The following is a 57,671-nucleotide window of genomic DNA, read 5'->3' on the forward strand; positions in this document are numbered from 1 at the left end:
CTCCAGCAGTGGGCCCCCCCCGGGGGGCGGGGGGGAGAGAAAGGCCCCCCCCGCCCCCGGGGGGGGGCCGGGGGGCCCCGCGGGGGCCCCCAAACTGTCCACTACACCAGCAAATACTTTGCGTGGAAGCGCAAATGGTCCTCAATAAAGCTGCTGATAAAGAAGTAGCTGTGGTCGTAGCCCGGCTGCACGCGCACGGTCAGCGGGAAATCCACTTCGCGGGCAATCTCCTCCAGGCGTTCAGGCCGTAGCTGATCGGCGAGGAACTGATCGCTGTCGCCCTGATCGATGAGCACCGGCAGCTGGTTTGCACTGTTGCGCATCAGCCAGCAGCTGTCGTACTCCTTCCAGCTTTCCACATCATCGCCCAGGTAGGCACGGAAGGCTTTCTGCCCCCACGGCACTTCCAGCGGGTTAACAATAGGTGCAAACGCCGACGCCGAACTGAAGCGGCCCGGATTGCGCAGCGCAATGGTCAGCGCGCCGTGTCCGCCCATCGAGTGCCCCATGATCGCCTGACGATCGCTGACGCTGAAGTTACCGGCAACCAGAGCGGGCAGCTCGCTGTTGATGTAGTCGTACATCTTAAAATTGGCCGACCACGGCGCTTCGGTGGCGTTAAGGTAGAAACCCGCCCCCTGGCCGAGGTCGTAACCTTCGTCGTTGGCCACGCCTTCGCCGCGCGGGCTGGTATCCGGCATCACCAGCACCAGACCCAGCTCGGCCGCTACGCGCTGTGCGCCGGACTTCACGCTGAAGTTTTCATCGGTGCAGGTTAAACCGGCAAGGCACCAGACCACCGGCGGCGGCGTGCCGTCTTTCGGGCCGGGTAAAAAGATGCTGAAGGTCATGGTGCAGTTGAGGCTGCTGGACAGATGGCGGTAGCGCTGCTGCCAGCCGCCGTACAGCCGGTGTTCTTCAAGTAGCTCCAGAGTGGATGGCATGTATCCTCCTGATGGGTTCTGCCGTCGTTCAGAATCAGGCCCGCCGCAGCGGACCCGTTCCCTGACTATAGCTTACCGGTGCGCGGCTATTATTTGTTGAAATGCACCACGGTACGGATCGACTTGCCGGAGTGCATCAGCTCGAACGCCTCGTTGATGTCTTCCAGCGGCATGGTGTGCGTAATAAAGTCGTTCAGCTGGAACTCACCGTTCATATAGCGATCAACAATGCCCGGCAGCTGCGAGCGACCCTTCACGCCGCCGAACGCGGAACCACGCCATACGCGGCCGGTCACCAGCTGGAACGGACGGGTGGCAATTTCTTCGCCCGCGCCGGCTACGCCGATGATCACCGATTCGCCCCAGCCCTTGTGGCAGCACTCCAGCGCGGAACGCATGACGTTAACGTTGCCGATGCACTCAAAGGAGAAGTCGACGCCGCCGTCGGTCATCTCAACGATCACGTCCTGAATTGGCTTGTCGAAATCTTTCGGGTTGATCAGATCGGTGGCGCCCAGCTTGGTGGCCAGATCGAACTTGCTGGTATTGATATCCACGCCGATGATGCGACCGGCTTTCGCCATCTTCGCACCGATAATCGCCGACAGGCCAATGCCGCCCAGGCCGAAGATCGCCACGGTGTCGCCTTCTTTTACCTTCGCGGTGTTCAGCACGGCGCCCATACCGGTGGTTACGCCACAGCCCAGCAGGCAGACTTCTTCCAGCGGGGCTTCTTTGCTGATTTTAGCCAGTGAGATTTCCGGCACTACGGTGTACTCGGAGAAGGTAGAGGTGCCCATGTAGTGGAAGATAGGCTGACCGTCTTTAAAGAAGCGGGTGGTACCGTCCGGCATCAGACCTTTACCCTGGGTGGCGCGGATCGCCTGACAGAGGTTGGTCTTGCCGGACAGACAGAATTTACATTTGCCGCATTCCGGCGTGTACAGCGGGATCACGTGATCGCCCACGGCGACGCTGGTCACGCCTTCGCCCACGGCTTCAACAATACCGCCGCCTTCGTGGCCCAGCACCGCCGGGAACACGCCCTCAGGATCTTTACCCGACAGGGTATAGGCGTCGGTATGGCACACGCCGGTGGCGGTGATGCGCACCAGCACTTCGCCTTTCTGCGGCGGCATCAGATCCAGTTCTTCAATCTTCAGCGGCTCACCGGCGGCCCAGGCTACGGCGGCACGTGTTTTAATCATCTGCATTTTATGCTCCTGTCAGTTACTCCGATCCGGCGGTTTCCGGTCGTGAGCAGGGTGTTTAAGGTTAAGAGGGGGTGATAAGCCCGGTCAGTCGCTGGACTTATTATCAAACTGTTCAATAATCAGGTACTTCAACGCTTCAACATTTGGCGTGAAGGCATCACGCCGCCACACCAGCCGCGTGTCGGTATCGCGGAATTCCGCCGACAGCGGATGCTGGCGCACGCGTTCATGGCCCGGCAGCAGCGTCAGCACACCTTCCGGCAGCATGGCGATACCGCCGCCGCTGGCGACGCAGGCCAGCATCGCGTGGTAAGAGGGAATATCCATCACCGGCCCGTGCTGCACGCCGTCGGCAAGAAACCAGTTTTCAAAACGCTGGCGGTAAGAACAGCTGGGGCGAAAAGTAAACAGCGTGGCCCCGGCTGCGTCCGCCGGGCCGGCGATTGGCGGGTGTTCAAGGCTGGAGATCAGCACCAGCCGTTCGGAAAAGGCCACGCAGCTATTCAGCTCGTCCATATTGACCGGCCCGTCGGACAGGGCGGCGGCCAGCGTGCCCGCGCGTACCTGCTCGAGGATTTCGCCGGAGGTGCCGGTGGTCAGCGACAGGGTGACGCTTTTATAACGCTGATGAAATTCAGCCAGCAGCGAGGGCAGGCGGCTGGCTGCGGTGCTCTCCATCGAGCCCAACGCAAAGTGCCCGGCGGGTTCGCCGCTGTGGGCCATCGCCATCGCTTCGGCGCTGAGTGCCAGAATGCGCTGCGCGTAGCAGAGAAAGTTATGCCCCATCGGCGACAGCCGCAGGCGCTGCTTTTCCCGAATAAACAGGTCCGTGCCGAGTTCCTCTTCCAGCTGGCGCAGGCGAGTGGTGAGATTAGAGGGTACGCGGTTAAGCTGTTCCGCCGCGCGAACAACCGAGCCGCTGTCGGCAACGGCGCAGAACATTTTGAGCTGGGTCAGATCCATATTCTTTTTTCGTAAGCAACTTTGTGTGAATTATTCACTTTTTGAGAGTTTACCGATCGCATAGACTACTGGCAATGAAAATCGGGCATGGGAGAACAAAATGGCAGTGCGTGTGGCATTCAGCGCGTTTCTGGCGCTGGTGGTAGCAATGGGGATCGGGCGTTTCGCCTTTACCCCGCAGGTTCCTTTAATGATAGACGATCGCCAGCTGTCGCTGACCAGCGCCGGGGTGGTTGCCGCCTTAAACTACCTCGGCTATCTGTTTGGCTCCTGGGACGCGATGCGCGCTACCCGACGGGTGGAGTGGAGGCTACAGGCGGGAATTTGGGGCGCGGTGGCGCTGACGCTGCTTTCCGCCTGCATTGCGGGGCCGTGGTGGCACGGCGTGGTGCGTTTTCTTATCGGCTGGGCCAGCGGCTGGGCGATGGTACTGATCGCCGCGTGGAGTAATGAACAGCTGCATCATTACGGCCGCCCGGCGCTCAGCGCGGCGGTGTTTGCCGGGCCGGGCACCGGAATTTTCCTCAGCGGAATGATGGCGGTGCTGCTGCATCACTGGCAGATCGGTGCCGCCATGGCCTGGCTGGCCTACGGCGTGATGGCGTTGCTGCTGGTTCTGCTCATTGCCCGCAACCTGCCGCGCAGCGGCCAGCTGCATCGCCCGGATGCCGCGCCGGAGCCGCTGAAGCTGACCGCCGGTCTGAAAAAACTGGTCTGGAGCTACAGCCTGGCGGGTTTCGGCTACATCCTGCCGGCGACATTTCTGTCGCAGATGGCGGCGGCGCGATTCCCTGGCAGCGCCTTTGCGCAGTTTGCCTGGCCGGTGTTTGGCGGCGCGGCGGTGCTGGGTATTATCGCGGGGATTCTGACCCGCCGTTACGGCCATAGCAACCGGCGGCTGGCATACGTCCTGGTATTACAGGCCGTCGGCGTATTCGTGTCCGATCTGCTGCCGGGCATTGGCGGGCTGGTGCTGGGCGCGGTGCTGGTCGGTGGCGGTTTCCTCTGCGTGGTTCAGCTTTCACTGCAGTACGGTCGCGAACTGGCACCGCGGCATACCCGCTATCTGGCCGGGCTGCTGACCACTGGCTATGCCCTCGGCCAGCTGGTAGGGCCCCTGCTGTCGGCGATCTCCACTGCTTTGACCCAGCGGCTGGAACCGGCGCTGTATGTGGCGGGCGTGGCCCTGCTGGTGGCCGCCGCGCTGGTCTGGCGGCGCGATGCGGCGGCTGAATGAAACAGTTTCATCGACAATTAAATTGATTCACTGGATCGCGCGCCGATTGTATTACAAAATACCGCCTCAGAAATTTCGCCGGGCCCGTTGCGCCCGGCTGGTCACCTGCTGGAGAAGAAAATCACATGGCGACGTTGAGTCAGGAAGCCGCACTTGTTCATGAAGCACTGCTTACTCGTGGGCTGGAAACCCCGCTACGCGCTCCCGTGCGTGAAATGGATGACGAAACCCGCAGACAGCTGATTGCCGGCCATATGACCGAAATTATGCAGCTGCTGAACCTCGATCTGGATGATGACAGCCTGCGCGAAACCCCGCAGCGTATTGCCAAAATGTACGTGAACGAAGTGTTTTCCGGCCTGGATTACGCCAACTTCCCGAAAATTACCGTGATCGAAAATAAAATGAAGGTTGATGAAATGGTGACGGTGCGTGATATCACGCTGACCAGCACCTGCGAGCATCACTTCGTGATTATCGACGGTAAGGCAACCGTGGCTTATATCCCGAAAGATAAAGTGATTGGCCTGTCGAAGATCAACCGCATCGTGCAGTTCTTCTCTTCGCGCCCGCAGGTGCAGGAACGACTGACGCAGCAGATCCTCGTGGCGCTGCAAACGCTGCTCGGCACCAACAACGTCGCGGTGTCCATCGACGCGGTGCACTACTGCGTAAAGGCGCGCGGCATTCGTGATGCCACCAGCGCCACCACCACCACCTCCCTGGGCGGGCTGTTCAAGTCCAGCCAGAATACCCGGCAGGAGTTCCTGCGTGCGGTACGTCACAGCTGATTGACAGCCTGAGGCGACATCCTGCACTGTAGGGGCAGGCCGGTTTTGCCGGTCTGCCCGTTGTCGATCCACGCCCGGGCGACCGGAAGAGATGAACCTCCCTGGATGAATGCACCCGTAACCCGTATTGCCACGCTGGATTTTATCCGCGGGGTTGCCATTCTTGGCATCCTGCTACTGAACATCACCTCCTTTGCCTTACCGAAAGCCGCCTACCTTAATCCGGCCTGGCACGGCATGCCTGCCGCTTCCGAGCTGTGGGTCTGGTCGGCGATGGATCTGCTGGCGCAGGCTAAATTCCTGACCCTGTTTGCCATTCTGTTCGGTGCCGGGCTACAGATGCTGCTGCCGCGCGGTAAGCGCTGGCTACAGTCGCGGCTGTCGTGGCTGGTGATCTTCGGGCTGCTGCATGGCCTGCTGTTCTGGGAAGGGGATATTCTGCTGGCGTACGGCCTGGTCGGGCTGGTGGTGTGGCGAATGATCCGCGATGTGCCCGGCACGCGGCAGCTGTTTAATACCGGCCTGATGCTGTATGTGGTCGGCAGCGCCATTCTGGTGGTGCTGGGAATGGCCTCCGGGCCAAATCCCAACAGCTCGTGGCTACCCGGTGCCGCAGACATCCAATATGAAACCTTCTGGCGCACTCACGGTGGCTGGGAAGCGCTGCGCAACCGGCTGGATATGCTGGGATCGGCCCTGATGGCGCTGGCCGCACAGTACGGCTGGCAGCTGGCGGGCCTGATGATGTGCGGCGCGGCACTGATGCGCAGCGGTTGGCTGCGCGGTACGTTCAGCGTGCAGCACTATCGCCGTACGGGCTGGCTGCTGGTGCTGACCGGCGTGGCAATTGAAATTCCGTCGATTGCCCTGCAGTGGATGACCGGCTGGAGCTTCCGCTGGTCGGGCTTTTTCTTACAGGTGCCGCGCGAAGTCAGCGCGCCATTGCAGGCACTGGGCTATGCCGCGCTCTGTTTCGGCTACTGGCCACAGCTACAGCGGCGCGCAATCACCAAAGCGGTCAGCGCCGTCGGTCGAATGGCGCTCAGCAACTATCTGCTACAGACGCTGATTTGCACCACGCTGTTCAACCATTTTGCGTTGTTTAACCACTTTAGCCGTCTGCAACTGCTGGCGATTGTCCCTGCTATCTGGCTGGTTAACCTGCTGTTTTCTCTCTTCTGGCTGCGGCTGTTCCGCCAGGGGCCGCTGGAGTGGCTGTGGCGTCGGCTGACGTCGCTGGGGCTGCCAGCGCAGGGAGAAGATGACAGGCATCACAAAGGTTAAAAGTTTGTATGTAACCGTTTTCAGACGTGTGACGCAATTCACGAAGCTGGAACGGCCTGACTGACAAAATAGACGGCAGAAACGCGTCAAGGTCAGGAAGGGCTATGCAAAATCTTATCTTCTGCGGTAATCGGTCATGATTACCATTCGTGATGTCGCCCGTGAGGCGGGCGTCTCCGTGGCAACCGTCTCCCGCGTGTTAAATAACAGCGCGGCGGTTACCGGGGAAACCCGCGACGTCGTGTTAAAAATCGTTGAGCAGCTGGGCTACCGCCCCAACGCCAACGCGCAGGCGCTGGCCAGCCAGGTCAGCGATACCATCGGCGTGGTGGTGATGGATGTATCCGATCCCTTCTTTGGCGCGCTGGTGAAAGCGGTGGATACCGTTGCCCAGCGCCTGCACAAACATGTACTCATCAACAACTCCTATCATCAGGCGGATAAAGAGCGCCACGCCATTGAAGTGCTGATTCGCCAGCGTTGTAATGCCTTGATTGTTCATGCAAAAGCGCTGGGTGATGACGAGCTGTCGTCGCTGATGCAGCAGGTGCCTGGTATGGTGTTAATCAACCGCATCGTGCCCGGATTTGCCCATCGCTGCGTGTGCCTGGACAACGTCAGCGGCGCGCTGATGGCGACGCGCATGCTGTTACAGCACGGGCATCAGCGTATCGGTTATCTCGGATCGGCCCATCCAATCGAAGATGACGATCAGCGCCGCCACGGCTGGATGCAGGCGATGAACGAGCAGGGGATTACCCCGGCCGAGAGCTGGTCTGCCTGCGGCGAGCCGGATTTACAGGGCGGAGAAGCGGCCATGGTAGAGCTGCTGGGGCGCAATCTTCAGCTCAGCGCGGTGTTTGCCTACAACGACAGCATGGCCGCCGGTGCGCTGGCAGCGCTGAAAGACAACGGCATTGCCGTGCCGTTACAGCTTTCCGTCGTTGGATTTGATGATATTCCCATCTCGCGTTACACCGATCCTCAGCTCAGCACTGTACGCTATCCTATTGTTTCTATGGCAAAACTCGCTACCGAACTGGCGCTGAAAGGCGCAGCCGGGCAGCTGGATCACAGTGCCCAGCACTGCTTTATGCCGACGCTGGTGCGCCGTCACTCGGTGGCGCTGCGGCAAAGTGTGTCGGCCGTCACTAACTCAGGCGATTTGCTGGTGTAACCGTTTTCAATCTGTGAGTAAATTCACAGTTAATTAACATGGCCTTCTCTATGATGGCAGCGTCTGCAGGGGCTGAAACATGATGTAACGACAGGGCTGGCTTTCTCGCTGTCGTTAATCAGCACTGCTAAACGTGTTTACATACAGCATTCAGGAAGCCTTTCCGCACACGGACGTCGGGTTTGGTGTTAGCCATAGTCGGCCCGCGTAACAACTCTGTTTCGCCGCCCACGAATCGATCGCCACGCGAGCACGCTGTGCCCGCATTGCGTTGAGTACTACCCTACAAAAAAACCGGAGATACCATGAATAAGAAGGTTTTCACTCTCACCGCCCTGGTCGCCAGCATGATGTTTGGCGCTGCTGCTCACGCTGCTGATACCCGTATCGGCGTGACCATTTACAAGTATGACGACAACTTTATGTCGGTGGTGCGCAAGGCCATTGAGAAAGAAGCCAAAAACAGCTCAGGCGTTCAGCTGTTGATGAACGACTCCCAGAACAGCCAGTCAACCCAGAACGACCAGGTTGACGTCATGGTAGCGAAAGGCGTGAAGGCGCTGGCCATTAACCTGGTTGACCCGGCGGCGGCTGACGTCGTGATTAGCAAAGCTAAAGCCAACGATATTCCGGTAGTGTTCTTTAACAAAGAGCCATCGGCGAAAGCACTGGCCAGCTATGACAAAGCCTATTACGTCGGTACCGACTCTAAAGAGTCCGGCGTTAAGCAGGGCGAGCTGATTGAAAAACACTGGAAGGCCAACCCGGCCTGGGATCTGAACAAAGACGGCCAGATCCAGTTCGTGCTGCTGAAAGGCGAGCCGGGCCACCCGGATGCCGAAGCACGTACCAAATACGTGATCGATACCCTGAACAAAGACGGCCTGAAAACCCAGCAGCTGCATCTGGATACCGCGATGTGGGATACCGCTCAGGCGAAAGATAAGATGGATGCGTGGCTCTCTGGCCCGAACGGCAACAAAATCGAAGTAGTGATCGCTAACAACGACGCGATGGCGATGGGTGCCGTTGAAGCCTTGAAGGCCCACAACAAGTCTTCCGTACCGGTATTCGGTGTGGATGCACTGCCGGAAGCGCTGGCGCTGGTGAAATCCGGTGCAATGGCCGGTACCGTGCTGAACGATGCGGATAACCAGGCGAAAGCCACCTTCGATATGGCGAAAAACCTGGCGGCGGGCAAACCGGCTACCGAAGGTACCAACTACAAACTGGACGGTAAAGTGGTTCGCGTCGCTTACGTTCCTGTCGATAAAGACAATCTGTCACAGTTCGCGAAATAAGTATCACCTGGTGCGGAGCGCTCTGCTCCGCACCAGGCGTTGAATCAGGTCACCCTTTCAGCCAGGTAGAATTATGGGCAGTGATAACGTGCAAACGCAGCGCGAATTTTTGCTCGAGATGACGAATGTAAATAAGTCATTCCCGGGAGTTAAAGCGCTTGATAATGTGAATCTAAAAGTCCGTCCGCATTCAATTCACGCCTTGATGGGGGAGAATGGTGCCGGTAAGTCGACCTTATTAAAATGCCTTTTTGGCATTTACAGTAAAGACTCGGGGAGCATTATTTTTCAGGGGGAGGAAGTTAATTTCAAAAGCTCCAAAGAGGCGCTGGAAAACGGCGTATCGATGGTGCATCAGGAATTAAACCTCGTTCTGCAACGTACCGTCATGGATAATATGTGGCTTGGCCGCTATCCAAAAAAAGGGTTCTTCGTCGATCAGGAAAAAATGTATCGCGATACGAAAGCGATTTTCGACGAACTGGATATTGATATCGATCCGCGCGATAAGGTGGTGACACTTTCCGTTTCGCAGATGCAGATGATCGAAATCGCCAAGGCTTTCTCCTATAACGCTAAAATCGTTATTATGGATGAGCCAACGTCGTCGCTGACCGAAAAAGAAGTTAACCATCTGTTTACCATTATTCGTAAACTGAAGGATCGCGGCTGCGGCATTATCTATATCTCGCATAAAATGGAAGAGATCTTCCAGCTGTGTGACGAAATAACCATTCTGCGCGACGGCCAGTGGATTGCCACCCAGTCGCTGGAAGGGCTGGATATGGATAAGATTATCGCCATGATGGTCGGTCGTTCGCTTAACCAGCGTTTCCCGGATAAGCACAACGTACCGGGGGAAACCATTCTGGAGGTAAGAAACCTGACCTCTCTGCGCCAGCCGTCGATCCGCGACGTTTCCTTCGACCTGCGCAAAGGCGAAATCCTCGGTATTGCCGGGCTGGTGGGGGCTAAGCGAACCGATATCGTCGAGACGCTGTTCGGCATCCGCGAGAAATCCGCAGGTACAATCCGCCTGCACGGTAAGCCGATCAAAAATAACAGTGCCAACGAAGCCATTAACCACGGCTTCGCGCTGGTCACCGAAGAGCGCCGTTCAACCGGTATTTACGCCTATCTGGATATCGGCTTTAACTCGCTGATTTCAAATATCCGTAAGTATAAAAATAATATTGGTCTGTTAGATAACAGCCGGATGAAAAGCGATACCCAGTGGGTCATTGACTCCATGCGGGTAAAAACCCCGGGTCATAAAACGTCGATTGGTTCGCTTTCCGGCGGTAACCAGCAGAAAGTGATTATTGGTCGCTGGCTGCTGACTCAGCCGGAAATATTAATGCTGGATGAACCGACGCGCGGCATTGACGTTGGCGCGAAGTTTGAAATTTATCAGCTGATTGCCGAGCTGGCGAAGAAAGAAAAAGGAATCATTATTATCTCATCGGAAATGCCGGAGCTGTTGGGTATCACCGATCGGATACTGGTAATGAGTAATGGCCTGGTTGCAGGCATTGTCGAAACGAAAAACACCACGCAAAACGAAATATTGCGTTTGGCATCGTTGCACCTTTAATGATGTAAGGGCTGTTACTATGAATGCAGTGAATAAAAAGAATGCGCTCACCTGGTTAAAAGAGGGCGGAATTTACGTGGTGCTGCTGGTTCTGCTGGCAGTCATCATTATCCAGGACCCAACGTTTTTAAGTTTAATGAACCTGAGTAATATTCTTACCCAGTCCTCCGTGCGCGTCATTATTGCACTGGGCGTGGCGGGGCTGATCGTTACCCAGGGTACCGACCTGTCTGCCGGTCGTCAGGTTGGCCTGGCGGCAGTAGTGGCGGCAACGCTGCTGCAATCGATGGACAACGCCAACAAGGTGTTTCCTCATATGGAAACCATGCCGATTGCGCTGGTTATTCTGATTGTCTGCGCGGTGGGTGCGCTGATTGGCCTGGTGAACGGCCTGATTATCGCCTACCTCAAGGTAACGCCGTTTATCACCACGCTGGGTACGATGATTATCGTTTACGGCATTAACTCGCTGTACTACGACTATGTCGGTGCGTCGCCGGTGGCCGGTTTTGACGAGAAGTTCTCTACCTTTGCGCAGGGCTTTATCCGCCTGGGCGACTTTAAACTCTCGTACATCACTTTCTACGCGATTATCGCCATCTTCCTGGTGTGGATACTGTGGAATAAAACCCGCTTCGGTAAAAACATCTTTGCTATCGGTGGTAACCCGGAAGCGGCGAAAGTCTCTGGCGTAAACGTCCCGTTCAACCTGATCCTGGTCTACGCCCTGTCCGGCGTGTTCTATGCTTTCGGTGGGATGCTGGAAGCGGGCCGTATCGGTTCTGCCACCAATAACCTTGGCTTTATGTACGAGCTGGATGCGATTGCGGCCTGCGTGGTGGGCGGCGTGTCGTTTGCCGGCGGCGTGGGTACGGTAGCAGGTGTGGTGACAGGGGTGATCATCTTTACGGTGATCAACTACGGCCTGACCTATATCGGCGTCAACCCTTACTGGCAGTACATCATCAAGGGCGGCATTATCATCTTCGCGGTGGCGCTGGATTCACTGAAGTACGCACGTAAGAAGTAACTTGTTTGTGAAAAGGGCTGCGTGATGCAGCCCTTTTCATATCGAAGCGGGTGATGTCACCTTTCTGCAATTCTGCCCATCCATTAGTCAATAGCGCCCGCCGCAGGCACCTTTTCCTTACCAAACCGCTGCGCAAGAACAGAAATCAGCCCCGGCATACACATCCCCGTCAGAATCAGTACACCGCCCAGCAGAACGTTGACCGACAGGCTTTCATGCAGCAGCCAGACGGCGAACAGCGCGGAAAACACCGGTTCAAGATTGTAGATCAGCACCGCGCGGGTCGGCGAGGTATAGCGCTGATAGTGGGTCTGCACCCAGAAGGCAATCACCGTAGAAAACAGCGCAGTCACCAGCAGGGCCCACACCAGCGGGCCGTCCCACGTCTGCGGGAACCACTCGCCGCCGCTGGCGTGCTGCATCAGCATAATCACCGCTGCCATGGTGGCCACCTGTAAAAACGTCAGGGCAGTGTTGTCGTGACGGACGCTGAGCTTATCCAGCGCAAGAATATGCAGCGCCGTGAACACCGAACCGATAATCACCAGCGAATCGCCCCACTGCAAATGCCAGTCGTGCATATCGGACATCACCAGCAAACCGGCCACGCCAAACAGCACAGCGATAATTGCGGATGCGGATGGCAGCTTCCCTGCCAGCGGGCCGGAGAGCAGCAGCACCCAGACTACCGCCAGCCCGGCCAGAAACCCGGTATTCGATGCGGTGGTGGTTTGCAGCCCGAGGATCAGAAAGACGAACGCCGCACCCAGCAGCAGGCCCAGAGAAATGCCCGCAAGGTACGTTCGGCCACCGATGCCCGCCAGGCTTTTGGCGCTGAATGGCAACATCAGCAGGGTAGAGAGCAGGAAGCGCAGCCCCAGCACCATCAGTACCGGATGCAGGGCGACCGCCTGCTTCATCACCGGGAAGCCAATTCCCCATCCGGCGGCAACGCAAACCAGCAGCAGTTCCGCTATCCAGCGTTTGCGTGTGGTGACTTCATTCATTCGACAACTCCCGGTCCATGTCTGGCTAATGCGAGTAGTAGTTACTTTCCTTTCTGCTGGATTTCCAGCAGCTGCTCCGGGGTGACTGCCGGGTAGCTCTGCGCGTCTTCAGGCACTTCATGTACTGCCGGGATCGGCACCAGAGGCCCGAGGAATCGCGGTTCGCGCTTCATCAGGTACAGATCGGCCAGTGCGCCAAGGCGAGCGCCCACTTCACGCAGCCGCACGCTGAGCATGTTTTTCGGCGAGGGAACCGCATAGCACTGCGCCTGAATCCCCATATGCAGGGCGATAAACAGCGCGCGCTCGCAGTGGAAGCGCTGGGTAATAATAATAAAGTCGTTGGTATCGAACACCTTGCGGGTGCGCACAATGGAGTCGAGGGTACGGAAACCGGCGTAGTCCAGCACGATATCGGACGGCTCCACGCCGGCCGCAATCAGGTCACGGCGCATGGTCATCGGTTCGTTATAGCTTTGCTGGGCATTATCGCCGCTCAGCAGCAGATAGTTCACCTTGCCGCTGTTATAGGCGTTCATCGCACCCTGGATGCGATAAAGGTAATACTGATTGATCACCCCGGTTCGGTAATACTTGGCGGTGCCCAGTACCACGCCAACCTGACGGTGGGGCAGGGATTTCAAATCGTCGTAAATATAGGGGGCGGTTTTCCAGCTCATCCAGCGATCCAGGCCAAGCGCAGTCAGAACCATCAGAACGATGATGATAATCAGACCATAAGCCAGGCGTTTCAACATACTGAACGGCGCTCGAAATTGCGGAGATAAGGTGGTTCAAGGCTACTGTAGGGAGAGAGGGGAAGCAAGCAACGGCGCGCCGTATGGCGTTTTTTCACACAAATAGCCGGGCGTAGTGTGACGCCCGGCAGATTCTTCTTAGATAGAAGTACGGCGATAGTTACGATACTGCGGCAGCCAGAAGTTGGCGGCAATGGCTTTGGACAGCACGTCTTCCGAGGTGACAACCGCCACGCCCGCCAGCTGTGCGGCTTTGCCTACGGCCATCGCAATGACTTTTGACACGCCCTGAATATCCTTCACTTCTGGCAGTACCGGGCCGGAGCCGTCGTTAGCCAGAGGCGAGCACTCTGCCAGCGCACGGCTGGCGGCCATCAGCATGCTGTCGGTTACGCGGCTCGCGCCGGAGGCAATCACGCCCAGACCAATACCCGGGAAGATATAGGAGTTATTGCACTGGGCAATCGGGTAGGTTTTATCCTTCCAGATCGCTGGTGCAAACGGGCTGCCGGTGGCGACCAGCGCCTGACCGTCGGTCCAGGCCATAATGTCCTGCGGCGTGGCTTCTACGCGGGAAGTCGGGTTAGACAGCGGCATGATAATCGGGCGCGGGCAGTGCTTATGCATTTCACGCACGATCTCTTCGCTGAACAGCCCCGGCTGGCCGGAAACGCCGATCATAATGCTCGGGCGCGCGTTGCGCACCACGTCCAGCAGGGAGAGCGAATCGCTGCTGCTGTCCCAGTTGGCCAGACGTTCGCTTTTCTGCACCAGCTTGCTCTGGAAGTTAAGCAGGTTTGGCAGCTTGTCGGTCAGCAGGCCGAAGCGGTCGACCATAAATACGCGGGCGCGCGCTTCGTCTTCGCTCAGCCCTTCGGATTTCATCTGGGCGATAATCTGCTCGGCGATACCGCAGCCGGCGGAACCGGCACCGAGGAACACCACATTCTGCTCGCTCAGCTTGCTGCCCGCTGCACGGCTGGCGGCCAGCAGGGTACCCAGCGTGACGGCGGCGGTGCCCTGGATATCGTCATTGAAGCAGCAAACTTCGTTACGATAGCGCTCCAGCAGCGGCATGGCATTCTTCTGCGCGAAGTCTTCAAACTGCAGCAGCACGTTCGGCCAGCGGCTTTTCACGGCGGTGATAAATTCGTTGACGAAGTTATCGTACTCCTCGCCGGTAATGCGCGGGTGGCGCCAGCCCATGTACAGCGGATCGTTCAGCAGCTGCTGGTTGTTGGTGCCGACATCCAGCACCACCGGCAGGGTGTAGGCCGGACTGATACCGCCGCAGGCGGTATAGAGCGACAGCTTGCCGATAGGAATACCCATGCCGCCGATGCCCTGGTCGCCCAGGCCGAGAATGCGCTCGCCGTCGGTCACGACGATCACTTTTACATTCTGCTTGGTGGCGTTCTGCAGCATGTCTTCAATGTTGGCGCGGTTCGGATAGGAGATAAACAGACCGCGCGCGCGGCGATAGATCTCAGAGAAGTGCTCACAGGCTGCACCCACCGTTGGGGTGTAGATGATGGGCATCATCTCTTCCAGATGGTTGTCCAGCAGGCGGTAGAACAGGGTTTCGTTGGTGTCCTGGATATTACGCAGATAGACGTGCTTATCGTTATTATTTTTAAAATCCTGGAACTGCCGCCAGGCACGTTCGGCCTGTTCCTCGATGGTTTCAACCGTTTCCGGCAGCAGGCCGTTGAGGTTAAAGTCATTACGCTCTTCAATCGAAAAGGCGCTGCCTTTGTTCAGCAGGGGGAATTCCAGCAGGATCGGACCGGCGTAAGGGATGTAAAGCGATCGTTTACTTTCGTATTCGAGTTCCATGCAATTCGTACTCTGGTTGCTATCGTGATGATGTGGGGCCAATCCTAGAATAAATCATCTGAAAATACAGCTTTTGTTAACAAGTAATAACAAAAGCTGCGATCTTTCTCGTATTGCGGGCTGATTTTTACGGTTTTACCAGGGGAATAACCGAGAATTCAGTACAGCCCAGTGCGCTGAGGGTGGCGACGGTGGCGGACCGCTGGCTGAGTTTCGCCTCTGGCGCTTCGGCCAGTACCGCGCGGGAAATATCGCTGCTGGCGTATCCGGCAAGATTCAGCAGATTCAGCGCGCCCTGCAGCGGCGGCAGAGTGGGGTTAAAGGCGGCATTTTCCGCATAGCGCCCGGCAAAGATCGTGCCGTCGGTCGTTTCCAGCGCTACGCCGCTCCATGCCTGGCTGTACGGCGCATGGCTGCTGTTGGCCGCCGCCAGTGCCGCCTGTTCCAGCGCATCGCCCCGGATCGCCACGCCGTGATCGACGTTATCCATTAGCAGGGTGGTAATGTTCAGATCGCGCGGGCCGAACGAATCCGGCAGATAGTCGCCCAGCGTGGCCGCCGCGCGGCCCGGCAGCTCGATAGTCAGCGCCGTGCCGCTGTTCAGCTCGTTCATAAACTGGCGGCAGTGACCGCAGGGGGTGTAGTTGACCGTGATCGCTTCAAGCGCGCGTTCCCCCCGGAGCCAGGCGTGGGTCACTGCGCTCTGCTCGGCGTGCACCGTTTGCTGCATGGTGGTGCCGCTGAATTCCATATTGGCCCCGAACCACAGCGTGCCGCTGGCACCGCGTGCGATGGCACCGACTTTAAAATCGGACAGCGCGGCCTGTGCGCAGGCTGCGGCCAGCGGCAGCAGGGCAAAGGCCAGTTCGCTGTCGTTATAGCCACACTGCTTTTTCAATATTGCCGCTTCATCGGCGCTGATGCGGGCAGAAAACGCCGCAGAAGAAATAATCGGCCGAATGGCATGCTGTAATGGCTCGGGAAGCGTGGCGAAGGCTGCCAGGAATCTTGGATGCATTTTAGGCCTCTTTATGCTGGATGCAGGCTCATGTTAACGAGCCGGCAGCCAGTTATATGTGATCTGCATCTCTCTGTCAGTGTAATAAATGAAATTGATAAACAAAATGCGAGATCTCTCGCAAGTTTTACCCCAGCCAGTGCAGCAGTACGGGAAAAATAAACGGTGCCAGTAGTGAGGTAATAATGGCGCACAGCACCAGCGCCAGCGAACTGAACGCCCCTTCCTGCGCATCCATCTCTACCGCGCGGGCGGTGCCAATTGCGTGCGAGGCATTACCAATCGCCAGCCCACGGGCGGAGGCGGCACGCACCCGCAGCAGATTCAGCAGCATATGGCCAAACACCGCGCCCAGCACCCCGGCCATCAGCACGCAGATTGCGCTAATCGCCGGTATCCCACCCAGCGAGCCGGACACCGCCATAGCAATTGGCGTGGTCACTGATTTCGGCAACAGGGTTGCGGCGATCTCGGGTGTGGCACCGAGCCACAGGGCAATGGCAGTCCCGGAGATCATCGCGGTGATACTGCCGATAAAGCAGACGCTGATAATCGACTTCCAGCGGGCGCGGATCTGATGCATTTGCTCATACAGCGGCAGCGCAAGGGCGACCACGGCGGGCTGCAACAGGCTGTTCAGGATGGCGCTGCCCTGGAAATAGCGGGTATAGGGGATTTGCAGCAGCAGCAGCAGTGGAATAATCACCGCCATAGCAATCAGCAGGGGATTCACAATAGAAATCTTCACCCGTGCGGCAAGCTGACGCGCCGCCAGAAACACCACGACCGTTAACGGAATGGACCACCACATATCACTCATCGCGTTCCCCCTCAGGTGCCAGCGGCTGGCGGTGCATACGCTGTGAAAGAACACCCACGGTCACCAGCACAATCAGCGTGCTGACCAGGCAGGAAACCACAATCGGGCCAAACTGCGCGGTGAGAATATCCATATCGTTCATCACACCGACGCTAATCGGCACGAACAGCAGCGCCATATAGCGGATAAACAGGCTACAGCCGGGCCTGACCCACTCAACGGGAAGGATTTGCGTAGCCAGCAGGGCGAACAGCACCAGCATGCCGATAATACTGCCGGGAATGGTGACGGGAAGCAGGCTGGAAATGCCGATACCCACATACAGGCAGAGGTAAATAATGAAAAAGGCGCGGATAAACTGCCACAGAATCAGCGGGGCGCGGCGCATGATAACCTCCTGAATTTAGGAATGTTAATCATACGATTAATTGAGTTGATGCGCTACCCGGGCGGGCAATCGCAGAAATAACAAAGGGGCGAACGGTTTTCCGTTCGCCCCTGTTAAGAACGGCTTACTTAACCTGCTGACCAGGCTGTGCGCCGCTGTCCGGACTGAGCAGGAAGATATCCTTACCGCCAGGGCCTGCGGCCATCACCATCCCTTCGGAAACGCCGAAGCGCATTTTGCGTGGCGCGAGGTTCGCCACCATCACCGTCAGGCGACCGACCAGTACCGCCGGGTCCGGATAGGCTGCACGAATACCGGAGAACACCTGGCGGCTTTCACCGCCCAAATCCAGCGACAGGCGCAGCAGCTTGTCGGAGCCGTCAACGAATTCCGCATTCTGGATCAGCGCAATACGCATATCCACTTTGGCGAAGTCGTCAAAGGTAATGGTGTCCTGAATCGGGTCGTCGGCCAGCGGACCGGTTACCGCCGGTTTCGCGGCGGCAGCGGCTTCCTCTTTCGACGCTTCAATCAGGCCGTTAACTTTATCCATTTCAACGCGGTTATACAGCGCCTTGAAGGCCGCAATATTGTGGCTCAGCAGCGGCTGGTGGATGCCTTCCCAGCTCAGTTCCTGATTAAGGAACGCTTCCACGCGATCGCTCAGCTGCGGCAGCACCGGCTTCAGCCAGGTCATCAGCACGCGGAACAGGTTAATGCCCATTGAGCAGATGGCCTGCAGATCGGCATCGCGGCCTTCCTGCTTCGCCACTACCCACGGAGCCTGCTCGTCGACGTAGCGGTTGGCCACGTCGGCCAGTGCCATAATCTCACGGATCGCACGGCCGAACTCGCGGCTGGCCCAGGCTTCGCCAATGCTTTCTGACGCATCGGTAAAGGTTTTATACAGCGCCGGGTCCGCCAGTTCGGCAGAGAGCTGGCCGCCAAAACGCTTATTGATAAAGCCGGCGTTGCGCGAGGCCAGGTTAACCACTTTATTGACGATATCCGCATTCACGCGCTGCACGTAATCTTCCAGATTCAGGTCGATATCGTCGATGCGGGAAGAGAGTTTCGCCGCGTAGTAGTAGCGCAGGCTGTCGGAATCCAGATGCTGCAGCCAGGTGCTGGCCTTAATAAAGGTGCCGCGCGATTTGGACATCTTCGCGCCGTTAACCGTCACATAGCCGTGCACGAACAGGTTGGTCGGCTTACGGAAGTTGCTGCCTTCCAGCATCGCCGGCCAGAACAGGCTGTGGAAATAGACGATATCTTTACCGATAAAGTGGTAGAGATCCGCGTCAGAGTCGGTCTTCCAGAACGCATCGAAGTCGATATCGCCGCGTTTATCGCACAGGTTCTTAAACGCGCCCATATAGCCGATAGGCGCATCCAGCCAGACGTAGAAATATTTGCCCGGCGCACCAGGAATTTCAAAGCCGAAGTAAGGTGCATCGCGGGAGATATCCCACTGCTGCAGGCCAGACTCGAACCATTCCTGCATCTTATTAGCAACCTGCTCCTGCAGCGCGCCGGAACGGGTCCAGGCCTGCAGCATGGCGCTGAATTCCGGCAGATCGAAGAAGAAGTGCTCGGAATCACGCAGTACCGGTGTAGCGCCGGAAACCACCGACTTCGGATCGATCAGCTCGGTTGGGCTGTAGGTGGCGCTGCACACTTCGCAGTTGTCGCCATACTGATCCGGAGCCTTACATTTCGGGCAGGTGCCTTTAACGAAGCGGTCCGGCAGGAACATGCCTTTTTCCGGATCGTAAAGCTGGGAAATGGTCCGGTTTTTGATAAAACCGTTCTCTTTCAGGCGCGTGTAGATCAGCTCGGACAGCTCACGGTTCTCTTCGCTGTGCGTTGAGTGATAGTTGTCGTAGCTGATATCGAAACCGGCAAAGTCGGTCTGATGTTCCTGACTCATTTCGGCGATCATCTGCTCCGGTGCGATGCCCAGCTGCTGAGCTTTCAGCATAATCGGCGTACCGTGTGCGTCATCGGCGCAGATGAAGTAAACCTGGTTGCCGCGCATTCGCTGGTAACGGACCCAAATATCTGCCTGGATATGCTCGAGCATGTGTCCGAGATGAATGGAACCGTTGGCGTACGGCAGGGCGCACGTTACCATAATTTTTTTCGCGACTTGAGTCATAGTGAGACTTGCTTTACCTGTTGAAAAAGGGGTTTAGATGGTAACCGAAAGCCACTCCCTGCGTAAACAAGGGGTTCATCCACAGGGGGATTTTTACGGCCCCGCTTCCCCGGGGCAGGGCGGGATCTGATATGCTTAGCGCTATAACGCATTCTTTATTACAGACCAGAACAAGGAGCCGGGATGACGTCACAAGCGAAGCCCGAAGCGCTGCGCGCAATCGTCATGGGGGTGCTGGCCACCTTTGAGCATCCAACCCTGCAGCACAATCTTACCGTGCTGAAGGCACTTCGACACTGCGCATTAATAGACCACACACTGCACATCGAACTGACTCTGCCGTTTGCCTGGCAGAGCGCATTTGAAACGCTGAAATCGACCGTTAGCGCCGAACTGCTGCGCCTCAGCGGTGCCTCAGCCATCAGCTGGCGGCTGTCGCTAAATGTCGCCACCCTGCAACGGGTGAAAAACCGCCCCGGGGTGAACGGCGTGAAAAACATCATCGCCGTCAGCTCCGGCAAGGGCGGGGTAGGGAAGTCCACCACGGCGGTTAACCTGGCGCTGGCGCTGGCCGCCGAGGGCGCGAAGGTCGGCCTGCTGGATGCGGACATCTACGGCCCGTCGATCCCGGATATGCTGGGCACCGAAGCGCAGCGCCCCAGCTCGCCGGACGGCAAGCATATGGCACCGATTATCGCCCACGGCCTGGCGACCAACTCTATCGGCTATCTGGTGACCGACGATAACGCCATGGTGTGGCGCGGCCCGATGGCCAGCAAAGCGCTGATGCAGCTGCTAAACGAAACGCTGTGGCCAGATCTGGACTACCTGGTGCTGGATATGCCGCCGGGAACCGGTGACATTCAGCTGACGCTGGCGCAGAACGTGCCGGTGACCGGGGCGGTGGTGGTCACCACGCCGCAGGACATTGCGCTGATTGATGCCCGTAAAGGGATTGTGATGTTCGAGAAGGTGAACGTGCCGGTACTGGGCATTGTTGAGAACATGAGCATTCATATCTGCAGCCAGTGCGGCCACCACGAGCCGATCTTCGGCACCGGTGGGGCAGAGCGCCTGGCAGAGCAGTATCACACCCGGCTGCTTGGCCAGCTGCCGCTGCATATCAGCCTGCGGGAAGATTTGGACGACGGCGAACCGACGGTCGTGCGCAGGCCGGACAGCGAGTTCACCACGCTCTATCGCCAGCTGGCCGGTAGCGTTGCTGCGCGTCTTTACTGGCAGGGTGAAGTGATACCGGAAGATATTTCCTTCCGCGCGGTTTAAACAGGTCGCCGTTAACGGGCGGGCATCATCGCCCGGCCGTTACGCCAGGCGCACGTGCCGCTGCTGGAAGCCGTCCACCATCGAATAGTCAAAATCTATTTTTCCGGCGTCAAACAGCTCAAGAATCAGCGTGAAATCGTTGTCGGGCGACACGTTGCAGCGGTGATTGAGCAGCGTATCCTGCATGATAAAATTCCGGTCGCCACGGGCGATACGCTGCAAATACTGCAACATGCTATAGGCATTTTTACTGATGCCTGTCCGTTCGTTAAGGGGTCTGCTGGTCATCGTCTTTACTGGCGTGATCTTATTGCGAAAGGGGTATTATAGTCCGTTATGTTTAATGGACGGCAAGCCGATTTTATATTTCGACGCCACCAGCCGCAGCAGAGTGCAGATGATAATCGCCGCCCAGGTGCTGTAGATGTGCGGGACCCACCCGGCCGAACCGTTTATTTCTATTGCTGCACCGATTAACGCTGCGCTGGCGTAGATATCCTGGCTGAAGATGGTTGGCGGCTTACCGATCATCAGGTCACGCAAACACCCTCCACCAACGGCGCTGACGCATCCCAGGAGTATAGACAGCTCAACATTTTGCGTATGCTGCCAGGTTTTATTGGCACCAAACGCGGCAAAAAATCCCAGCCCCAGCGCATCAAAAAACAGCGTGGCACGTTCAAATGAAAGGATGAGACGTTGAAAAAACGCCACGCAGATGACCGCTGCGACAATCACCAGCAAATAGCTGAGGCTGACCAGGCCAGCCGGCGGTAACGTGCCGATGCAGATATCGCGCATGACGCCGCCTCCGATGGCAGTAACCGCCGTCAGTACGAACACGCCAAAAATATCAAAATCCTCTCTTACCCCAGCGGTAGCACCGCTCAGGGCAAAAGCAAAAGTCCCTATCAGATCGATAGTGTGAAAAATATTCAGCATGCCAAACATCCCTTGTCTGCATGAACCAAAATGGAGTGATAAGCCGGGGAGTCATAAGCGGTAAAATGATGTGTGCAACGCCGCACCCTTCCTGTGCCATAAGTTGCGGTATCAACCGTTAAAGCACAAAGTGCATTAAAAGATACTCACCCTGTTCGCTTTCTCCCTGTGCCACCGTTCGCCATCCATGTTTCTTATAGAAGCTTTGCGCCTGTAAATTCTCGGCCAGACACTTCAACGCGCCGGTCGAGGTAAACGAGCGTTGTACCGCCTGTAAAAGTGCGCTTCCCGCACCGCTTCCCTGCCACTCCGGGTCCACAAACAGGCTGTGCAGGAAGTTATCCTGCTCAAGTACGGCGGCAAAACCTACACGATGACCATCCAGTTCCGCCACAAGGATACGTTCACCCAGCGTGGCATGGTCAAAATCCTCTAAACGCCAGTCGCTATCGTCCAGCCAGGTCCAGCTGTGCCTGCGAGCAGCAAGAAACAGCGTACGCAGGAAAGGACGATCGGCCTCAGTGTAGGGACGGATAATCATGATCTACAGACTCCTGAAATGAACGCGCCGGATGGCAATCGGCAGAGTGTATAGCAAAACCGGTAGCGAATACTCCGGGAAAATAACGCGCAGCAAGGGGCAGGGAGTAAGTTAATGTAGATGCTGAAAATTTAGTTTCAAGCAGAATTGTATCCGCCCTGAAAGCGTTATGGGCAAGATAATAATCTGTTTAATGGCTCTATGAAGGTAGGATTGAAGTGAGGATGGACGTGAATGACGAGGCTTTGGATTTAAATACCACGACAAAGCAGTTAAATATCGTGAAAAATAACACCGGCTGATTAATTTATATGCGTTGGGGTGTGAGTTCTACGACACCAGGTCTAATGAGAAAATTCCTATTATTTCTGCTGCTAATAATTCCTTTTGCGGCTATCAATATACCTGAGAAATTAAAACTGATTAAAAATCATATAGTTGAAATTTATTTACTAATGTTTATTAGGATTTATACCATGAATTTTCCAGCACTCAGAGCCGTCTGGAAAACGCCTGTACCAAGATATAGCACTCCCAATTGACAGATATTTACCTTAGAATAATTCCAATTCACTAGTACAACCACACCAGCCTGGAACGCGTTCGGAGGCTCTATCCGATCGCGACCTGACCGGGCGTTGAATGTGGTAAATGATTATCGCCGAGTAGCACAGTGCACTGGTAGCTGTTGAGCCAGGGGCGGTAGCCTGCCTGGACGGGTGATATTTTTTAATCAAACAGCCCGCTCGTTTTTACACCGCTACAGCAAATTTAATCATAGTGTCATCTAATTTTCGTATACCTGAAAATTTATAGTTGATATTCAGAAAAACGTGCAAAAAATTCAGATTTATTCCAGCTATAACCACTTGCAATATTTTATTTTTTAGAACTTGAGTTCATCTGGTTACCAGTTAACGGACTGATATAGCGATGCAAATATTTTATCTTGCTGATAAATAAGGTTTTTATTTTTTGGCTGTTTCAGTGCTGTCGGCTTTACATCTCAGAATAATGGCTAATTCCATATAAGGATTAAGGATAATCCGCAGCGTTTTACCCTACAAAAAGTTTAATTAAACTCCTCGCTTTAATACGGGAATGGCTTCATTCCTGACCGCAAAAAACGTAGTACGTGAAATATTTACGGTCTGTCTGAGATGTTTTCAGAGTTATCGCTCTTGCAGCCCGAAACCGAAGATAATTTTTAGCGAAAATTTGTGGTTATAAGTGGCCTCATTATCAGGCCTGAAGTAGTATTGTGCAGATTCAAACAGCACGTTTTGATACTTCTGCAAGGCCGGAATTATCAGCATCGACAACACATTTTTTACAGTGTGTACACGTAACACAGCATCCTGGGGGGATGCACAGGGGGAAATCTAAGCATATGAGAGCAACAGCAGCACCGTCTGTTCCACTTTTAGCCGGTAGAACTCTACCCGAAGCACTACACCCCTTTCACCGCAGCGGTTGCCACCGCAACGTGATACCAGGATGGGCACCCAGAATCACGGTAACTTTTCATAACGTTTTGGCTATGGTTGGTAAAGAGACCCGATAGAGCATTCACCTTCTAAGCTCAGGCTATTTATTGCTGCTGAATGCAGCAGATAAAAATGACGACTGTTAGTAATTGCGCCCTAAAACGGATACTGGCAGATAACTCTCTTATTCATTGATGATATGAACTTATGACGAAGAAATATTTGAAACTTTCGGTGGTTGCAGCAGCAATTGGGTTATTAAGTGGTTGTACCGTGATACCGGGGCAGGGCCTGAGCACTTCTGATAAGGATGTGATTAAATCCCAGGATAGCGATTTTGACGTTAGCAAAATGGTTAACGTGTTCCCGATGACGCCAAATCTGATCGACCAGCTGCGCCCGGCCCCGGTGATCTCTCGCCCTAATCCTCAGCTTGATGCCTTACTGAGCAACTATGAATACCGCATTGGCGTGGGCGACGTGCTGATGGTGACCGTATGGGATCACCCTGAGCTGACCACCCCGGCCGGCCAGTACCGCAGCGCCAGCGACACCGGTAACTGGGTTAACGCCGACGGCACCATCTTCTATCCTTATATTGGTAAGGTACAGGTTGCCGGCAAAACCCTGGCGCAGATCCGCCAGGAAATCAGCAACCGCCTGACCACCTATATTGAAAGCCCGCAGGTTGACGTCAGCATTGCGGCCTTCCGCTCACAGAAAGCGTACGTGACCGGTGAAGTGATTAAATCTGGCCAGCAGGCGATTACCAATATCCCATTAACCGTAATGGATGCAATCAATGCCGCGGGTGGCCTCGCCCCGGATGCCGACTGGCGCAACGTGGTGCTGACGCACAACGGTCAGGAATCAAAACTTTCCCTCTATGCGCTGATGCAGAAGGGCGATCTGACTCAGAACAAGATGCTGTTCCCGGGCGATATTCTTTACGTACCGCGCAATGACGATCTGAAAGTGTTCGTGATGGGCGAAGTCGGCAAGCAGTCGACCCTGAAAATGGATCGCAGCGGTATGACGCTGGCCGAAGCGCTGGGGAACTCGGAAGGTATCTCGCAGGCGATGGGGGATGCGCAGGGTGTCTTCGTGGTGCGCCAGCTGAAGGGCGATAAAAACGGTAAGATTGCCAATATCTACCAGCTAAATGCTAAAGACGCTTCGGCAATGGTACTGGGTACTGAATTCCAGCTGCAGCCTTACGATATCGTCTATGTGACTACGGCACCGATCGTTCGTTGGAACCGCGTGATTTCTCAGCTGGTACCGACCATTACTGGCGTGCATGATATGACTGAAAACGTCCGCTATATCAGGAACTGGAATTAATCATGTTTGATTCTATTCTTATTGTTTGTACTGGGAATATATGTCGCTCTCCAATAGGAGAGCGTATACTGAGGGAGCTTTTACCTAGTAGAAAAATAGATTCTGCGGGAACAGGGGCATTAGTAGGTCAAGCTGCTGATAGTAGTGCTATTGAGGTAGCATCAAAGCATGGTTTGTCTTTAGAGAACCATAAAGGGCAACAGTTTTCTTCGAGTTTAGGAAGAAAATACGATTTGATATTGGTTATGGAAAAATCGCATCTTGAAATTATAGGACGTGCAGCGCCTGAATTGAGGGGTAAAACTATGCTTTTTGCTCATTGGTTAGCTCAAAAGGAAATACCTGATCCTTACCGCAAGAGTGAGGAAGCTTTTGAATCAGTTTATAGAATGATTGAGCAGGCCGGTGCATGCTGGGCTGAAAAACTTAGAAAATAATTCTCGGGAATAATGCATGTCATCCGTAATAAATAAACCTAATGCAAATAACTCAGATGATATTGATCTGGGTAAACTAATTGGCGAATTGATTGACCATCGTAAGTTAATTATTGCAATAACTGCAATAATGACGATTCTTTCAATCATATATGTTCTTTTTTCAACACCAGTATATCAAGCTGATGCTCTGGTACAGGTTGAACAAAAGCAAGGGAATGCGATCTTAAGTAATCTGAGTCAAATGTTACCGGATAGCCAACCCCAGTCAGCTCCGGAAATCACATTACTCCAGTCTAGAATGATTCTTGGAAAAACTGTAGACGATTTGAATCTGCAAATAGTGAGTAGGCAAAAATACTTCCCAATATTTGGCTCAGGTTGGGCAAGGTTAACTGGTGCGACTCCTTCTAAAATTGATATTAATCGATTGTTTATACCAACTATAAATGGAGAAACTCAAAATCTTACTTTAACAGTTATTGATGACAAAACATTCAACGTAACAGGTACAGACTTTGAGTTTAAAGGACATGTTGGTGAGTTAATAACAGAAAAAGGCATTAGCATTCAGATAAATGGTATTGAGGCTAATGCTGGTGATGAGTTTTCAATAGACTATATCTCAAAACTTAAAGCGATAAATAATTTGAAGGAAGTATTATCAGTATCTGATCAAGGTAAAGATACTGGTATGCTGTATCTAGTTTTGACTGGTGAAGATCCTGATTTAATCTCTAGAATATTGAATAGCATCAGTAACAATTATTTGGTTCAAAATATATCAAGGCAAGCAGCGCAGGATGCAAAAAGTTTAGATTTTCTGAGCGTCCAGTTGCCTAAAGTACGTGCAGACTTAGACCATTCTGAAGATCTATTGAATCAATATAGGCGACAAAAAGATTCAGTAGATTTGTCAATGGAAGCAAAATCAGTTCTCGATCAAATTGTTAACGTTGAAAATCAACTTAATGAACTAACCTTCAGAGAGTCTGAAGTTTCTCAACTCTACACAAAAGAGCATCCGACATATAAAGCTCTTATTGAAAAAAGAGAAACTTTGAACCAAGAAAAATTAAAACTGAATAAAAAAGTTTCTTCGATGCCTGCAACACAGCAAGAAGTACTACGTCTGAGTCGAGATGTTGAGTCAGGACGAGCTGTATATATGCAGTTATTAAATAGGCAACAAGAGTTAAATATAGCCAAGTCAAGTGCGATTGGAAATGTTAGAATAATAGATCAGGCCATCACATCGCCAAAGCCCGTTAAACCAAGAAAAATAATCGTTATTGCTCTCGGTATCATTTTTGGCGGTATGCTTTCTGTAGGCTTAGTGCTTCTTAAAGTATTTTTGAGAAGAGGGATTGAATCACCAGAGCAGCTAGAGGAAATTGGTATAAATGTATATGCTAGCGTACCAGTCTCTGAAGCTTTAGAGAAACAACGATCGAGTAAGTTAAGACGTAAAAGTGTTAATGATGAGGATACTTCGTTGTTAGCAATGGAAAACCCTGCTGATCTTGCAATTGAATCAATAAGAGGTCTGAGAACAAGTTTGCATTTTGCAATGCTAGAAGCTAGGAATAATGTTTTAATGATCTCAGGTGCTAGCCCGAATGCGGGTAAAACATTTGTGAGTAGCAATCTAGCTGCAATTATTGCGCAAACTGGTAAAAAAGTATTGTTTATTGATACAGATATGCGTAAAGGCTACGTTCATAAGGTGTTTGGTTCTCATAACAAGAACGGACTTTCAGACTATTTATCTGGGGAAGTTTCTTTAGAAAAATGTATTAAAAAGGTAGCTGATGTCGGATTCGATTTTATTTCAAGAGGTACTGCTCCGCCTAATCCAGCAGAGTTGCTTATGCATTCCCGGTTCGGAGATTTATTCAAATGGGCAAGTGAAAATTATGACTTTGTGATAGTTGATACACCCCCAATACTTGCAGTTACTGATGCAGCGATTATAGGCAACTACGCAGGTACAACACTGCTTGTTGCAAGATTCGAACAAAACACACCTAAAGAACTTGAAGTGAGTGTTAAGAGGTTTGAACAAAGCGGAGTAACCATTAAAGGCTGCATATTGAATGGAGTAGTTAAAAAAGCAAGTAGCTATTATGGCTATGGCTATAGTCATTATGGATATTCATATACTGAAGATAAAAAATAAATTGAATTCAGTACCACATGGATGTGGTCAACTTTATAGCTATGAGGGGCAGGTATGAAGGAAATTTTAGTTTTGAGTCATACGCGTGGTGATTCAGTATATAAAATTGGTAGTCATCACTATGCAAATGGGCTTTCGGAAAAAAATTACAACATAACTTATATTGGAATACCTTATACAGTAATTCATCGATTATTGAAAAAGGATTTTGGAGGTGAAAGACAATTGGTAAATAGTGTAAATGAAATAAAGTTAAATACACTACTCCCGATTACTCTTGATTACAATTCTCTCCTGATAGCTATCAATAAATTTTATGACTACTTGTATGGTTTCTTCAGATTAAGAAATAGAAAAAATAAATTCGATGTTATTATCTGTGATTATCCTTACTTTGAACCCTATCTGAGTATTTTTGATTATTCAATGCTTGTTTATCGACCAACAGATAATTACATTTCTATGTCGGGAGAGAGTGTCATACCCTACGAAGAAAAACTAATCAATAGAAGTGATCTGATTGTTGCAACATCTCAAAACGTTCTTGATAATCTTGAAACGAAGTATAAGATTTCGAATTCAGACAGTTACGTAATTAGTAATGGATTTGATGATAAACATTTTTATTTCAACGAAACTATTGAAAAAAAAGGGGCTGTCTATATCGGAGCAATTGATTATAGGTTCGATCTAGATGGTCTTCAGATCTTAGCTGAGAATTTCCCTGAAGATAAATTTCATATATATGGTCCTATATCTAAAGATCTGATTAAGCGTGCTGAGGAGATATCATCTATATATAGCAACGTGAAATTTTATGGGAAGATAAGTTACAATAAAACTCCTGAGGTACTTCAAAAAGCTGCCGTAGGTTTATTATTGTTAAATGATCATGAGTCTAATATTGGTAGAAGTCCAATGAAATTATGGGAATACGCATCTTCAGGATTGAATATAGTATTTTCAAGAGTTGAGATAGATAGTAGTGATTTGCTTTGTTTATATAAATATGAAACTCAAGCTGATTTAATAAATAAATATTTTGAAGCTAGAAGCCAAGAGTTTAGCAAGGAAGATCTTAATAAAGTAAAGGCATACTCATGGAGAAATAAAGTCGATAAAATTAATTCTATTATAGAAAATAAATCCATTATGAAAAAAGCATGCTAATTTTACAATTAACCTTTTTCATTTTTGTTTTTTTGAATACTGTACTTAATTAGCTAAATAACAAACATTAGTAAAACAGGTTAATAGTGTATGTGGAAAATCAATAGCACTGCAGATGCAACAAGAATTCTCTTTGGGTTTTTATTTTTATCTTCACTTGCATTAAGTGTTGTTTCACCTCTTATAGCCTTTTATTACTCACTTTCGCTTCTTGTACTATTTCCAAAGGAGTTTTCGAACAAGTTTTTAAGGGGCTATGTTAGTGTTGTCGCAATAGTGAATGCTTGTTTGGTTTTTTCTTCGAGGACATACCTTCAGTCAAACAGTGATGATTTTTCTCACTATTATATGGCTTATATTTCAATATTAAATGGGGGAGGGTTAGATCAATATGCAAATGGTCTTGAATTTCTTATTTCTGCTTACTTCAAAATAATAATAATTATATTCGATAAGCTTCCTATACCAGATATATTTTTATGTGTGTCTTTATTAAGTGTTTCGGTATTTTATATATGGCTCGAAACATGTGGTTTAGAAAGTATTGAGGAAGATAAAAAATCTTTATGTGTTGCTTCATGCCTTGCATTTTTTATGTATGCACTATCTACACAGTTGATGAGGCAAATGATAGCGACACCATTTCTACTCTTTGCATTAAGTTATGGATTAAAAAATATCAAAGGGCGTATTTTCCTTATTCTTGCAATAGGTGGGCATCTATCGTCACTACCCCTATATTTTGTTTTAAAAACTTTTATGGGGAATAATCGTAAAGCGCAATACTCAATTTTAGGTGCATTCGTGTTTTTCGGTTTTCTATTTGCTGTTCTATTAAATCATCTGTCAATTTTCGTTGGTTTACCAGTTGTAGGGGAGTTGTTTGCAAAACTTCAGTATTATAATGCGATTAGTTTGCGAAGTAATGCTCCTGATTCTTCGAATACCTTTTTAAAGTATTTAATAGTTATGTTAGCTGCCTACTTATTTTTTGGACAAAACCGTAGTTCTGAATTCAAAAAACTTTTCTACTTTTCATGTGTTTCCTATATTGTGTTAATACCAATACCCTTGCTCTCTTCGAGAGTATTTTTGATTATGTCTGGAGTAGGGTTAGGATACTTTATGTTTCATGCGTTCTACCGATTAAGTTTCGTATATAGAATACTTCTACTTTTATATTTTGCTGTTAGGATCATTACATTAGGTCCAGCATACGTCCCTAAGTTGGATGGTTTTGATCTGTGGTATAGCTATCCTTGGATATATTTTACGTTATAGTCTAAAAATCAAATGTCTTAATTTGATCAGAAATTTTAAGAGGTTTTATGAAGAAGTTTATTTATGACTCTCGATGGAATGGCGAGCATGGGATTGGACGTTTCTCGAGAGAGGTGTTCGAGGGTTTAAATAATTTGGAACCGATTGAGTTGGAAGGGCATCCAGCCAATCCGTTAGACTGTTTCAAGTTGACGGCTTATCTTTCCAAAAAAAAACAGTTTTTTTTTAGTCCGGGATATAATTCACCTCTGTTTTTTTTAAACAGAACTTTAATTACAGTGCATGATTTAAATCATATAGATATTGACTCGAATACGTCCTTATTAAAAAAAGTTTATTATAATTTAGTGCTCAAGCGTGCTTGTAATAAATCGTATAGAGTTTTCACTGTGTCGGAGTTTTCTAAGAAGCGTATTTGTGAATGGAGTGGTGTAGATCCTGACAGGGTTATTGTAGTCGGTAATGGTGTGTCAAATGATTTTTCTACCAAGGGAAGTGCGTTCGAAAGTTCAAAACCTTACATATTTACAGTTGGTAATAGAAAGGCCCATAAGAACGAGTTATTGGCGATTAAGGCTTTTGCAAAATCGGACCTTTTTAATTCACATAACTATTACTTTTCAGGGGTTAGCTCTCCAGAGCTTGATGAAATAATTCAAGACCTTAATATAAAAGATAAAATATTCTTTTCTGGAAGGCTATCAGACCAGCAACTGGCTGAGTTTTACAGAGGGGCAGATGCCTTGCTGTTTCCTTCATTATATGAAGGTTTTGGATTACCCGTTATTGAAGCCATGTCATGTGGTTTACCAGTGATTACTTCAAACAGTACATCATTAAAAGAAATTGCGGGAGATGCAGCTATATTAGTGAATCCCACTAAAATAGATGAAATTGTTAATGCGTTAAATCTTGTTTGCCGAAATGAAGAGCTGAGGTCAGAACTGATTGAGAAAGGTCTTAACCAGGCTTCTAAGTACTCTTGGTCCTCTACTATCAATATGATAGCTAGAGAATTGAATTCTCTATGATTCTGATCATAAATAGTTATTTACAACTCTTTTAATATGCTCATAGTGTCGAGGTGGGAATGTATAAGAAATACATAAAAAATTTTTTCTTGGCAACCGCGATATCTTGTGGCATGTACCATGCTGATTTACTAGCCTTAGAAATTGGTGTAACCACACATGTCCGCAATTACACTAGTAATCCTGCAGATACTATAAAGTTACTAAATGAATATGGCTTTTCTTCATATCGCGAGGATTTCCCTTGGAGTAGGGTTGAACGATCTGCTGGTGTTTATGATTTAGATCATAGTTTGTCGATTCTTGATGAATTCATCAGTGAGTCGGTTAAAAATAAAATTAGCCCCTTATTGATATTGAACTACGGCAATAAGATTCACACCAACAGGAATTATCCAGTTACAGATGAACAGATTGATGCATTCGCAAATTATGCCTTTTGGGTAGCAAGCAAGTATAAAGGGAAAATAAAGTACTACGAGATATGGAACGAATGGCTTGTGAAGTCTGGAGTTCCAAAAAATAATAACGTGCCAAGTAGTGATGTTTATCTCAATTTAGTGAGAAAAACCTCTGAGAAAATAAGAAAGGCTGACCCGAATGCTAAAATTATAACAGGTTCGATGAACCCATTAGTCCCCAAAGATAGAACTTGGATGAAGAGTCTGGTTAAAAAAGGTATTTTAAATTACGTTGATGGTGTTTCTATTCATCCTTACTCATATATGTTTCCTGATAAAAGCTTGAATACACCCACTAAAAATTTAGGAAAGATAGACTATTTTGAGAAGGAACTTGTCAGTATTCATGGCAAAGAAGTACCCATTTACATCACTGAGTATGGGTATCCCAATAATATCGGTGGAAATGGTTTAAGTGAAACTCAATCTTCAAATATGATGATTCAATATACTCTTCTTGCCAAACAAAGGAATTATATCAAAGGGATATGGTGGTATGATTTCATAAATGATGGGCAGAGTGCTATAGAGAAAGAGCATAACTTTGGTTTTCTTACAAATGAACTCAAGCCTAAAGTCTCTGCAGTGAAGTTTAAAGAATTATATAAATCAGGTCTTATGCATTCTACCGTTGAAGAAGTTAGCTCTGATCTTAATTTGAAGAGTTCATCAAAAGCAGTCATTGAGAATCGTAAGTTTATCTTAAATGATGGAAGTAAGAAAGTTATTATTACCTGTCCTATTTCCTTTTATGCTGATACTAGTTGCGAAATTCATTAAGGTCTAAGATTTTAATTTAATTCTTATTAAGAGGGGTTCATCCTCTGAGTCATTTATGTTAATTTTCGCAATCTATAATTATGAGTGCTTTATTTTTATTGCTCAGAAAAATTCGTTGGGTTATTCATAGAGTTCTTTACTAAAGAGTTGAATAATAGAAAAGTTTGATGCCTAATTAGGAACTAAGGTGAAATAATGATTCTTCCAGTAATTATGGCCGGTGGTACCGGTAGCCGTTTATGGCCAATGTCTCGAGAACTTTTTCCAAAGCAATTCCTGCGCCTCAATGGCGAACAATCAATGCTGCAGGATACTGTAACTCGTTTGGATGGTCTGAATGTTTCTGAGCCACTGCTGATCTGTAATGAGCAACATCGCTTTTTGGCTGCTGAACAGTTACGTCAGATCAATCAGCTGTCAAATAATATTATTCTTGAGCCGGTAGGGCGCAATACTGCACCCGCTATTGCGCTTGCTGCTCTGAGCGCTACTGCCAATGGCCAGGATCCGCTGCTGCTTGTTTTAGCTGCCGATCACGTTATTGATAACAAGGATGCTTTCCACCAGGCAATTCAGTTGGCAACGCCGCTGGCTGAACAAGGCAAGCTGGTCACCTTTGGTATAGTTGCGACAGGGCCAGAGACGGGCTATGGCTATATTCAACGTGGTGAAACATATGGTGAGTCAGCGTTTAATGTAAAACGCTTCGTCGAGAAACCGGATCTACCAACTGCCACCGAGTACCTTGCCAGTGGCGAATACTACTGGAACAGCGGGATGTTCCTGTTTAGCGCGAAGCGTTATCTGGAAGAGTTAGGCGAGTTCAGACCGGATATCCTGGCTGCATGCCAGCTGGCAATGGCTGATGTGAAGATTGACTCGGTGCAGGACTTCATTCGCGTAGATCTTGAAGCCTTCTCTGCCTGTCCGGACGAGTCCGTTGACTATGCAGTGATGGAAAAAACAACCGATGCCGTAGTTATCCCACTGGATGCAGGTTGGAATGATGTTGGCTCATGGTCAGCTCTTTGGGAGGTTAACGAGCGTGATGATAATGGTAACGCCCTGACTGGCGATATCTTCACGCATAAAACCTCCAACTGCTATATCAATACCGATGACACCTTGGTAGCTGCAATTGGGGTTGAGAATCTGGTGATTGTTAATACCAAAGATGCTGTGTTAGTGATCGATAAATCGCAGGTTCAGGACGTTAAGAAGGTTGTTGAATTCCTCAAGTCTAATGACCGTCGTGAATACAGAGTGCACCGAGAATCATATCGTCCATGGGGGCGCCACGATAAAGTAGTTGATGCGCCGCGCTATCAGATTAACCGCGTAACAGTTAAGCCTGGTGGCAAGTTCTCCCTGCAGAAGCATCTACACCGTGCGGAACACTGGGTTGTGCTGTCAGGAACTGCAGAAGTGACTCTTGAAGGGAAAACCTATCTGCTGACTGAAAATCAGTCCACTTTCATCCCTATCGGTTCTGTCCACATGCTGGAAAACCCGGGGAAAATCCCACTGGAGCTTCTGGAGATTTCTTCCGGTTCCTATCTGGGTGAAGATGACATCATTCGATTAAAAGACCATTACGGCCATTGCTAACTTTAGGGAAAAAATATGTCTGGTGAATTAACGTGCTTTAAAGCTTACGATATCCGCGGAAAATTAGGTGCAGAGCTTAATGAAGATATCGCCTATCGCATTGGCCGTGCCTACGGTGAATACCTTAAGCCAAAACAAATGGTCCTGGGCGGCGATGTTCGCCTGACAAGTGAAGGCCTTAAGCTGGCTTTGGCAAAAGGCCTACAGGATGCCGGTACTGACGTCATTGATATCGGTCTTACCGGTACTGAAGAGATCTACTTCGCAACCTCATACCTGAAAGTCGATGGTGGCATTGAAGTCACTGCAAGCCATAACCCGTTAGACTATAACGGCATGAAGCTGGTGCGTGAAGAATCAAAGCCAATCAGCGGTGATACAGGTCTGCGCGATATTCAAAAACTCGCTGAAGCTAACGATTTTGCTGCCGTTGATGAAAGCAAGCGCGGTTCTTACAAGCAGCTTTCGATTCTGGATGCCTATGTAGACAAGCTGCTTAGCTACGTTGACCTGAACAACTTTAATCGCCCACTGAAGCTGGTGCTGAACTCCGGTAATGGTGCTGCGGGTCACGTTGTCGATGCCGTTGAGGCCCGCTTTAAGCAGGCTGGGGTTAATGTAGAGTTTATTAAGGTTCACCATACCCCTGACGGTAACTTCCCTAATGGTATTCCTAACCCGCTGCTGCCAGAATGCCGCCAGGATACTACGGATGCCGTTGTAGCTCATCAGGCAGATATGGGTATCGCCTTCGACGGTGACTTCGACCGCTGCTTCCTGTTTGATAACCAGGGTAACTTTATTGAAGGCTACTACATTGTTGGCCTGCTGGCTGCGGCATTCCTGGAGAAAAACCCGGGATCGCGTATCATTCACGATCCTCGCCTTAGCTGGAATACGGTAGACATTGTAGAAAGAGCGGGTGGTGTACCTGTGATGTCTAAAACCGGCCACGCGTTCATCAAAGAGCGTATGCGCCTGGAAGATGCCGTGTACGGCGGTGAAATGAGCGCGCACCACTACTTCCGTGATTTCGCTTACTGCGACAGCGGTATGATCCCCTGGTTGCTGGTTGCCGAACTGCTGTGTGTCAAAGGCAAAACCCTCAGCGAACTGGTTGGCGATCGCATGGCTGCTTATCCTGCATCCGGCGAAATCAATAGTTCTTTAGCAGCTCCAAAAGAAGCAATTGCCCGCGTTCTCGAAAAATATCAGCATGATGCCATCAATGTGGATTACACAGATGGAATCAGCGTTGAGTATGCAGATTGGCGCTTCAATCTCCGTAGTTCAAACACTGAACCAGTAGTACGTTTGAATGTTGAGTCTCGTGCTGAGGAAGCTCTTATGCAGTCAAGAACGAATGAGATCTTGGAAATTTTACGCAAGTAGTTTATTTCTGACAGGTGGGGACACCCACCTGAATAACTCATTTTTTCAAAAATCTTGATGTAAGAATAAATGAATAATCTATTCATCAGGGTTAATATTTAAGCCAGAGGGTATGATATGTCTGCGGAAAAAAACATTGGCATTGTTGTTGATTGGTTAGTGACTTATGCTGGTGCCGAGCGAGTAGTGAAGGATTTTGTGGATGTTTATCCAAACTCTGAGCTTTATTCAGTTGTCGAGTTTTTAAATGATGATGCAAAAAAACTTTTCCATAATAAAAAAGTTAACACTACATTCATTCAAAAATTCCCATCAGCGAAAAAGAAATATCAAAAATATCTGCCTTTTATGACGATGGCCGTTGAGCAGCTTGATGTTTCAAAACATGATGTTGTGCTTTCCAGCAGTCATGCTGTTGCAAAAGGAGTTCTGACCGGGCCCGATCAACTGCATATCAGCTATGTGCATTCCCCGATTCGCTATGCCTGGGATATGCAACACCAATATCTGCGAGAAGCTGGTTTGAATAAAGGTCTTAAAGGATTCCTTGCGAAATGGTTGCTGCATAAAGTCCGAGTGTGGGACTATAGAACGGCAAACGGTGTAGATCATTTTATTGCTAACTCTCAGTTCATCGCGCGTCGAATTAAGAAAGTATACGGGCGTGAAGCTGATGTCATTTATCCACCGGTAGATGTGGATAGATTTACACTGCATGAAAAGAAAGATGATTTCTATTTTACAGCTTCACGAATGGTGCCTTACAAGCGTATCGATCTGATTGTTGAAGCCTTCAGTAAAATGCCGGATAAAAAATTAGTTGTTATTGGCGATGGCTCTGAAATGGCTAAGATTAAGTCTAAAGCCGGAAGTAACGTTGAAATTATGGGATATCAGTCAAACGAAGTTATGGTTGATCATATGCAAAGAGCTAAGGCTTTTGTTTTCGCTGCAGAGGAAGATTTCGGTATTACTCCGGTAGAAGCTCAGGCCTGTGGTACACCAGTTATTGCCTTCGGTAAAGGTGGTGCCCTGGAAACAATTCGCCCTTACGGAGTTGAAAAACCAACGGGAATATTCTTCGATCATCAAACGATTGAATCTGTAATGGAAGCTGTTAAAAAATTCGATGCAATTGACGATGCAATCACCCCGCAAAACTGCCGTGAAAATGCTGTGCGTTTCTCAAGCGAACGATTTAAGAAAGAAATTTCTGGTTACGTCGAGGAGAAATGGTCTTTATTTAACGAAACTAAAAAAATTCGTTATTGATTTAATCATGGTTGGGTTTTATCACGAACTCAGCCTGATTTAAGAACGCAATCATCCTATGCTATAAATATACCTAATCACTTCAGGTTGTTGACCTACAGCTAACAAGAGTGACACTAGAATGACAATTCTACATCATCGAACACGCTCAAATGCCAATGCCTCATTGATATCAATGGTGCAGCGTTTTTCAGATATCTCTATTATTTTCCTGGGTTTATATGTTGTCGCCTATTTCAACGATCGGCAGTTTGACTATAAACATGTATTGATTGCACTCATGGTTTTGGTTGTCTTTCAAATGATCGGGGGAATGACCGATTTCTACCGTTCCTGGAGAGGAGTGAAATCTTCGGCAGAGCTGATCCTGATCTCCAAGAACTGGACGTTAAGTCTGCTACTGACTTTGGGGCTAAGCTCCCTGTTAAGTGACTTTGATCTAAGCTTCAAAATATTCATTCAATGGTATTTGGTTGTCGTTGCTGGTTTTCTTGTATGCCGTATGGCCATTCGTATTGGTTCGGGCATACTAAGAAAGATGGGGTACAACACGCGTAACGTGGCGCTTGTAGGCACTATGCCAGCCGGCATCAACTTGATCAGCAGCTTCCAAGATGAGCCTTGGATGGGCTTTGTTGTTGCCGGTGTGTATGATGAGCAGCCAATTGAAAATACCAATGGTATTAAATACGCAGGGGATTTTGAAAAGCTAATCGAAGATGCACGCGAAGGAAAACTGGACCGTATCTACATCGCGATGAGTATGAAAGATGAGTCAAAAATTAAAGATATTGTCAAACGTTTAACGGATACCACCTGCTCTGTTTTACTGATACCCGACGTTTTCACCTTTAATATTCTTCAATCACGTACTGAAGAAATTAATGGTGTCCCTGTTGTGCCGCTGTTTGATACTCCGCTGAATGGTATTAATATGGTTTTCAAGAGAATGGAAGATATTGTAGTATCATCCATTATCTTGCTATTTATTTCTCTACCTCTGATAGTCATAGCCTGTGCGGTTAAAATGAGTTCTCCTGGACCCGTTATCTTCCGTCAAATTCGCTACGGCATGGATGGTAAACCCATAATGGTTTGGAAGTTCCGTACTATGTCAGTGATGGAGAACGGAGCTAAAGTGACCCAGGCTACGCAAAACGATCCGCGAGTCACTAAACTAGGGAAGTTTTTACGTAACACTTCTTTAGATGAGTTGCCACAATTCTTCAATGTGCTTTTCGGCCAAATGTCTGTAGTTGGTCCTCGCCCTCATGCCGTGGCACATAATGAACAATATCGTTCACTGATCGAGGGTTATATGCTTCGTCATAAAGTAAAACCTGGTATTACCGGGCTTGCACAAATAAACGGTTTCCGCGGTGAAACTGATACTTTGGATAAAATGCAGAAGCGCATTGATTATGATTTAATTTATATCCGTGGTTGGAGTATATGGCTGGATATTAAAATTATATTTTTGACCTTTTTTAAAGGCTTTGTCAATAAAGCTGCGTATTAACTAAGGATGAACCTGATAGTTGTTATCATATGAATCAAGGATTTTAACGACTATCTTACCCAAAGAAGAATCTTATGAGCTTGAGAGATAAAACTGTAAAAGGTGCAAAATGGTCCGCTATCTCGACCATTGCTAACATTGGTTTGAATTTTTTACAGATGACGTTGTTGGCTCGTCTACTGGAGCCACATCAGTTTGGCCTGCTTGCTATCGCGATGGTAGTAATTATCATTGCAGATACAATCTCTGACTTTGGTATATCAAATTCTATAATACAAAGGAAGAGTATCACCCAAATTGAACTATCTACACTCTACTGGATAAATATATTAATTGGGCTGGCTGTTTTTCTTTTTGTTTTTTTCTCAAGTAAGTATATTTCTTCTTGTCTTAATCAGATTGATCTCCAACAACTAATTGAGACTCTTGCTTTTGCTTTTATAATTATTCCACATGGACAGCAGTTTAGAGCGTTATTACAAAAAGAATTAGAGTTTTCTAAGATTGGTTTGATCGAAACAGTTTCTACTCTTGTCGGTTTTTCTGTAACTATAATCTCTGCCCTTATCTATCCATTTGCAATAACGGCTATGTGGGGATATTTGTTTGCAGCAGTGGTGAGAACAATTCTGTTTTCCTACGTTGGACGTAAAGAATATTCCCCAAGATTAATATTTAAAATTAAATCAGTTTCAAGTAATTTAAAGTTCGGGCTTTACTTAACGGCCGATAGTTTAGTTAACCAATTAAATTCAAACCTTGCAACCTTCATTCTTTCAAGAACTCTTGGAGCCATTGTTGCGGGAGGTTATAACTTAGCTTACAATGTTGCCGTTGTTCCACCTACTAGGCTTAATCCAATTATAACCAGAGTTTTATTTCCTGCCTTCTCTAAAATTCAGGATGATAAAGAAAAGCTCAAAGAGGTTTTTTATAAATTATTATCCTTAGTAGGTTTATTAAACTTCCCAGCTTTACTGGGTTTGATGGTCGTTTCAGAGAGTTTTGTTGTTCTTGTTTTTGGTGAGAAGTGGAGATTCATAACACCTATTCTTCAGGTTCTTTGTGTAATTGGATTACTGCGCTCAATCGGTAATCCAATTGGTTCATTGCTAATGGCGAAGGCGCGTGTAGATATAAGTTTTAAATTCAACGTTTTTAAAATGTTTTTGTTTGTTCCTTCAATTTGGATTGGTGCATATTATTTTGGAGGAGTTGGAGCTGCGTTAGGTTTTTTGATAGTTCAGGTAATTAATACATTCTTAAGCTACTTTATTCTTATTAAACCAGTTCTGGGCCCTAGTTATCGTGCTTATGTAAACAGTATCTGGCTTCCGATGAAACTAACCCTTCCAATGGTCGTTTTGACATGGTTATTAGGTGCGTATGAGCCATTTGATATGAGTTTGATTGCTAGGCTTATTTTTCAAATACTAACAGGCTTGATGGTGTTTGCGGTAACATTATTGTTTAGCACTCATCCATTTATAGTAGAAATTAAAAAACAGATTTTTAAAAACCCAAAAATCCGCAGATTTGTGAGAGCGTAAACTAACTATGCATTATATGAATGTTTTAAAAAATAAATTGTCAGTCATCGATGATGTTGTACCACCAGGAAGCAAAGTTGTTTACTTGGATATTCCGCTCCATTTAAATGTCGGTGATTTACTGATCTACAAAGGGACTGAGCAGTTTTTTAAAGAAAAAAAATACCAAGTGCTGGCCCGTCGCACTGACCAAAGTAGTATGAAATTCCTTAAAGAAAATAAAAACCTTCCAAAGGATGTTATCATATTGCTCCATGGTGGTGGTAATTTTGGTGACTTGTACGGTCATCACCAACGGTTAAGAGAACAAGTAGTATTAGATTTCCCTAATCATAAAGTTGTTTATTTACCGCAGACGGTACATTTCAAAGATCCTGAAGAGCAAAGAAAATCCGCGAGTATTATAAGTCAACATAAGAATCTAACAATTTTTTGCCGAGATACTCGCAGCCAACAAATTCTGAAAGAGCAATTCTGCGATAATGTATTCCTTTGTCCGGATATGGCCCACTCATTGTGGGGCGTATTTCCAACTCAGGTAAAAGAAAATATCAAAAAAGATACGTTATGGATGATAAGGAAAGACATAGAAGAGACAAATTTGTCATCATTGGAAGGTAAGCCTGACATTTCTCAATATGAGGATTGGAAAGATATTTGTACAAATAAGGACCGAAACGCCATGCGAATCCTTATTAATCTTGAAAAAGTAAATAAATCAGTGTCAAGTGGAGTTGTTCCTGTATCTAAAATATGGGGTAGTTATACGGATAAATTGGTTGATCGCGTGAATGAATATTTTATGTCTCATGATTTGGTTGTTACATCACGCATGCATGGACATATTTTATGCTGTCTTCTCGGAGTTAAAACTAAACTTCTGGATAATTCTTATGGTAAGAATTCAACATATTTTGATGCTTGGACACAATACGTCCCGGATTGTGAGCTAATTAAATTATGATTAATGATGATTCGTTGCCGACAGTCTCAATAGTCATTCCTGTCTATAATGTCAGTAAATATGTCTTGCAAGCAGTCAATTCCGTGATTAACCAAACAATCAAACCCTTTGAAATAATTATAGTAGATGATGGCTCTACTGATGAATCGGGTGATTTAATTGAAAAACACTATTCTGGTTTGGATTTTGTTAAAATAGTTCATACGGAAAATAGTGGGTTGGGTGAGGCTAGGAATGTAGGAACAAGGATAGCTCAAGGGGATTATATTTATTATTTTGATTCTGACGACTTGCTTGAAGAAAATCTTCTCGAGGAATTTTATAATACTATAAAAAAACAGTCTGATATGGAAATCTACGCTTTTTCAGCAGAATCTTTTCCCGATGAAATTGCACGTAGTGATAATGGGACTAAAGAGTGGCTGCCCACATATCGTAGAGGAATGGAAAAAATCTGTTCTACAGGCGAAGAGGCATTCAACCTGCTTTCCACAAATGAGGTTTTTTTTCCCAATGCATGGCTCTACATATTTAAACGTTCTTTGCAAGTGAATAATAATTTAGAATTCAAAAGGATTATCCACGAAGATGAAGAATTCACACCAAGATTATTTTTTGTGGCTGATAAGGTTGTTATAACTGAGAAGAGTTTTTTTCGCCGCCGCGTGAGATTTGGATCAATTATGCAATCTACACGGTCGGAAAAAAATATTATAGGATATATTAAAAGCATCGATGCTTTGGGATCTTTGCTTTCAATCTCTAATAATCAGCTAACTAAAAAAAATCTTCATAGGCGAATCATTAGAAATATTATTAATATTATCTTGATTTTACATGATCATAATATTTCTTTAAAGGGGGACGCACTTTTGGAATATAAAAAAATCATGAATAATTATGGGAATTTTCTAACTCGTATTGCAAGGATTAATTTCTTCTTATTCCGAGTTGTAAATTTTGCGGCTAAGAGATTAAATTTGGCTTGATGTATTTTTTTCTCATTATTACTTTTATGGTCGAAAGTAGACTAAGTAAAGTACCTCGCATCTTTATTATTGAAGATTGCTTTGTAATGGTTATAGAAAATATTTAAATCGAGAGTATCTGTTCAGATCTCTGTCCTGATTTAATGATTTTTTCTCGATCTTAGTATGTTAGGATATATATAGTTTAATGACTCGGGGTGCCCCTCCTGTTTTCCCAGGACAAGGCTGAGAAAAACCCGCATAACCTGAACTGGATAATGCCAGCGGAGGGAAGTCAGATGCCTCCAACCGGCATCGCCTTCTTGATCGCCGGTTGGGAGTATAGATGAGCCAACCCATTCCCCTCAGCCACCACGATGTGGCGCACTCTCTGGCGCTGTTCCGCCAGCAATCCCCCCTTATTCACTGCATGACCAATGATGTGGTACAGACCTTCACGGCCAACGTTCTGCTGGCGCTGGGTGCATCCCCGGCGATGGTGATCGATGCCGAAGAGGCCGCGCAGTTTAGTGCGCTAGCCAGCGCGCTGCTGGTCAATGTCGGCACGCTGACCCGCTCGCGCAGCGCGGCGATGCTGGCGGCGGTGGAGTCAGCAAACCGTGCAGGGCGCAGCTGGTCACTGGACCCGGTGGCGGTCGGGGCGCTAGCCTTCCGTACCGAATTCTGCCATCAGCTGCTGGATCATCAACCTGCCGCCATCCGTGGTAATGCCTCAGAGATCAAGGCGCTGGCGCAGGAAGCCGTTTCAGGGCGCGGCGTCGATTCCCGGCATCAGTCCGATGCCGCGATCCAGGCCGCACAGAAGCTCGCTTTACAGAGCGGGGCGGTTGTGGCGGTCACCGGAGAAGTGGACTTTGTTACTGACGGTCACCGGACTCTCAGTGTCAGTGGCGGTTCATCGTTAATGACGCGCGTGGTCGGTACAGGCTGTGCGCTGTCGGCGGTGGTGGCGGGTTTTGCCTCGCTGCCCGGCGATCGCCTGATCCACGTTGCCAGCGCCTGCCGCGTGGTATCACTGGCCGGCGAGCGTGCCGCCGCGATCGCATCAGGACCGGGGAGCTTTATCCCTGCCTTCCTGGATGCGCTTTATCTGTTGACCCCGGAGGAACTGGCATGAAGCGGATTAATGCACTGACCATTGCCGGTACCGATCCCAGCGGCGGAGCGGGTATCCAGGCGGATCTGAAAGCGTTCTCGGCGCTGGGCGCTTACGGCACCAGCGTGATCACCGCGCTGGTTGCGCAGAATACCCGGGGCGTGCAGTTGGTTTATCGTATTGAGCCGGATTTTGTTGGCGCGCAGCTGGATTCTGTGCTGTCGGATGTACGTATCGATGCGATCAAAATCGGTATGCTGGCGGAATCCGACATTGTGGAAGTGGTGGCCGAGCGTTTGCAGGCAGCCATCACACCGTGGGTTGTGCTGGATACGGTGATGCTGGCAAAAAGCGGCGATCCGCTGCTCTCGCAACGGGCGGTGGCTACGCTGCGCGAACGCCTGCTGCCGCAGGTGTCGATTATCACGCCAAATCTGCCGGAGGCCGCTGCTCTGTTGGACTGCCCGATGGCGAGCAACGAGCAGGAGATGCGCGAGCAGGGCAGGGAGCTGCTGGCGATGGGCTGCCAGGCGGTACTGATGAAGGGCGGCCACCTCAGCGAGTCGGAAAGCCCGGACTGGCTGTTCACCCGCGAGCTGGAACAGCGCTTTACGGCGCCGCGCGTGAATACCCGCCACACCCACGGCACCGGCTGCACACTCTCTGCGGCGCTGGCCGCGCTGCGCCCGCGCCACGATAACTGGGTGGCAACCGTGCAGGCGGCGAAGACCTGGCTCCAGGGGGCGCTGGAGCAGGCGGATTCGCTGGAAGTCGGGCAGGGGATTGGTCCGGTGCATCACTTCCATCAATGGTGGTAATGAATGCAGGGGCAAACGCGCTTTTGTGCGCATTAGTCTGAAAAATCCAGTCAGCAATTTGCCTGGTTAACCGTTTAGGTTCACCCTGTTGAGGTCAGAAATCAGTCGCATTTCTGAACAGCGGGCCATTTGACCGTTGCTTGTGTCGTGGCCCTCCCTACCTTTGACAGGAGTTATCATGACGGACATCGTACAGTTATTGGGCAAAGAAGCAGATTCTCTTTTGCAACATCGCTGCATGACTATTCCAGCAGACAGCCTCTATCTTCCGGGATCGGATTACGTAGACCGGGTGATGGTTGATAATAACCGTCCCCCGGCGGTCTTACGCAATATGCAAACCCTGTATAACACCGGTCGTTTAGCCGGGACAGGTTACCTCTCTATCCTGCCGGTTGACCAGGGCGTTGAGCACTCCGCCGGCGCCTCTTTTGCCGCAAACTCGCTGTACTTCGACCCGAAGAATATCGTCGAGCTGGCGATTGAAGCGGGCTGTAACTGCGTCGCTTCCACCTATGGCGTGCTGGCTTCCGTTTCCCGCCGCTATGCGCACCGCATTCCGTTTATGGTCAAGCTGAACCATAACGAAACCCTCAGTTATCCTACCCAGTACGATCAAACCCTGTATGCCAGCGTTGAGCAGGCTTTTAACCTGGGGGCCGTTGCCGTGGGGGCAACCATCTATTTCGGTTCCGAGCAGTCGCGCCGTCAGATCGAAGAGATCTCGGTAGCGTTTGAGCGCGCGCATGAACTGGGGCTGGTCACGGTGCTGTGGGCCTATCTGCGCAACAACGACTTTAAAAAAGACGGTGTGGATTATCATGCCAGTGCGGATCTCACCGGTCAGGCAAACCATCTGGCGGCGACCATCGGTGCCGATATCGTTAAGCAGAAAATGGCGGAAAATAACGGTGGCTACAAGGCGGTGAACTTCGGTCACACCGATGAGCGGGTTTACAGCAAGCTGACCACCGATAACCCCATCGATCTGGTGCGTTATCAGCTGGCTAACTGCTATATGGGACGAGCAGGATTGATTAACTCCGGCGGTGCAGCAGCGGGGGATACCGATATTGCGGAATCCGTACGTACTGCCGTGATTAATAAGCGTGCCGGAGGAATGGGGCTGATTCTTGGCCGTAAAGCATTCAAGAAATCAATGAAAGACGGCGTGGCGCTTATTAATTCCGTTCAGGATGTCTATCTGGATAAAAAAGTCACCATAGCTTAATAATATGACAGGCGGACATAAAATATCCGCCTGTCATATCCTGCTACTTGCTATATAAAACACCCTGGTGTTGGCGCAATCTTCCCACCAACAAACGACTAACTCAAATGCGGTACGTGAGTCAGGCTTTTGGCCAGATTGATTATCTGGAACAGCACTTTAGTCCGCTTTGATTTACTTTTCTTCTTCAGATTGTTTTTATGAGAAAGTACGGTCTTCAGCTTGATGTTAATATGTTCAGAAATCTCTACCGAACTTCTTTCTTTCATCCAGAGATTAAGTATTTCAGACTCGCGCTTGCTGAACGACAGCGGTGTTTCATCAGCCGGGTAGAGCCCGACAGGTTGAGTGGCCTGCTTTAACCTGTTGTTTGCAACAAGGTTTTTTACGGTGCTGATTGACACGTTCTGCGCCATAATCACCACGTTCGGCTTGATGTAAATGTAATCTTCAAATGATGAATGAACCACCCGCATAAAGATAATAAACAGGGTTTCCGGATTCATTGCAATCAGTTTTTTTATCTCTTCCCTGTCGTTTTCCGTGTTGTAAACGGATTCGCAAATAAACGCTATTTGCGTGGAGCCTTGCTGTAATAGTCGTGCGCAGTTAGGAAGATTATCCAGCAGATGAATATCCTTTTTTTTACCGCCTGCTTCATTGATAACGCTTTTTAATCCATGGCTGAAATAATCACATTTATTTAATATGATATAACTCATAAAGTACAGCCTTATTTAAGTTGGTTAACTGCAATGATTGCTGTTATTTATTATGAAACACTAAATATCGATAACGAATAGTGATGACGTTGGAAGAAAATCAGCAGGTGCTGATATTAATGAAATATCAGGGGTCGCTAATTACGCCGATCTTGTGATGTAGATCTACTATAAAGGCTCAGTGTAAAGCCGCAAATGTCTTACACCGTCAATTCTTGTCTGTACGCCTCATGAATAGCGAAAAAAGAGGGGCGGGGCGCATTTTTCGCCCCGAAGCGCTGTTTTATACAGCTTCGAACCATTCGCTATTCTGTTCTGCTATCGGAGTTATAGAGAAGATCATCTCCTGCAGATGAGTGCGCATGGCGCTCTCAGCAGCATTAGCGTCTTTCGCCACCAGCGCCTGATAGATTTTCCAGTGCTGCTCTATCAAACTCTCCGGCGGCGAGACCTTGCTGAGGGTCAGAAAACGTACCCGGTCCATGGTGGCCTTGATGTTTTCTACCGTTTCCCATGCCAGCCCGCAGTCAATGCTCTCGGCTATCAGGCGGTGGAACTCATCGTCGAGTACCAGAAAGGCCTGGCTGTCGTGGCGCTCCGCCGCCAATTTCTGCAGTTGCAGGTTGTGCTCCAGCGCGGCAAGCCCGGTTGCACTGGCTTCCTGTGCCGCTCTGCGCACTACGGCCACTTCTACGGCTTCGCGGATAAAGCGCCCGTCGGCCACCCGCTGCGCCGATATCTTGCGTACGAAGGTGCCGCGCTGCGGCAGAACCTGGACCAGCCCGGCCTCGGCCAGTTTGATAAAGGCTTCCCGCACCGGCTGGCGAGAGACGTTAAAGCGGCTGGAGACGTCTTTTTCGGACAACAGGCAGCCGGGAGGAATGGCACAGGTGACAATTTCATGGCGCAGATAGCGGTAAATCTGCTGATTTACCGGTTCGCTGGCGGTAATGGTATATACAGTCGACATTCGGCAACGTCCCTTTAGCGGCAGGTCATCTCAACCCGTCTGCGCATGGTAGCAAAGCGTTCAGTCTAATCAGCAAGATGGCGGAGCGCCAGGGCTTTATCGGCCCCGGCATGCGGGCGGTGCAAATGCGGTCAGCAGTCCGGCTTGACCAGCTGATGAACGGTCCTTTTTGCCCCCTGATCCAGCAGCAGGCGGTAGAAATGACTCACCCTGGCGACAAACGCGGTGCTGGCGGGCAGATCGTGGCCGAATACGCTGCTCAGCGCCAGCAGCGCGGCGACACGTTCGCTGCCCTCCCGGCTCCCGGCCACGCGTTGGGCCAGCTCCGCGCGCAGCGGATCGTTGATGCTAATCGCTTCTCCCTGCTCGCTGACGCCGCCAACGTAGCGCATCCAGCCCGCCACGCCCAGCGCCAGCAGATCGAAATCACTACCGTGCTGTAAATGCCAGCGAATGCTGTCCAGCAAGCGCTGCGGCAGCTTCTGCGTGCCGTCATTGGCAATCTGCGCGGTGCGATGTTTGATGGCGCGGTTGCGATAGCGGGCAATCAGCGAGTCGGCGTAGGCTTCCAGGTCCACGCCGCGGGTGCGCAGGGTTACCGCCTGCTCTGACAGCATCAGGCGGCGCGCGGCCAGTTGAAACAGCTCATCATCCATGCAGTCGCTGATATGCTCGTAGCCTGCCAGATTACCCAGATAGGCGAGGAACGAGTGGCTGCCGTTAAGCATGCGCAGTTTCATCTCTTCGAACGGCAGTACGTCTGCCACCAGTTCGGCCCCCGCCAGCTCCCAGCGCGGGCGTCCGCTGACGAAATTATCCTCGATCACCCACTGGAAGAACGGCTCACACACCACGCCCGCCGGATCGTCGCAGCCCAGCTGTTCGCGCAGGGCACGGTGCGTTTCATCGGTCATTGCCGGAACAATGCGGTCCACCATGGTGGAAGGGAAGGTGAGGTTATCGGCGATCCACTCCGCCAGTTCCGGCTCCTGCTGACGCGCCAGCTGGCTAATCACCCGGCGAGTGACGTGGCCGTTCTCCGGCATATTGTCGCAGGACATCACGCTAAACGGTGGCAGACCCCGTTCACGGCGGCGGCGGATGGCGGCCAGAATAATCCCCGGCAGCGACTGCGGCACATCGGGGTTCGCGAGGTCGTGAACGATCGCCGGGTGTTGCAGATTCAGCTCGCCGCTGGCCGGATGGTGGCAGTAACCTTTTTCGGTTACCGTCATCGATACAATCGCAACCTCCGGCTGGCTTAGCGCGTCAATCACCGCCTCCACGCCGTCCGACTGGCCGTGCAGCGCCTGGGTGACCACGCCAATAATCCGCAGATCCAGCCGGTCATCGGCCATTTCCGCCACGCTGTAGCACAGCTGCTGCTGGCGCAGCGCATGAATCGCCTCGCCGTTGTTCAGATTGATTTCGCAGTAACCCCAGTCGCTGCCCTGCTCGGCAGCCAGCCTGTCGCTGCACACCGCCTGATGCGCACGGTGGAAGGCACCGAAGCCGATATGCACCATTCGCGTTTGTAATGCCTGGCGGTCATACGCGGGTTGCAGCACGCCGGCAGGGAGGTTTTCGACAGACAACATAAATTATCCTTAATTGAAGGTGCGGGGGATCGCCCCGCACAACCATTTAAACTGAAACAGTCTTACTGTATTTTTTCGGCGGACGCACCACCACCAGCACCAGCAGGGCACCCAGCGCGGCGATGCCACCGGCGAGGATAAAGGCGCTGTCGAACTTACCGGTATGCTGCACGATGTAGCCGGTAGCAATCGGCCCGATAATCCCGGAGATGCTGCCGATCAGGTGGATAAAGCCGCTGATGCTGCCGACGCGGCTTTTATGCACCACGTCCTGAATAATCGCCCAGTAGATCGCCCCGGTGATATACAGGAAGAAGATAGACACCGACATCAGTCCAACCGCAGGCACCACGTCTTTCACCGTTCCCGCGCAGGCCACGCAGATTGCGGCGGCGAACAGGCACACCACCAGCACAATTTTACGCGACAGCAGCAGTTTGCCGGTCATGCGGAAAATCTTGTCGGAGATAATCCCACCCAGCGCCAGCCCCACGAAGCCCACAATCCACGGGATCATGGTGGTGATGCTCATCGCCTTGATATCCAGCCCGTGCGACTGCACCAGATAGGCCGGGAACCAGCTGAGGAAGAAGAACAGAATATAGTTGTAGCAGAAGAAGGCGAAGGCGGTGACCAGAATAATCGGCTGGCGCAGATAGTGGCCCAGGCCGTGCTGCGACTGGGACAGTTCTTCCTCGGCGCTCAGCTGCTCGTCTTTCATCTGGGCGATCAGGGCGCGCTCGCGTTCGCTAATCAGCTTGCTCTTCAGCGGGTTATCGGCGGCAATAAAGAACCACACCACCATCCAGATAATGCCGATTGAACAGATAATGGCGAACGCCGGGCGCCAGCCGAAGGCCAGGGACAGATAGCCAATAATCGGGCCAGCAATCGCGCCGCCGAGCGGTGAACCGGCGCTGAGCAGCCCCATCGCGGTGGCCGCCTGTTTTTTCGGGAACCAGCCGTTAATCGCCTTGTTTGCCGAGGCGCAGATCGGGCCTTCCGCCATGCCGAACAGCACGCGCAGGATCAGCATCGACCAGAAGCCGGTGGCCAGCGCGGTAAAGCCGCAGAACAGCGACCACATGCCGACCGCCACGCCGAGGGTGAGGGTTGGCCCGAAGCGGTCCGTTGCCAGGCCGCCAACGAAGTTAAAAATGGCATAGCCGAAGAAGAAGCTGCCGAAAATCAGGCCGAACTCTTCGGCATTCAGCATCAGGTCTTTCTCGATCATCGGCACGGTCAGCGACAGCGCCACGCGATCGAGGTAGTTGATCATATAGACAAGAAACAGCAGCAGTACGATGGTCCAGCGCAGGTTTTTAATCATCATGACTCCTTCCCCTCTTTCCGGCCTGCTGGCGGTTGGGGGCTGTAGGTAGAGGTATTGTGGCCGGAGGGCTGGGTCAAACCCCCCGGTGTTTTGCTAGCTGACTTTTAAAATCACTTTGCAGCAGCTGCGCGGGTCCTTCTCAAACAGGGTCATCGCCTGTTCGATCTGGCTGAGCGGCAGGGTATGGGTGACCAGCTTTTCCGGTTCGATTAGCCCCTGTTCGATCCAGGCAATCACCTGCGGGAAGCGGTTGCTGTTTAGTCGGGAGGTAAACAGCGACAGCTCTTTGCTGGTCAGGCTTTGCTGGGTGATAGCGCAGGGCTCGCCGGAGAAACCGAGCAGGCCGATGCGCCCGGCAGGTGAGGCCAGTGCGGCCGCTTCGGCAAGAATTGACGGGTGGCAGGCGGCATCAATAATCAGCGTTGGCTGCACGCCATCGAGCTGTTCTGCCAGCGGGATTTCGCTGTTGTTCAGCGCGCGATCCGCACCGTTGTTCAGCGCCAGAGTCAGTCGTTCGGTTATCCGGTCGGCGACGATCACCGTTTTCACGCCATAAACGCCTTTCAGCACCTGAATCGCGGTCAGCCCCATCGGGCCGGCACCGTAGATCAGCGCCACGTCGCTGGGCTGTGGCTGTAAAAACGCGGTGATATTGGCGGCGATGGTAAACGGTTCCACCAGACTGGCCAGCGTATCGGGAATGCTTTCCGGCAGCCGCCAGGCATTCGCGGCGGGGGCAAGCGCATATTCGCTGAAGCCGCCGTCGCGATGCACGCCGATCACCTGCAGCTCTTTGCAGACGTTGGGGCGACCGATGGAGCAGGGATAGCAGTGACCGCAGCTGACCACCGGATCGACCGCTACGCGCTCGCCAATGCGCGCGCCGTCCACGCCGTCGCCCACCGCATCAATCAGGCCAAAGAACTCGTGGCCGATGGTACGCGGATAGCGGGCAAAGGGATTATGCCCGTGCCAGATATGCACATCGGACCCGCAGATGCTGGCGTACTGCACTTTCACCCTGACTTCGCCCGCTTCCGGCAGCGGCAGCGGACGTTCCTGAATCTGAAGATCGCCGGGACGTTCAATGACCACGCTTTTCATCATGCTCTCCTTACCAGTTCCACAGCGTGCCGTCTTCCAGACGGGCAACGGGCAGATACGCCGGTTCATAGGGATATTTCGCCGCCAGCTTTTCGTCGAACTCAATGCCGAGGCCCGGTTTTTCGCCCGGATGCATATAGCCGTTATCAAATGTCCAGCTGTGCGGGAACACTTCCAGCATCTGCTCGGAGTAGCCCATGTACTCCTGCACGCCGAAGTTTGGCACCCACAGATCGAAGTGCAGGGCGGCGGCCATGCAGATTGGCGACAGGTCGCTCGGTCCGTGAGATCCGGTACGCACCTGATACAGCGAGGCGAAGTCGGCGATGCGGCGCATGCCGGTAATGCCGCCCGCGTGGGTGATGGTGGTGCGGATATAGTCGATCAGCTGTTCTTCAATCAGCTGTTTGCAGTCCCAGATGCTGTTAAACACTTCACCCACCGCAATCGGCGTGACGGTGTGCTGGCGGATCAGGCGGAAGCTCTCCTGGTTTTCGGCCGGGGTCGGGTCTTCCATCCAGAACAGGCGATAGTCCTCTACGCTTTTGCCGAAGCGCGCGGCTTCGATTGGCGTCAGGCGGTGGTGCATGTCGTGCAGCAGGTGTTCGTCAAAGCCGAATTTATTGCGGATGGCATCGAACAGTTTTGGCGTGAAGTCGAGGTATTTTTCGGTCGACCACAGCTGTTCTTCCGGCTGCGCGCCTTTCGTTGCCGGCTCGTAGGCTTCGCCTTTGCCCTTGGCCATGCCGTAGGTGGTTTTCATTCCCGGCACGCCGCACTGGGCGCGAATTGCCTTAAAGCCCAGCTCTTTATGTTTGGCGTAGTCGTCCATCACTTCATCGATGCTGTGGCCGGTGGTATGGCAATAGACCATCACTCCGGTACGCGATGCGCCGCCGAGCAGCTGGTAAAGCGGCATGTTGGCGGCTTTGGCTTTGATATCCCACAGCGCCTGGTCAACGGCAGAGATCGCGGACATGGTGACCGGCCCGCGACGCCAGTAGGCCCCTTTGTAGAAGAACTGCCAGATGTCTTCGATCTGGTGGGCATCGCGGCCGATCAGCTGCGGGCAGACGTGATCTTTCAGGTAGAACGCGACGGGCAGTTCACGGCCGTTGAGCGTGGCATCACCGATCCCGGTGAGTCCCTGATCGGTGGTGATCTTCAGCGTGACAAAGTTTCTGCCGGGGCAGGTGACAAACACTTCCGCTTTAACAATTTTCATTTCAATTCGCCTTGTTGACTCACTATGGCGCAAAATTACGCTAATGACGTACTACCATACAAGTTAGATTGATTGGATTTTCGAGGGGGATCACAGATTGGGGGGAGGGCGCTGTGAAATGGGTGTTTGGGGTTCAGCCTCTGCTGCTGCTCCAGGGCGGTCCTCGCGCCGTGCATGGCACGGTGCCTTCGGTTACGCCATTGTGCCGGTCGGACCGGCCAGGATTGAACGTCCCTGTTCAAACCAGGCCTGACGCCAGCATCCCTGCTGTCGTCTCCTGGCGCAATGGCTCCACCTCAGCGCTGCGGATGCCCTTACGCAGCAGCAGAGGCTTTACCCTCCAGGCAATTTCATCGCTTTTGCTTTTGGGTTTTCAGGCAATACAAAAGTCAGAAAGCAGGCTGGCTGTGACCCCGATCGGGCAATCCGCAGCGCTGAACGCAGAGAGGAAGCCAGGATTCGGCCGCATGGACGCGGCCGAAAGTCACAGCCGCGCAGGACGCGCGTCTGTGACGGTCCGACGGGCTGACGAACGAAGTGAAGGAACCGCAACGCGGCGCGAGGACGACCGAGCGGGGGCACAACCAGCCAGCGCTAACTCACGACTCTGCAAACACCGAATCCAAAACTACGCCAGCAGCTCACAAGACGGCGGCAACCGACACTCCAACGCATCCGGCATCACCTCAATCCTGAACTTCGTCCCCGTCAACGGCTCGCCGTCCAGATTAAACGTCATCTCATTCGGCGCATCAATCGTCAGCCACGGCAGCGACGCTGTAATCAAATTCGGATTCTCACCATCACTGGTCAACGTATGCAACAGCGTCGGCAACAGCTCTTGCGACGTGGCAATCGTCAACTCCAGCTTACCGTCATTAATCAACGCCTGAGGGCAAAGACGCTGACCGCCGCCCGCCTGCCTGCCGTTACCAATCCCAATCACCAGCGCATCACCCTGCCAGTCGAAATCCGGACCGCGAAGATGGCAACTGTCCGCCTTCAGCGTATCCATCCGCATCAAACCGTGAATAAAATAGGACACGCCGCCCAGCGCCGACTTCAGCTTCTCCGGCGTTTCCGTCGTAATGCGCGTGCCGAAACCGCCGGTCGCCATATTGATAAAATAGCGATCGCCGTTTACCCGCGCTAAATCAATGGCCGTCGCCTTGCCGATAATTGCCAGCCGCAGCGCATTCTCCATCTCCAGCGGAATGCCCGCGCTGGTGGCGAAATCATTAGCCGTACCCAACGGTACAATACCCAGCACAGGCCGCCGTTCAGGTGGCAGACCGGCCAGCGCGGTGGCAATCTCATTAATCGTGCCGTCGCCGCCGGCGGCAATCACCGTGGTGGCATTCAGATCCACCGCTTCACGCACGTAGCGCTCGCCGTCGCCGTGTTCCCAGGTCACACGTACTTCCAGCCGGTAGCCTTCCTTGCGCAGAGTGGCAATCGCCTGGCGCAGATCCTCATTGCCCGCGCTTTTACCGTTCAAAATCGCCAGCGTGATTGAATCGTTTACCATTTTTTTATTTTCCTGAAGTGGGTAAAGGATGGATTCAAGATATAGCATATCCTGTTACAGACGGTGAACTGTGGAGCGCCAGAAGGGAATATTTTCGGAAAAAAGGACAAGAAAAAGCCCGGACGGGGGAGCCGACCGGGCCAATGAGGTGGTTCATTCCGCCCGGAACTCAGCTTGATATCCGGACGTGCAGAGAATGCTGTTTAATGTTTGTCGTTAGGAGCCAGCGCATAATAACGGGGAACCTCCCCCGGGACTGTGATCGGATTCTAAGATCGATAACCTTATGAAACTTCTTTTGCCAGTTCCACCGCATGCGGATTGCGCGTGGTGGTTCCCGCCAGGTTACGCATCAGCAGCGCATACTGCAGGTCCATCTCCTCCGGCAGCGGCAGCCACACCAGATGGCCGTTGCCCGGTGCCACCTCAATCGCCTGTGCCTTGCCGTTCTCCATCTGCGTCAGCGTGAAGTTGATATTGCCCGCGGGGGTCATCAGCTCCAGACTGTCGCCAACGCTGAATTTGTTCTTCACGTCCACCTGCGCCAGCGCGCCACGACGTTCACCGGTAAACTCACCGACAAACTGCTGACGGTCGGAAACCGAATAGCCCGCGTCGTAGCTCTGATAGCTGTCGTGCGTATGGCGGCGCAGGAAGCCTTCGGTATAGCCGCGGTGCGCCAGCCCTTCCAGCGTTTCCAGCAGGGCGGGGTCGAACGGCTTACCGGCGGCGGCATCGTCGATGGCCCGGCGGTAAACCTGTGCCGTACGCGCGCAGTAGTAAAACGACTTGGTGCGGCCTTCAATTTTCAGCGAATGCACGCCCATCTGCGTCAGCCGCTCCACGTGCGCTACCGCACGCAGATCCTTCGAATTCATAATGTAGGTGCCGTGCTCGTCCTCAAAGGCGGTCATATATTCGCCGGGGCGCATCGCCTCTTCGATCATAAACACCTTGTCGGTCGGCTGGCCCACGCCCAGCGTCGGTTCAACGTTCTGCACTGCGATCGGCTGCTGGCGATGGACGATGTTACCAATCGCATCCTCTTTGCCTTCTTCCACGTTGTATTCCCAGCGGCAGGCGTTGGTGCAGGTTCCCTGGTTCGGGTCGCGCTTGTTGATATAGCCGGAAAGCAGGCAGCGCCCTGAATAGGCCATGCACAGCGCGCCGTGGACGAAGATCTCCAGTTCAATTTCCGGCACCTGCTGGCGTATTTCGCTGATTTCTTCCAGCGACAGCTCGCGCGACAGGATCACCCGCGTCAGGCCCATTTGCTGCCAGAACTTCACCGTCGCCCAGTTCACCGCGTTGGCCTGCACCGACAGATGAATATCCATCTGCGGGAAGGCCTCGCGCACCAGCATAATCAGACCGGGATCGGACATAATCAGCGCATCCGGCCCCATATCGATCACCGGCTGAAGATCGCGGATAAAGGTTTTCAGCTTGGCGTTGTGCGGGGCGATGTTGACCACCACGTAAAATTTTTTGCCCTGGGCGTGGGCTTCGTTGATGCCGATCGCCAGGTTCTGGTGGTTGAATTCGTTGTTGCGCACGCGCAGGCTGTAGCGCGGCTGACCGGCGTAAACGGCGTCTGCGCCATACGCGAAGGCGTAACGCATATTTTTCAGCGTGCCGGCCGGGGAGAGGAGTTCCGGTTTAAACATGTTTTCTCAGTCTGATGTCAGGTCAGATATTGCCAGGATGGCTGCCCTTTGCGGCGTGGCGTCGCTAAGGGCAGATTTCGGTGCGGGATTGTAAGGCAGGGAAGCAGGAGATTAGTTGATCTAAATCAATCGGCAGATATCGGCTTCCCAGCGATAGCCCATGCCGTAGACTGCGCGGATAAACGGCTGGCTGGCATCCAGCGATTCCAGCTTGCGGCGCAGATTTTTAATATGGCTGTCGATGGTGCGGTCGGTCACCACGCGGTAATCGTCGTACAGCTGGTTCAGTAGCTGTTCGCGGGAAAATACCTTGCCCGGCTCGTGGGCGAGGGTTTTCAACAGACGGAACTCGGCGGGGGTCAGATCCAGCGGTTTATCATCCCAGCTGGCCTGGAAGCGGTTTTCATCCATGCACAGCAGCGAGGTTTGCACCGCCTCTTCTTTTGGCCGCAGGCAGCGCTTCAGAATGGTTTTCACCCGTGCCACCACTTCCCGCGGGCTGAACGGTTTGCAGATATAGTCGTCCGCGCCAATCTCCAGCCCCAGCAGGCGATCGATCTCTTCGGTTTTGGCGGTGACCATAATGACCGGCAGCTCGGAGAAGCGGCGCAGCTCGCGGCATACCGACAGGCCATCCAGCCCCGGCAGCATCAGGTCCAGCAGCATCAGGTCGGGTGAATTCTGCTTCGCCCACTCCAGCGCCTCGTCGCCGCGCAGCAGGTGGTGCGTGCGATAGTTGGCGGCCTGCAGATAATCCACCAGCAGCTGGCCAAGCTTGGGTTCATCTTCGACGATTAAAATCAACGGTGCCGGTTTTTCCTGCTCCATATCACTTCCTCAGTACGGATAAATCAGTGCGGTTTATTGAGTAAGCTTACCGTAATTTTCAGCCCCCCGGCGGAAGAATGCGCGGCGCTGAGCGTGCCGTCGTGGGCCGCAACAATATTCTGGCAGATCGCCAGCCCCAGCCCCGAGCCACCGCTGGCGCGGTTGCGTGACCCCTCGGCGCGATAGAAACGTTCAAAAATCTGTTTGAGCTGATCGTCATTCACCCCCGGCGCGCTGTCTTCAAAACGCAGCAGGTTTCCGCCGGGGCCGGGCTCCAGATATATGCTCAGGCTGCCGCCGGCATCGGTATAGCGCAGGCTGTTTTCCATCAGGTTAGTGAACAGTTGCCCCAGCCGATCCGGATCGCCAAACTGCGGCGCGGCCTCCGGCAGCGACAGGTTAAGCCGCAGGCCCTGTTGCTCATAGCGATGGCGGAAGTTAGCGGCGACCATTTCCAGCAGCGGCACCAGATCGGTGTCGCGCTTGCGATAGGCCAGCGCACCCTCGTCGGACAGCGACAGCTGGTGGACATCATCCACCAGCTTGGTCAGGGTGGCGACCTCGCCCTGTAGCGAAATAATCGACTCCGGCGTCAGTTTGCGCACGCCGTCCTGAATCGCCTCCAGCTCACCGCGCAGGATCGCCAGCGGGGTGCGCAGCTCGTGGGAAATATCGGCCATAAACGCACGCCGCATGCTTTCGTTCTTTTCCAGCGTGCTGGCCAGGCGGTTAAAATCCTGCGCCAGGCGGCCAAGCTCGTCGCGGCTGGTGGATTCCACCCGGCTGGTAAAATCACCGGCGGCCAGATGATGCGTGCCCTCAACCAGGCGCTTAACCGGGGCCAGCAGCCCGCGCGACATCAGCCAGGTCACCAGCGCGGCCAGCAGCATGGTCAGGCCGACGATCATCCAGCTGGTGCGGTTTTGCTGCCGATCGAAGTTAATATCCGCTACGCGGGTCAGGCGCTCAGAAGGGGAGCCGACCACCCAGCCGACCACTTTATTATCGCTGGTGGTAATCGCCCGGCGCGTGCCTTCCGGCGGAACCGGGCCGCGCGGACCGATCATCACGCGATAGTTCTGATCGATAATCCAGAACTGCGTGCGCCAGCCGTGCGGCGGCAGCTGGTTGCTGGATTCCGGGTTCTGATCCAGCGAGCGCAGAATATTAAAGACCAGCCGGTTGTTATTGCGCAGGAAGGTCCAGCTGCCGTGCTGTTCGTACTGATCGGCCAGCGCATCGCTGAGCATGGTGATCCGCTGTTCGTTGCCGCGCTTAATGTAGTCGATAAAGCCGTGCTCGAAGCTCAGGCGCACGCCCCAGTGCATGGTGATCAGCACCAGCATGCAGGTTGATAAGATCGCTGCAAACAGCTTAGCGGTGATGCCGATGCGGAGGCGGGCAAAGATCATTTTTTTCTCCTGCGGGCCAGTACGGTATTCGGGGCGATTTCCGCCGGTACGCGCCAGAACACCAGCGCGGGCAGGGCGATCACCAGCGCCATACAAAGGTAGGTCCAGATAAATGCCTGATGTACCAGCGGGCTGTCCGCCACCGCCTGGTGGCCGAACGTGCCCAGCAGCAACCCGGCAACGGTCACGCCGATACTCATCGACAGCTGCTGCACCATCGACAGCAGGCTGTTGCCGCTGCTGGCGAGGTCATCCGGCAGCTCTTTCAGCGTCAGGGTATTCATCGCCGAAAAACGAATAGCGTTGACCATGCCCTGTAAAAACAGCACCAGCGGCAGCAGCAGATCCCAACCCAGCAGCGCGACCATCGGGAAAAGCAGCGTTACCA

At 51.3% G+C, this 57,671-nt stretch carries 49 protein-coding genes and 1 riboswitch (1 of these 50 running past the window's edge); of the genes, 25 read left to right on the forward strand and 24 right to left on the reverse strand.

Annotation, left to right across the window (positions count from 1 at the left end; all coding sequences use genetic code 11):
• Positions 1-101: 101 nt before the first annotated feature.
• The 3 genes from fghA to IBT46_RS12590 all read right to left on the reverse strand — a co-directional run bounded on the left by fghA (position 102) and on the right by IBT46_RS12590 (position 3,121).
• Positions 102-944, reverse strand: coding sequence for an S-formylglutathione hydrolase (gene fghA / locus IBT46_RS12580; protein WP_200545945.1), 843 nt, complete (start codon positions 942-944; stop codon positions 102-104).
• Between the two features lie 89 nt (positions 945-1,033).
• Positions 1,034-2,158: an S-(hydroxymethyl)glutathione dehydrogenase/class III alcohol dehydrogenase gene (locus IBT46_RS12585; RefSeq protein ID WP_200545946.1), complete on the reverse strand. Its 1,125-nt coding sequence runs from the start codon at positions 2,156-2,158 to the stop codon at positions 1,034-1,036.
• An 84-nt stretch (positions 2,159-2,242) separates the two neighbouring features.
• Positions 2,243-3,121, reverse strand: coding sequence for a LysR family transcriptional regulator (locus tag IBT46_RS12590; protein WP_200545947.1), 879 nt, complete (start codon positions 3,119-3,121; stop codon positions 2,243-2,245).
• A 100-nt stretch (positions 3,122-3,221) separates the two neighbouring features.
• Between IBT46_RS12590 and IBT46_RS12595 the strand changes: the two genes are divergently transcribed.
• The 7 genes from IBT46_RS12595 to mglC all read left to right on the forward strand — a co-directional run bounded on the left by IBT46_RS12595 (position 3,222) and on the right by mglC (position 11,535).
• Entirely contained in the window at positions 3,222-4,358 is a 1,137-nt protein-coding gene (locus IBT46_RS12595; protein WP_200545948.1) for a YbfB/YjiJ family MFS transporter, read from the forward strand.
• Between the two features lie 125 nt (positions 4,359-4,483).
• Positions 4,484-5,149, forward strand: coding sequence for a GTP cyclohydrolase I FolE (folE, locus tag IBT46_RS12600; protein ID WP_200545949.1), 666 nt, complete (start codon positions 4,484-4,486; stop codon positions 5,147-5,149).
• 105 nt (positions 5,150-5,254) lie between these two features.
• On the forward strand, positions 5,255-6,433 hold the full coding sequence (gene yeiB, locus IBT46_RS12605; RefSeq protein ID WP_200545950.1) for a DUF418 domain-containing protein YeiB: 1,179 nt from the start codon (positions 5,255-5,257) through the stop codon (positions 6,431-6,433).
• Between the two features lie 136 nt (positions 6,434-6,569).
• A complete protein-coding gene (gene galS / locus IBT46_RS12610) occupies positions 6,570-7,610 on the forward strand; it encodes an HTH-type transcriptional regulator GalS (protein ID WP_105591351.1) in 1,041 nt (346 codons plus the stop codon).
• A 305-nt stretch (positions 7,611-7,915) separates the two neighbouring features.
• Positions 7,916-8,911 carry a galactose/glucose ABC transporter substrate-binding protein MglB gene (mglB, locus tag IBT46_RS12615; protein WP_200545951.1) on the forward strand — a complete coding sequence of 332 codons (996 nt, stop codon included), beginning with the start codon at positions 7,916-7,918 and terminating at the stop codon, positions 8,909-8,911.
• A gap of 73 nt (positions 8,912-8,984) precedes the next feature.
• Entirely contained in the window at positions 8,985-10,505 is a 1,521-nt protein-coding gene (gene mglA, locus IBT46_RS12620; RefSeq protein WP_200545952.1) for a galactose/methyl galactoside ABC transporter ATP-binding protein MglA, read from the forward strand.
• Between the two features lie 19 nt (positions 10,506-10,524).
• Complete coding sequence (mglC, locus tag IBT46_RS12625) at positions 10,525-11,535, forward strand: galactose/methyl galactoside ABC transporter permease MglC (RefSeq protein WP_105591354.1); 1,011 nt, start codon at positions 10,525-10,527, stop codon at positions 11,533-11,535.
• An 83-nt stretch (positions 11,536-11,618) separates the two neighbouring features.
• Here the strand turns inward: mglC and IBT46_RS12630 are convergent, their stop codons facing one another.
• The 7 genes from IBT46_RS12630 to metG form a co-directional block, all read right to left on the reverse strand.
• Positions 11,619-12,542 carry a DMT family transporter gene (locus tag IBT46_RS12630; protein WP_200545953.1) on the reverse strand — a complete coding sequence of 308 codons (924 nt, stop codon included), beginning with the start codon at positions 12,540-12,542 and terminating at the stop codon, positions 11,619-11,621.
• A 41-nt stretch (positions 12,543-12,583) separates the two neighbouring features.
• Complete coding sequence (gene sanA, locus IBT46_RS12635; RefSeq protein WP_105591356.1) at positions 12,584-13,300, reverse strand: outer membrane permeability protein SanA; 717 nt, start codon at positions 13,298-13,300, stop codon at positions 12,584-12,586.
• A gap of 138 nt (positions 13,301-13,438) precedes the next feature.
• Positions 13,439-15,136: an NAD-dependent malic enzyme gene (locus tag IBT46_RS12640; RefSeq protein WP_200545954.1), complete on the reverse strand. Its 1,698-nt coding sequence runs from the start codon at positions 15,134-15,136 to the stop codon at positions 13,439-13,441.
• Positions 15,137-15,263: 127 nt separating this feature from the next.
• On the reverse strand, positions 15,264-16,154 hold the full coding sequence (cdd, locus tag IBT46_RS12645; RefSeq protein ID WP_200545955.1) for a cytidine deaminase: 891 nt from the start codon (positions 16,152-16,154) through the stop codon (positions 15,264-15,266).
• Positions 16,155-16,281: 127 nt separating this feature from the next.
• Complete coding sequence (locus IBT46_RS12650) at positions 16,282-16,974, reverse strand: CidB/LrgB family autolysis modulator (RefSeq protein ID WP_200545956.1); 693 nt, start codon at positions 16,972-16,974, stop codon at positions 16,282-16,284.
• Positions 16,967-17,362: a CidA/LrgA family protein gene (locus IBT46_RS12655; RefSeq protein ID WP_200545957.1), complete on the reverse strand. Its 396-nt coding sequence runs from the start codon at positions 17,360-17,362 to the stop codon at positions 16,967-16,969. Before IBT46_RS12655 ends, IBT46_RS12650 begins: the two co-directional genes overlap by 8 nt.
• A 124-nt stretch (positions 17,363-17,486) precedes the next feature.
• A complete protein-coding gene (metG, locus tag IBT46_RS12660) occupies positions 17,487-19,520 on the reverse strand; it encodes a methionine--tRNA ligase (protein ID WP_200545958.1) in 2,034 nt (677 codons plus the stop codon).
• Between the two features lie 183 nt (positions 19,521-19,703).
• Here metG and apbC point away from each other — a divergent pair, with 183 nt between their 5' ends.
• Positions 19,704-20,804 carry an iron-sulfur cluster carrier protein ApbC gene (gene apbC, locus IBT46_RS12665; protein ID WP_200545959.1) on the forward strand — a complete coding sequence of 367 codons (1,101 nt, stop codon included), beginning with the start codon at positions 19,704-19,706 and terminating at the stop codon, positions 20,802-20,804.
• A gap of 39 nt (positions 20,805-20,843) precedes the next feature.
• Here the strand turns inward: apbC and IBT46_RS12670 are convergent, their stop codons facing one another.
• The 3 genes from IBT46_RS12670 to IBT46_RS12680 form a co-directional block, all read right to left on the reverse strand.
• On the reverse strand, positions 20,844-21,092 hold the full coding sequence (locus IBT46_RS12670; protein ID WP_200545960.1) for a hypothetical protein: 249 nt from the start codon (positions 21,090-21,092) through the stop codon (positions 20,844-20,846).
• A 36-nt stretch (positions 21,093-21,128) separates the two neighbouring features.
• The gene (locus IBT46_RS12675) at positions 21,129-21,746 is read right to left on the reverse strand and encodes a trimeric intracellular cation channel family protein (protein ID WP_200545961.1); all 618 of its coding nucleotides are present in this window, start codon (positions 21,744-21,746) and stop codon (positions 21,129-21,131) included.
• A gap of 118 nt (positions 21,747-21,864) precedes the next feature.
• The gene (locus tag IBT46_RS12680) at positions 21,865-22,287 is read right to left on the reverse strand and encodes a GNAT family N-acetyltransferase (RefSeq protein ID WP_200545962.1); all 423 of its coding nucleotides are present in this window, start codon (positions 22,285-22,287) and stop codon (positions 21,865-21,867) included.
• Between the two features lie 1,694 nt (positions 22,288-23,981).
• Here IBT46_RS12680 and IBT46_RS12685 point away from each other — a divergent pair.
• The 17 genes from IBT46_RS12685 to fbaB all read left to right on the forward strand — a co-directional run bounded on the left by IBT46_RS12685 (position 23,982) and on the right by fbaB (position 44,896).
• Complete coding sequence (locus tag IBT46_RS12685; protein WP_200545963.1) at positions 23,982-25,118, forward strand: polysaccharide export protein; 1,137 nt, start codon at positions 23,982-23,984, stop codon at positions 25,116-25,118.
• Positions 25,119-25,120: 2 nt separating this feature from the next.
• Positions 25,121-25,555 (forward strand): protein tyrosine phosphatase, encoded by a 435-nt coding sequence (locus tag IBT46_RS12690; protein WP_200545964.1) that lies wholly within the window; start codon positions 25,121-25,123, stop codon positions 25,553-25,555.
• Between the two features lie 16 nt (positions 25,556-25,571).
• A complete protein-coding gene (locus tag IBT46_RS12695; RefSeq protein WP_200545965.1) occupies positions 25,572-27,734 on the forward strand; it encodes a polysaccharide biosynthesis tyrosine autokinase in 2,163 nt (720 codons plus the stop codon).
• A gap of 54 nt (positions 27,735-27,788) precedes the next feature.
• Complete coding sequence (locus tag IBT46_RS12700; RefSeq protein ID WP_200545966.1) at positions 27,789-28,904, forward strand: glycosyltransferase; 1,116 nt, start codon at positions 27,789-27,791, stop codon at positions 28,902-28,904.
• Between the two features lie 90 nt (positions 28,905-28,994).
• Complete coding sequence (locus IBT46_RS12705; protein ID WP_200545967.1) at positions 28,995-30,185, forward strand: EpsG family protein; 1,191 nt, start codon at positions 28,995-28,997, stop codon at positions 30,183-30,185.
• A gap of 47 nt (positions 30,186-30,232) precedes the next feature.
• On the forward strand, positions 30,233-31,216 hold the full coding sequence (locus tag IBT46_RS12710; RefSeq protein ID WP_200545968.1) for a glycosyltransferase family 1 protein: 984 nt from the start codon (positions 30,233-30,235) through the stop codon (positions 31,214-31,216).
• 59 nt (positions 31,217-31,275) lie between these two features.
• Positions 31,276-32,457, forward strand: a complete 1,182-nt coding sequence (locus IBT46_RS12715; protein ID WP_200545969.1) for a cellulase family glycosylhydrolase — start codon at positions 31,276-31,278, stop codon at positions 32,455-32,457.
• A gap of 195 nt (positions 32,458-32,652) precedes the next feature.
• Positions 32,653-34,065 (forward strand): mannose-1-phosphate guanylyltransferase/mannose-6-phosphate isomerase, encoded by a 1,413-nt coding sequence (locus IBT46_RS12720; protein ID WP_200545970.1) that lies wholly within the window; start codon positions 32,653-32,655, stop codon positions 34,063-34,065.
• A 15-nt stretch (positions 34,066-34,080) separates the two neighbouring features.
• Positions 34,081-35,457, forward strand: coding sequence for a phosphomannomutase CpsG (gene cpsG, locus IBT46_RS12725; protein ID WP_200545971.1), 1,377 nt, complete (start codon positions 34,081-34,083; stop codon positions 35,455-35,457).
• A gap of 117 nt (positions 35,458-35,574) precedes the next feature.
• On the forward strand, positions 35,575-36,729 hold the full coding sequence (locus tag IBT46_RS12730; protein WP_200545972.1) for a glycosyltransferase family 4 protein: 1,155 nt from the start codon (positions 35,575-35,577) through the stop codon (positions 36,727-36,729).
• A 121-nt stretch (positions 36,730-36,850) separates the two neighbouring features.
• Positions 36,851-38,248, forward strand: a complete 1,398-nt coding sequence (gene wcaJ / locus IBT46_RS12735; protein WP_200545973.1) for an undecaprenyl-phosphate glucose phosphotransferase — start codon at positions 36,851-36,853, stop codon at positions 38,246-38,248.
• A 74-nt stretch (positions 38,249-38,322) separates the two neighbouring features.
• The gene (locus tag IBT46_RS12740; RefSeq protein ID WP_200545974.1) at positions 38,323-39,798 is read left to right on the forward strand and encodes an MOP flippase family protein; all 1,476 of its coding nucleotides are present in this window, start codon (positions 38,323-38,325) and stop codon (positions 39,796-39,798) included.
• 16 nt (positions 39,799-39,814) lie between these two features.
• On the forward strand, positions 39,815-40,762 hold the full coding sequence (locus IBT46_RS12745; protein ID WP_200546079.1) for a polysaccharide pyruvyl transferase family protein: 948 nt from the start codon (positions 39,815-39,817) through the stop codon (positions 40,760-40,762).
• Complete coding sequence (locus IBT46_RS12750) at positions 40,759-41,751, forward strand: glycosyltransferase (protein ID WP_234480106.1); 993 nt, start codon at positions 40,759-40,761, stop codon at positions 41,749-41,751. Before IBT46_RS12745 ends, IBT46_RS12750 begins: the two co-directional genes overlap by 4 nt.
• 183 nt (positions 41,752-41,934) lie before the next feature.
• A riboswitch (TPP riboswitch) is annotated at positions 41,935-42,040 on the forward strand.
• 36 nt (positions 42,041-42,076) lie between these two features.
• A complete protein-coding gene (thiM, locus tag IBT46_RS12755; protein ID WP_200545975.1) occupies positions 42,077-42,868 on the forward strand; it encodes a hydroxyethylthiazole kinase in 792 nt (263 codons plus the stop codon).
• Complete coding sequence (gene thiD, locus IBT46_RS12760) at positions 42,865-43,665, forward strand: bifunctional hydroxymethylpyrimidine kinase/phosphomethylpyrimidine kinase (RefSeq protein ID WP_200545976.1); 801 nt, start codon at positions 42,865-42,867, stop codon at positions 43,663-43,665. The genes thiM and thiD overlap by 4 nt, the downstream gene beginning before the upstream one ends.
• A gap of 178 nt (positions 43,666-43,843) precedes the next feature.
• Positions 43,844-44,896: a class I fructose-bisphosphate aldolase gene (gene fbaB / locus IBT46_RS12765; RefSeq protein ID WP_200545977.1), complete on the forward strand. Its 1,053-nt coding sequence runs from the start codon at positions 43,844-43,846 to the stop codon at positions 44,894-44,896.
• A gap of 98 nt (positions 44,897-44,994) precedes the next feature.
• Here the strand turns inward: fbaB and IBT46_RS12770 are convergent, their stop codons facing one another.
• From IBT46_RS12770 to mdtD, 11 genes are all read right to left on the reverse strand, one after another.
• Positions 44,995-45,618 (reverse strand): LuxR C-terminal-related transcriptional regulator, encoded by a 624-nt coding sequence (locus IBT46_RS12770; protein ID WP_105591386.1) that lies wholly within the window; start codon positions 45,616-45,618, stop codon positions 44,995-44,997.
• A 283-nt stretch (positions 45,619-45,901) separates the two neighbouring features.
• A complete protein-coding gene (locus IBT46_RS12775; protein WP_105591387.1) occupies positions 45,902-46,588 on the reverse strand; it encodes a GntR family transcriptional regulator in 687 nt (228 codons plus the stop codon).
• A 131-nt stretch (positions 46,589-46,719) separates the two neighbouring features.
• Entirely contained in the window at positions 46,720-48,186 is a 1,467-nt protein-coding gene (locus tag IBT46_RS12780; protein WP_200545978.1) for a mannitol dehydrogenase family protein, read from the reverse strand.
• A 46-nt stretch (positions 48,187-48,232) separates the two neighbouring features.
• On the reverse strand, positions 48,233-49,516 hold the full coding sequence (locus IBT46_RS12785; RefSeq protein ID WP_200546081.1) for an MFS transporter: 1,284 nt from the start codon (positions 49,514-49,516) through the stop codon (positions 48,233-48,235).
• Positions 49,517-49,612: 96 nt separating this feature from the next.
• The gene (locus IBT46_RS12790; RefSeq protein ID WP_200546082.1) at positions 49,613-50,623 is read right to left on the reverse strand and encodes a Zn-dependent oxidoreductase; all 1,011 of its coding nucleotides are present in this window, start codon (positions 50,621-50,623) and stop codon (positions 49,613-49,615) included.
• 10 nt (positions 50,624-50,633) lie between these two features.
• Positions 50,634-51,848 carry a D-mannonate dehydratase ManD gene (manD, locus tag IBT46_RS12795; protein ID WP_200545979.1) on the reverse strand — a complete coding sequence of 405 codons (1,215 nt, stop codon included), beginning with the start codon at positions 51,846-51,848 and terminating at the stop codon, positions 50,634-50,636.
• A gap of 628 nt (positions 51,849-52,476) precedes the next feature.
• A complete protein-coding gene (yegS, locus tag IBT46_RS12800) occupies positions 52,477-53,376 on the reverse strand; it encodes a lipid kinase YegS (protein ID WP_200545980.1) in 900 nt (299 codons plus the stop codon).
• A 284-nt stretch (positions 53,377-53,660) separates the two neighbouring features.
• The gene (gene yegQ, locus IBT46_RS12805; protein WP_200545981.1) at positions 53,661-55,043 is read right to left on the reverse strand and encodes a tRNA 5-hydroxyuridine modification protein YegQ; all 1,383 of its coding nucleotides are present in this window, start codon (positions 55,041-55,043) and stop codon (positions 53,661-53,663) included.
• A 120-nt stretch (positions 55,044-55,163) separates the two neighbouring features.
• Positions 55,164-55,871, reverse strand: coding sequence for a two-component system response regulator BaeR (gene baeR / locus IBT46_RS12810; RefSeq protein ID WP_105591395.1), 708 nt, complete (start codon positions 55,869-55,871; stop codon positions 55,164-55,166).
• A 23-nt stretch (positions 55,872-55,894) separates the two neighbouring features.
• Entirely contained in the window at positions 55,895-57,280 is a 1,386-nt protein-coding gene (gene baeS, locus IBT46_RS12815) for a two-component system sensor histidine kinase BaeS (protein WP_200546083.1), read from the reverse strand.
• On the reverse strand, positions 57,280-57,671 hold the 3' portion of the coding sequence (mdtD, locus tag IBT46_RS12820; protein WP_200546084.1) for a multidrug transporter subunit MdtD. 1,015 nt of this gene lie beyond the right edge of the window; 392 of the gene's 1,407 nt are visible here — the last part of the coding sequence; its start codon lies off the right edge, out of view; the stop codon is at positions 57,280-57,282. Before mdtD ends, baeS begins: the two co-directional genes overlap by 1 nt.

This window comes from Erwinia sp. S38, from assembly GCF_016624545.1.
GTDB lineage: Bacteria > Pseudomonadota > Gammaproteobacteria > Enterobacterales > Enterobacteriaceae > Erwinia > Erwinia coffeiphila.

Bases quoted from the DNA above. Each gene is read 5' to 3' on its own strand.
- fghA (WP_200545945.1), bottom strand. From the start codon at position 944: ATGCCATCCACTCTGGAGCTACTTGAAGAACACCGGCTGTACGGCGGC.
- IBT46_RS12585 (WP_200545946.1), bottom strand. From the start codon at position 2,158: ATGCAGATGATTAAAACACGTGCCGCCGTAGCCTGGGCCGCCGGTGAG.
- IBT46_RS12590 (WP_200545947.1), bottom strand. From the start codon at position 3,121: ATGGATCTGACCCAGCTCAAAATGTTCTGCGCCGTTGCCGACAGCGGC.
- IBT46_RS12595 (WP_200545948.1), top strand. From the start codon at position 3,222: ATGGCAGTGCGTGTGGCATTCAGCGCGTTTCTGGCGCTGGTGGTAGCA.
- folE (WP_200545949.1), top strand. From the start codon at position 4,484: ATGGCGACGTTGAGTCAGGAAGCCGCACTTGTTCATGAAGCACTGCTT.
- yeiB (WP_200545950.1), top strand. From the start codon at position 5,255: ATGAATGCACCCGTAACCCGTATTGCCACGCTGGATTTTATCCGCGGG.
- galS (WP_105591351.1), top strand. From the start codon at position 6,570: ATGATTACCATTCGTGATGTCGCCCGTGAGGCGGGCGTCTCCGTGGCA.
- mglB (WP_200545951.1), top strand. From the start codon at position 7,916: ATGAATAAGAAGGTTTTCACTCTCACCGCCCTGGTCGCCAGCATGATG.
- mglA (WP_200545952.1), top strand. From the start codon at position 8,985: ATGGGCAGTGATAACGTGCAAACGCAGCGCGAATTTTTGCTCGAGATG.
- mglC (WP_105591354.1), top strand. From the start codon at position 10,525: ATGAATGCAGTGAATAAAAAGAATGCGCTCACCTGGTTAAAAGAGGGC.
- IBT46_RS12630 (WP_200545953.1), bottom strand. From the start codon at position 12,542: ATGAATGAAGTCACCACACGCAAACGCTGGATAGCGGAACTGCTGCTG.
- sanA (WP_105591356.1), bottom strand. From the start codon at position 13,300: ATGTTGAAACGCCTGGCTTATGGTCTGATTATCATCATCGTTCTGATG.
- IBT46_RS12640 (WP_200545954.1), bottom strand. From the start codon at position 15,136: ATGGAACTCGAATACGAAAGTAAACGATCGCTTTACATCCCTTACGCC.
- cdd (WP_200545955.1), bottom strand. From the start codon at position 16,154: ATGCATCCAAGATTCCTGGCAGCCTTCGCCACGCTTCCCGAGCCATTA.
- IBT46_RS12650 (WP_200545956.1), bottom strand. From the start codon at position 16,974: ATGAGTGATATGTGGTGGTCCATTCCGTTAACGGTCGTGGTGTTTCTG.
- IBT46_RS12655 (WP_200545957.1), bottom strand. From the start codon at position 17,362: ATGCGCCGCGCCCCGCTGATTCTGTGGCAGTTTATCCGCGCCTTTTTC.
- metG (WP_200545958.1), bottom strand. From the start codon at position 19,520: ATGACTCAAGTCGCGAAAAAAATTATGGTAACGTGCGCCCTGCCGTAC.
- apbC (WP_200545959.1), top strand. From the start codon at position 19,704: ATGACGTCACAAGCGAAGCCCGAAGCGCTGCGCGCAATCGTCATGGGG.
- IBT46_RS12670 (WP_200545960.1), bottom strand. From the start codon at position 21,092: ATGACCAGCAGACCCCTTAACGAACGGACAGGCATCAGTAAAAATGCC.
- IBT46_RS12675 (WP_200545961.1), bottom strand. From the start codon at position 21,746: ATGCTGAATATTTTTCACACTATCGATCTGATAGGGACTTTTGCTTTT.
- IBT46_RS12680 (WP_200545962.1), bottom strand. From the start codon at position 22,287: ATGATTATCCGTCCCTACACTGAGGCCGATCGTCCTTTCCTGCGTACG.
- IBT46_RS12685 (WP_200545963.1), top strand. From the start codon at position 23,982: ATGACGAAGAAATATTTGAAACTTTCGGTGGTTGCAGCAGCAATTGGG.
- IBT46_RS12690 (WP_200545964.1), top strand. From the start codon at position 25,121: ATGTTTGATTCTATTCTTATTGTTTGTACTGGGAATATATGTCGCTCT.
- IBT46_RS12695 (WP_200545965.1), top strand. From the start codon at position 25,572: ATGTCATCCGTAATAAATAAACCTAATGCAAATAACTCAGATGATATT.
- IBT46_RS12700 (WP_200545966.1), top strand. From the start codon at position 27,789: ATGAAGGAAATTTTAGTTTTGAGTCATACGCGTGGTGATTCAGTATAT.
- IBT46_RS12705 (WP_200545967.1), top strand. From the start codon at position 28,995: ATGTGGAAAATCAATAGCACTGCAGATGCAACAAGAATTCTCTTTGGG.
- IBT46_RS12710 (WP_200545968.1), top strand. From the start codon at position 30,233: ATGAAGAAGTTTATTTATGACTCTCGATGGAATGGCGAGCATGGGATT.
- IBT46_RS12715 (WP_200545969.1), top strand. From the start codon at position 31,276: ATGTATAAGAAATACATAAAAAATTTTTTCTTGGCAACCGCGATATCT.
- IBT46_RS12720 (WP_200545970.1), top strand. From the start codon at position 32,653: ATGATTCTTCCAGTAATTATGGCCGGTGGTACCGGTAGCCGTTTATGG.
- cpsG (WP_200545971.1), top strand. From the start codon at position 34,081: ATGTCTGGTGAATTAACGTGCTTTAAAGCTTACGATATCCGCGGAAAA.
- IBT46_RS12730 (WP_200545972.1), top strand. From the start codon at position 35,575: ATGTCTGCGGAAAAAAACATTGGCATTGTTGTTGATTGGTTAGTGACT.
- wcaJ (WP_200545973.1), top strand. From the start codon at position 36,851: ATGACAATTCTACATCATCGAACACGCTCAAATGCCAATGCCTCATTG.
- IBT46_RS12740 (WP_200545974.1), top strand. From the start codon at position 38,323: ATGAGCTTGAGAGATAAAACTGTAAAAGGTGCAAAATGGTCCGCTATC.
- IBT46_RS12745 (WP_200546079.1), top strand. From the start codon at position 39,815: ATGAATGTTTTAAAAAATAAATTGTCAGTCATCGATGATGTTGTACCA.
- IBT46_RS12750 (WP_234480106.1), top strand. From the start codon at position 40,759: ATGATTAATGATGATTCGTTGCCGACAGTCTCAATAGTCATTCCTGTC.
- thiM (WP_200545975.1), top strand. From the start codon at position 42,077: ATGAGCCAACCCATTCCCCTCAGCCACCACGATGTGGCGCACTCTCTG.
- thiD (WP_200545976.1), top strand. From the start codon at position 42,865: ATGAAGCGGATTAATGCACTGACCATTGCCGGTACCGATCCCAGCGGC.
- fbaB (WP_200545977.1), top strand. From the start codon at position 43,844: ATGACGGACATCGTACAGTTATTGGGCAAAGAAGCAGATTCTCTTTTG.
- IBT46_RS12770 (WP_105591386.1), bottom strand. From the start codon at position 45,618: ATGAGTTATATCATATTAAATAAATGTGATTATTTCAGCCATGGATTA.
- IBT46_RS12775 (WP_105591387.1), bottom strand. From the start codon at position 46,588: ATGTCGACTGTATATACCATTACCGCCAGCGAACCGGTAAATCAGCAG.
- IBT46_RS12780 (WP_200545978.1), bottom strand. From the start codon at position 48,186: ATGTTGTCTGTCGAAAACCTCCCTGCCGGCGTGCTGCAACCCGCGTAT.
- IBT46_RS12785 (WP_200546081.1), bottom strand. From the start codon at position 49,516: ATGATTAAAAACCTGCGCTGGACCATCGTACTGCTGCTGTTTCTTGTC.
- IBT46_RS12790 (WP_200546082.1), bottom strand. From the start codon at position 50,623: ATGAAAAGCGTGGTCATTGAACGTCCCGGCGATCTTCAGATTCAGGAA.
- manD (WP_200545979.1), bottom strand. From the start codon at position 51,848: ATGAAAATTGTTAAAGCGGAAGTGTTTGTCACCTGCCCCGGCAGAAAC.
- yegS (WP_200545980.1), bottom strand. From the start codon at position 53,376: ATGGTAAACGATTCAATCACGCTGGCGATTTTGAACGGTAAAAGCGCG.
- yegQ (WP_200545981.1), bottom strand. From the start codon at position 55,043: ATGTTTAAACCGGAACTCCTCTCCCCGGCCGGCACGCTGAAAAATATG.
- baeR (WP_105591395.1), bottom strand. From the start codon at position 55,871: ATGGAGCAGGAAAAACCGGCACCGTTGATTTTAATCGTCGAAGATGAA.